Raw genomic sequence first — 41,725 nt, 5'->3', positions numbered from 1 at the left:
CGCTCTCCTGCGTCGGCTCGTCGGCTTCCCCTCTCCGCAGATCGGGAAGATCCACAGCAAAGGCGTTCGGAGAAATCGGCCAAGCCCTGCTTTGATTCGCACACTCGATCACACTGCGGTCTCATGCATGTCAGCCTGGTAACCGGCAGTGCGATCAGACCAGTTCGGCAAGAACGGCGCGTCATGCTCACTCCCCTCGAACCACGTTCACAGGGAGACCGTCATGCTCACCGGAATACGCATCGCAACGGCCGGCCTTGGCACGGCCGGGCTGCTGCTGACCTCGACCATCGCTGCAACAACAGCCCAAGCAGCAACCTGCGCGCGCCACACCACCGGTGTGTGCAAGGCCAACAGTCGCCATCCCCGGGGAGCCACCGCCCAGTGCAAGGACAAGACGTACTCGTACAGCGCACGCTTCAGCGGAACCTGCTCCCACCACCGGGGAGTTCTCTACTGGTACAAGTAGCATCGAGGTGGTTTGGGCGGTAGCCGCGGCCCAGGATCCGGAACACTGCCTCCGACAGCGGAAACCCTCGATTCTGCTTCCGGAAATTCGGGGTTTCCGCTGTCGGTGCGTGGCCGACGTCATGGGCCACGGGCCGGCCCGCACCGGGGGTCACCCGGTGCGGGCCGGCGGCGGGGTCAGGACAGGCCGAGCTCGTTGTCGAGGAGGTCGAAGACCTCTTCGTCGGAGGCGGAATCGAAGTCGAAGTCCTCCTCGTCCGAGGAGTTCTCGCCGTCGGCTCCGGTGCCGGTGGTGTCCCGCAGGGCACCCCACTTCGCCCTGAGCACTTCGAGACGGCCCGCGATCTGCTCGTGGAGTTCCTCGGTGATCTCGAGTCCGCCGAACGCCTTCTCCAGCTTCTCCAGTTCGCCCAGGAGCAGGTCCGGTCCGGACGGCGCCTCGGGGGCGATCAGCCCGTGGAGGTGGCCGACGAGCTCGCCGGGGGTCGGGTAGTCGAAGAGCAGGGTCGCCGGCAGCCGCACGCCCGTGAGGGTGCTGAGCCGGTTGCGGAGTTCGACCGAAGTCAGCGAGTCGAAGCCGAGGTCCTGGAACGCCCGGTCCGGGGTGATCCCGTCGGCTCCGTCATGCCCGAGCACGAGCGCGACCTGGCCGCGTACGACGTCGAGCACGGCCTCGCGCCCCTCGTCCGCGGACAGGCCGGCCAGGCGCTGCGCCAGCCCCTCCGCCGCCCCGCTGTCCGTACCGGCCACAGCCGTGCGCCGCACCTGCGTACGGATCAGGCTGCGCAGCAGGGGCAGGGGCTCGCCCTGGGCCCGCAGCGCTGCGAGGTCGAGACGGACAGGGAGGACAGCCGGTTCGTCGGTGCCGAGCGCGGCGTCGAAGAGGGCCGTGCCCTCCTCCGCGGAGAGCGGGGGCATACCGGAACGTGCCATCCGCTGGACGTCGGTATCCGTGAGGGTGCCCGTCATGCCGCTGTCCTGGGCCCACGGGCCCCAGGCGAGCGATGCCGCCGGGAGACCCTGAGCGTGCCGGTGGGCGGCCAGGGCATCCAGGAAGGCGTTGCCTGCTGCGTAGTTGGCCTGGCCCGCACTGCCGAAGGTGCCCGCCACGGACGAGAACACCACGAACGCGTCGAGATCCAGATCCTTGGTGGCCTCGTGCAGGTTCCAGGCCGCGTCCACCTTCGGACGCAGCACCGCAGCAAGCCGCTCCGGTGTCAGCGAACCGACCACGCCGTCGTCGAGGACGCCTGCCGTGTGGACGACGGCGGTGATGGCATGCCGCGCGACCAGCCCGGCCACGGCCGCGCTGTTGGTCACGTCGCACGCTTCGACGGTCGCCTCGGCACCGTGTTCCGCCAGCTCGGCCACCAACTCCTCGGCACCCTCGGCCTCCAGGCCACGGCGGCTGACCAGCAGCACGCTCCGCACCCCGTGCTCCGCCACCAAGTGCCGGGCCATCACACGACCCAGACCACCCGTACCACCGGTGATCAGAACCGTGCCCGACTCACTCCAGGCAACAGCATCCTGCTCCTGCGCCCGCACCAGCCGCGCCGCCAGCACCTCGTCACCACGAACCAGCAGTTGCGGCTCGTCGCAAGCGAGCGCGCGGGGCAGCACTTCCTCCGCCTCGGCCTCGTCGTCGAGGTCCACCAGGACGAACCGGCCCGGGCTCTCCAACTGCGCGGAACGGACCAGACCCCACACCGCCGCGGCGGCGAGATCGTCACCGGAGACGGCACCCCGCGTCACGAACACCAGGCGCGCATCCGCGAACCGCTCGTCCGCCAGCCACGACTGCACCAGGCCCAACGCCCAGGCAGCAGCAGCGTGCACGGACTCCACCGTGCCGGTGTCCTCGGTCGAGTACTCGACCAGTACGGCCTCGGGGACATCTGCACCGGTCAGTGACTCCAACTCCGCGTAGGTGCCAAGAGCGACCGTCTCATCGGTGAGCGGGACGGGCGCCCAGTCCAGCGTGAAGAGGGAGTCCCGGTCCCTGGTCCGCAACTGTTCGGCAGACAGCGTGCGTACCGTCAGCGACTCCACCGTAGCCACCGGCGCGCCGGCGGTGTCGGCGATGGCGAGCGCTATGCCGCCGTCGACGGGGCGGATACGGACGCGGATGTGCGAGGCCCCGGAGGCGTGCAGGGACACGCCGTTCCACGAGAACGGAACACCGGTCTCGTCGGACCCGCCCAACATCGACGCGTGCAATGCGGCGTCGAAGAGCGCAGGGTGCAGACCGTAGGCGGAACCGTCCGTGCCTTCCGGCAGCCGGACCTCGGCGTAGATGTCCTCGCCGGACTTCCATGCCGCTTGCAGGCCTTGGAACGTCGGACCGTACGCGAACCCGGCGGCTGCGAACTGCTCGTAGCAGCCTGCCGTATCGATGGATTCGGCATCCTGCGGGGGCCACACCGATGTGTCGAATGCCGACGGTTCCGCACCCGTGGTCACCGCGCCGCTCGCGTGCAGGGTCCACGGCTCTTCGCCTTCGCGCGAGTGCACCGCCACGGACCGACGACCGGAGTCGTCGATCTCGCCGACCCACACCTGAACCTGCACACCGGCTCCCGAGGCAGGAAGCACAAGCGGTGCAGCCAACGTCAGCTCTTCGAGTACATCGCAGCCGACCTCGTCAGCCGCCCGCAGTACGAGCTCGACCAGCGCCGTGCCCGGCACCAGGACCGTATCCAGCACCGCATGGTCCGTCAGCCACGCGTGCGACGCGTTCGACAGCCGGCCCGTGAACAACAGCCCACCAGAGCCTGCCAGTTCCACCGCAGCACCCAGCATCGGGTGCTCCGCCGAGCCCAGACCCGCGAACCGCACATCACCCGCACGACCCACGGACCCCGACGGCCAGAACCGCTCATGCTGGAACGCATACGTCGGCAGATCCACCCGCCGGACGTCGGAACCGGCGAAGAACGGTGCCCAGTCGACGCTCGTACCCCGGACGTACAGCTGCGCCAGGGCACTCACGACCGCCGATTCCTCGTCCCTGTTCCTGCGCAGGACGGGGACAAGAGCGGCTCCCTCGGGCAGCGATTCCTGGGCCATGGCCGACAGCACGCCGTCCGGGCCGAGTTCCAGGAACAGGGACACGCCTTCGGCTCGCAGGGTACGCACCCCGTCCGCGAAGCGGACCGCCTCGCGGACATGACGCACCCAGTAGTCGGCGGAGCCCAGCTGCTCCCCACTGGCCAGTGCACCGGTCAGGTTGGAGACCACCGGAACCGTCGCCTTGCCGAACGACAGCCGGGCCACCACGGCGCGGAAGTCGTCGAGCATCGGTTCCATCAGCGGCGAGTGGAAGGCGTGCGAGACCCGCAGGCGACTCGTCTTCCTCCCCTCACCCTCGAAGTGCGCCCGCACCGCCTCGACCGCAGCCTCCGTGCCGGAAACCACCACCGACTGCGGACCGTTGACCGCCGCAATCGCCACGCCCTCGGCCAGCAGCGGCAGCACCTCTTCCTCGGTGGCCTGCACAGCCACCATCGCGCCACCCGCAGGCAGCGCCTGCATCAGCCGGCCACGCGCCGCCACCAACGCACACGCATCACCCAGCGAGAACACCCCGGCCACATGCGCAGCCGCAACCTCGCCGATGGAATGCCCCGCCACGAAGTCCGAACGCACACCCCACGACGCCACCAGCCGGAACAGAGCGACCTCGATCGCGAACAACGCCGCCTGGGCATACACGGTCTGGTTCAACAGCTCCGCATCCTCACCCCAGACCACACCCCGCAGCGAACCATCCAAGTGCTCGTCCAGACCCGCGCACACCGCATCGAAGGCCTCAGCAAACACCGGGTAACGGCCGTACAACTCACGGCCCATACCCAGCCGCTGCGAACCCTGACCGGAGAACAGGAACGCCGACTTCCCCGGTCGGGCCACGCCTTCGGCCACGCCCGTGCCGGCCTCGCCCGTCGCGAGCGCCTTGAGGCCCCGCTCCAGGGCATCCCGGTCAGCGCCCCACACCACCGCGCGGTGAGCGAAGCGCGACCGGCCCACGGTGGACGAGTACGCCACGTCCGTGGCCCTCGCGTCGGGCATGCGGTCGATGTGGGACAGCAGCCTGGCCGCCTGGGCGCGCAGCGCGTTCGCGGACTTGCCGGACACCACCAGCGGTACGAGCTCCCCGGAGGTCTCCGCAGGTTCCGACGCGTCGGCGGGCCGCTGCGGTTCGGGCTCGGGACGCTCCAGGATGACGTGCGCGTTCGTTCCGCTGATACCGAAGGACGAGACACCCGCGCGCCGCGGGCCGTCGCCCTCGGGCCAGGCGGTCCGCTCCGTGAGCAGTTCGACGGCACCGGCCGACCAGTCCACGCGCGACGACGGTGCGTCGACGTGGAGGGTGCGCGGGAGCTCGCCGTGGTGCATGGCCATGACCATCTTGATCACACCCGCGACACCCGCCGCGGCCTGCGTGTGACCGATGTTGGACTTCACCGAACCCAGCAGCAGCGGCCGGTCCCCCGGCCGGTCCTGACCATAAGTGGCCAAGAGCGCCTGAGCCTCGATGGGGTCGCCCAACGTCGTACCCGTGCCGTGCGCCTCCACCGCGTCCACATCCGCCGTCGAGAGCCCGGCACTGGCCAACGCCTGCCGGATCACCCGCTGCTGCGACGGACCATTCGGCGCCGTCAGACCATTCGACGCACCATCCTGGTTGACGGCCGAACCACGAACCGTCGCCAGCACCCGGTGACCGTTCCGACGCGCATCCGACAGACGCTCCAGCACCAGCATGCCGACACCCTCGCCCCAGCCGACACCGTCGGCCGCGTCCGAGAACGCCCTGCAGCGTCCGTCCGGGGAGAGTCCGCGCTGCCGCGAGAACTCCACGAACGTCCTGGGCGTCGACATCACCGTCACACCGCCCGCGAGCGCCAGCGAGCACTCACCGGACCGCAGCGACTGCGCCGCCAGGTGCAGAGCCACCAGCGACGACGAGCACGCCGTGTCCACCGTCACGGCCGGACCCTCGAAGCCGAAGGTGTACGACACCCGGCCCGACGCCACACTGCCCGCGCTGCCGTTGCCCTGGTGTCCCTCGAAGTCGGGCCCGGTCAGAAGGTTGATGTAGTCGTTGTACATGACGCCGGCGAAGACGCCGGTACGGCTGCCGTGCAGCGTGACCGGGTCGATGCCGGCCCGCTCGATCGCCTCCCACGTGGTCTCCAGCAGCAGGCGCTGCTGCGAGTCCGTCGCGAGCGCCTCCCGGGGGCTCATCCCGAAGAAGCCGGGGTCGAACTGTGCCGCTTCCTGGAGGAACGCGCCTGCACGGGTGTAGCTGGTCCCCGTGTGCTCGGGGTCGGGGTGGTAGAGCGACTCCACGTCCCAGCCACGGTCGGCCGGGAAGTCCGTGACCGCGTCCACACCGTCCGACACCAGCCGCCACAGGTCCTCCGGCGAGGTCACGCCACCGGGGTAGCGGCAGCTCATCCCGACGATCACCACCGGATCGTCCGCCGCAGACATCGCAACCGGCACCGGCAGGGCCTCACCGGTCTCCTTCTCCGTCTCCGCGCCGAACAATTCGTCCAGCAGGAAGCCGACCAGCACGTCTGCCGTCGGGTAGTCGAAGACCACCGTCGCCGGCAGTCGCAGACCGGTCACCGTGCCCAGCCGGTTGCGGAGTTCGACCCCGGTCAGGGAGTCGAAACCGAGGTCGCGGAAGGCCCGCGAGGAGTCGACCTCCTCGGTCCCGGTGTGCCCGAGGACCATGGCGATCTCTCCGCGCACGACGCCGAGCAGCTGCTCGCGCCTTGCCTCACGGGACAGGCCGGTCAGTCGCTGCACCAGTCCGGACACCGCGGCTGCGCCGGTCCGGCGCGTACGGGTGCGGACCAGGCCGCGCAGCAGCGGCAGGGGCTCGCCCTGCGCGCGGAGCGCCGCGAGGTCCAGGCGCACGGGGAGGACCGCCGGAGTCTCCGCCCCGCGCAGGGCGGCGTCGAAGAGGGCCAGTCCCTGCTCCGCCGAGAGAGGCGGCATACCGGAGCGGGCCATCCGTTCGACGTCGGCGTCGGTCAAGGTGCCGGTCATGCCGCTGTCCTGCGCCCACGGGCCCCAGGCGAGCGATGCCGCCGGGAGACCTTGGGCGTGCCGGCGGTGGGCCAGGGCGTCCAGGAAGGCGTTGCCGGCCGCATAGTTGGCCTGGCCCGCACTGCCCAACGTGCCCGCCACGGAGGAGAACACCACGAACGCGTCGAGGTCCGAGTCCTTGGTGGCCTCGTGCAGATGCCAGGCCGCGTCCACCTTCGGACGCAGCACCGCAGCAAGCCGCTCCGGCGTCAGCGAACCCACGACACCGTCGTCAAGGACACCAGCCGTGTGCACCACAGCACCGACCTGGTGCCGGGCGACCAGCCCGGCCACCGCCGCACTGTCCGTCACATCACACGCCTCGACGACCGCCTCGGCGCCCTGCTCGGCCAGCTCGGCCACCAACTCCTCGGCACCCTCGGCTGCCGGGCCGCGACGGCTGACCAGCAGCACACTCCGCACCCCGTGCTCCGCCACCAGGTGCCGAGCCACCGCGCGTCCCAGACCACCCGTACCACCGGTGATCAGAACCGTGCCCGACGTGCCCCAGGCGACCTCCGCCGCCGTCGAGGACTCCCTGCGGACAAGGCGGGGAACGAGGACCTGGCCTTCGCGGAGCAGGAGTTGCGGCTCGTCGGAGGCCAGGGCCTGCGACAGCACCGCCGTGTCCGTGTCACCGTCGAGGTCGACCAGAGCGAATCGGCCCGGGTTCTCCGACTGCGCCGAGCGCACCAGGCCCCACACCGCCGCGGCGGCGAGGTCGTCGCCGGAAACAGCGCCGCGCGTCACGAACACCAGGCGCGCATCCGCGAACCGCTCGTCCGCCAGCCACGACTGCACCAGGCCCAACGCCCAGGCAGCCGTGCCGTGTACGGACTCCACCGTGTCGCCGGTGCCGGCGCCGGGTGCGACGAGGACGGCCTCGGGGACGTCCTCCCCGGTCAGGGTCTCCAGTTCCGCATACGTCCGGAAGGGCTCGCCGTCCGCGCCCGCGGCAAGGACGACACTTTCGTCCTGGAGCGGGACGCGCACCCAGTCGAGTATGAAGAGCGAGTCACGCTCGCCGGTCTGCAACTGCTCGGCGGAGATCGGCCGTACGGTCAGCGACTCCACCGAGGCCACGGGCGCGCCGGCGGCGTCGGCCATGGCGATCGACGTGCCGTCGCCGGCAGGCCGGAGCCGGACCCGCAGCTGCGAGGCCCCGGAGGCGTGCAGGGACACGCCGTTCCACGAGAACGGAACACCGGTCCCGTCGGATCCGCTCAGCATCGGCGCGTGCAGTGCGGCGTCGAAGAGCGCCGGATGCAGACCATAAGCCGCACCGTCCGTGCCCTCCGGCAGCCGGACCTCGGCGTAAACGTCTTCGCCGAGCTTCCAGGCCGCCTCCAGGCCCTGGAACGCCGGACCGTACGCGAACCCGGCATCGGCGAACTGCTCGTAGCAGCCTGCCGTGTCGATGGATTCGGCACCCGCCGGAGGCCATACCGAGGTGTCGAACACGGGCAGTTCCGCACCCGTGGCCAGCGCACCACTGGCGTGCAGGGTCCACGGTTCCTCGCCCTCACGCGAGTGCACCGCCACCGACCGGCGGCCCGACTCATCGGGTTCACCGACCCACACCTGAACCTGCACACCCGCACCCGAAGCAGGAAGCACAAGCGGTGCAGCCAACGTCAGCTCTTCGAGCAGATCGCAGCCGACCTCGTCAGCCGCCCGCAGCACCAGCTCGACCAGCGCCGTGCCCGGCACCAGGACCGTATCCAGCACCACATGGTCCGCCAGCCATCCGGCCGACGCGGTCGACAGGCGGCCCGTGAACAGCAGCCCGCCGGAACCGGCCAGTTCCACCGCAGCACCCAGCAACGGATGCTCCGCCGAACCCAGACCCGCAGACCGCACGTCACCGGACCGCGCCGCCGTGGCCGGGGGCCAGAACCGCTCGCGCTGGAACGCGTACGTCGGCACATCCGCCCACCGCGCCCCGGAGCCCGCGAAATATGCCGCCCAGTCGACGGGGACACCGTGGACGTGCAGCTGTGCCAGGGCCGTGAGCAGTGTCGGTTCCTCGGCACGTCCCTTCCGCAGGACCGGTGCGAAGGCGGCCTCGTCCGGCGCGGACTCCGCGGCGAGTGCGGAGAGCGCTCCGTCGGGGCCGAGTTCCAGGAACACGGACACGCCCTGCTCGCGGAGCGTGCTCACGCCGTCGGCGAACCGTACGGCCTCACGGACATGGCGCACCCAGTAGTCGGCGGAGCCGAGTTGTTCCGCGGTGGCCGGTTCGCCGGTGAGGTTCGAGACGATCGGGATGCGCGGCGTGCCGTATGCCACGTTCGCGGCGACGGCGCGGAATTCGTCGAGCATCGGTTCCATCAGCGGCGAGTGGAAGGCATGCGAGACCCTCAGCCGGCTCGTCTTCCTTCCCTCACCCTCGAAGTGCGCCCGCACCGACTCGACAGCGGCCTCCGTGCCGGAAACCACCACCGACTGCGGACCGTTGACCGCCGCAATCGCAACGCCCTCGGCCAGCAGCGGCAGCACCTCTTCCTCGCTCGCGCGGATCGCCGCCATGGCGCCGCCCGTGGGCAGGGCCTGCATCAGCCGGCCGCGCGCGGCCACCAGCGCACACGCGTCCGCCAGCGAGAAGACGCCCGCAACGTGCGCGGCCGCGATCTCGCCGACCGAGTGGCCCAGCAGCTGGTCCGGGCGGGCGCCCCACGATTCCACCAGGCGGAACAGGGCGACCTCGATCGCGAACAGCGAGGTCTGCGCGTACAGGGTCTGGTTCAGCAGCTCGGCGTCCTCGCCCCAGACCACGTCCCGCAGCGGACGGTCCAGGTGCTCGTCCAGACCCGCGCACACCGCATCGAAGGCCTCCGCGAACACCGGGTAACGGGCGTGCAGTTCGCGGCCCATGCCCAGCCGCTGCGAACCCTGACCGGAGAACAGGAACGCGCGCCGGCCCGAACCGGCTTCGCCCACCGCGACGATGTCCGTGTCGCTCCCGCCCTCGGCGAGCGCGGCGAGGGAGCGCAGCAGGACGTCGCGGCCGGAGGCCAGGAGAACCGCGCGGTGCTGGAAACCGGCGCGGCCCGTCGCCAGCGAGCAGGCGACGTCCACGAGCCGCTGTCCGGGCTCGCGTTCGAGGTGCGCCAGCAGCTGTGCCGCCTGGGCCCGCAGGGCCTTTTCGTTCCGGCCGGAGAGCAGCACCGGCACGAGGCCGTCGAAAGCAGCCGCTTCGGGCTCCGCGGCCACCGGCTCCGGCCGCTCCAGGATCACGTGTGCGTTCGTCCCGCTGATACCGAAGGCGGAGACGCCCGCGCGCCGCGGCCGGCCCGTCTCGGGCCAGGTCTCGGCCTGCGTCAGCAGTTCCACTGCGCCGACGCTCCAGTCGACATGTGTCGAGGGCGCATCGACGTGGAGGGTGCGCGGGAGCTCGCCGTGGTGCATGGCCATGACCATCTTGATCACACCCGCGACACCCGCCGCGGCCTGTGCGTGGCCGATGTTGGACTTCACCGAACCCAGCAGCAGCGGACGGTCCTCCGGCCGGTCCTGACCGTAGGTGGCCAACAAGGCCTGGGCCTCGATCGGGTCACCCAACGTCGTACCTGTGCCGTGCGCCTCCACCGCGTCCACGTCCGCCGTCGAAAGCCCGGCGCTGGCCAGCGCCTGCCGGATCACCCGCTGCTGCGACGGACCGTTCGGCGCCGTCAGGCCGTTGGAAGCACCGTCCTGGTTGACGGCCGAACCACGAACCGTCGCCAGCACCCGGTGACCGTTCCGACGCGCATCCGACAGACGCTCCAGCACAAGGATGCCGGCGCCTTCGGACCAGCCGACGCCGTCGGCGGCTTCGGCGAACGCCTTGCAGCGGCCGTCCTCGGAGAGCCCGCCCTGGCGGGAGAACTCCACGAAGGTCAGCGGGGTGGCCATCACCGTCACACCGCCCGCGAGCGCGAGCGAGCACTCACCGGACCGCAGCGACTGCGCCGCCAGGTGCAGAGCCACCAGCGACGAGGAGCACGCGGTGTCCACCGTCACCGCGGGTCCCTCGAAGCCGAAGGTGTACGACACCCGGCCCGAAGCCACACTGCCCGCGCTGCCACTCCCCTGGTATCCCTCGAACTCGCGCCCGGTGAGGAGTTGCGAGTAGTCGTGGTACATGACGCCCGTGAAGACGCCGGTACGACTGCCGCGCAGAACGGCCGGGTCGATGCCCGTGCGCTCCAGGGCCTCCCAGGACGTCTCCAGCAGCAGTCGCTGCTGGGCGTCGGTGGTCAGTGCCTCCCGGGGGCTCATCCCGAAGAAGCCGGGGTCGAACTCCGCCGCATCGTGCAGGAATCCGCCGGAGCGGGTGGCGATGGCGCCCTCGCGCTCGGGGTCGTAGGTGTCGTCGATCTCCCAGCCGCGGTCGGTCGGGAAGCCGGAGACGGCGTCGCCGCCCTCGGACACCAGCCGCCACAGGTCCTCCGGCGAGCTGACGCCGCCGGGGAAGCGGCAGCTCATGCCGACGATGACGACCGGGTCGTCCGCCAAGGACGGAAGCGCGGACACGGGGAGCAGTTCCTCGGTGTCCGTGCCGAACAGCTCGTCGTGGAGGTGCTCCGTCAGCGCGTCGGCCGTCGGGTAGTCGAACACGGCCGTGGCCGGCAGCCGCACACCGGTGGACTTGCCCAGCTTGTTGCGGAGTTCGATCGCGGTCAGGGAGTCGAAGCCGAGGTCCTGGAAGGCCTTCGACGGATCGATCGTGTCCGGGAGGGCGTGGCCCAGGACCACCGCGATCCCTTCGCGCACCAGGTCCAGCAGTGCTGCACGCCGCTCTTCCACGGGCAGCCCGGCCAGGCGCTGCACCAGCCCGGATGCGGTGGCCGAGCCGGCAGCCGCCGAGCGCCGGGCACGTGTCCGGATGAGGCCGCGCAGCAGCGGCAGGGAGTCGCCCTGCGCGCGCAGGGCCGCCAGGTCCAGGCGGACGGGAAGAGCCATGGGCTCTCCGGTGGCGAGGGCCGAGTCGAAGAGGGCCACGCCCTCCTCGACGGACAGCGGGGGCATCCCGGAACGGGCGATGCGCTGGAGGTCGGCATCCGTGAGGGTGCCGGTCATGCCGCCGTCCTGCGACCACGGACCCCATGCCAGCGACACGGCCGGAAGGCCCTGTGCCCGGCGATGGTGCGCCAGGGCGTCCAGGAAGACGTTGCCCGCTGCGTAGTTGGCCTGGCCTGCACCGCCGAAGGTGCCGGCCACGGACGAGAAGACCACGAACGCGTCGAGGTCCAGGTCCTTGGTGGCCTCGTGCAGGTTCCAGGCCGCGTCCACCTTCGGACGCAGCACCGCAGCAAGCCGCTCCGGCGTCAGCGAACCGATGATGCCGTCGTCGAGGACGCCGGCCGTGTGGACGACAGCGGTGATGGCATGCCGCGCCACGAGGTCCGCCACCGCGGTGCCGTCGGTCACATCGCACGCCTCGACGGTCGCCTCGGCACCGTGCTCGGCCAGCTCTGCCACCAACTCCTCGGCGCCTTCGGCTGCCGGGCCGCGGCGGCTGACCAGCAGCACACTCCGCACCCCGTGCTCCGCCACCAAGTGCCGGGCTATGACACGGCCCAGGCCACCCGTACCGCCGGTGATCAGAACCGTGCCTGACTCACTCCAGGCAACAGCCTTCTGCTCCTGCGCCTCGGCACGTGTCAGCCGCGCCGCCAGCACCTCGTCGCCACGAACCAGCAGTTGCGGCTCGTCCGTGGCCAACGCGCGCGGCAGCACGCTCACATCGGCGTCACCGTCCAGGTCCACGAGGACGAACCGGCCCGGGCTCTCCGACTGCGCGGAACGGACCAGACCCCACACCGCGGCACCGGCAAGGTCGTCACCGGAGACAGCGCCGCGCGTCACGAACACCAGGCGCGCATCCGTGAACCGCTCGTCCGCCAGCCACGACTGCACCAGGCCCAACGCCCAGGCAGCAGCAGCGTGCACGGACTCGACCACGCCATCGGAACCGGCCGGCGGCGAGACCAGTACGACCTCGCGGACGTCGGCTCCGGTCAGGGACTCCAGGTCCGCGCCGATCCGGAACGGCTCACCATCGGCGCCTGCGGCGAGGTCGATGCTCCCGTTCGTGAGCGGGACAGGAGTCCAGTCCAGCGTGAACAACGAGTCACGGTTGCCGGTCTGCAACTGGTCGGCGGAGATGGGGCGTACGGCGAGCGATTCCACCGAGGCCACGAGCGCGCCGGCCGGGTCGGCGATGGCGAGCGCGATGCCGCTGTCGACGGGGCGGATACGGACGCGGATGTGCGAGGCACCCGTGGCGTGCAGGGACACACCGCTCCACGAGAACGGAACACCCGCCTCGTCGAGCCCTCGCAGTATCGCCGCGTGCAGTGCGGCATCGAAGAGCGCCGGGTGCAGACCGTAGGCCGCACCGTCCGTGCCCTCCGGCAGCCGGACCTCGGCGTAGATGTCCTCGCCGAGCTTCCAGGCCGCCTCCAGGCCCTGGAACGTCGGACCGTACGCGAACCCGACGGCCGCGAACTGCTCGTAGCAGCCCGCCGCATCAGCCGGCTCGGCGCCCTGCGGGGGCCACACCGACGTGTCGAACACGGGCAGCTCCGCACCCGCGGTCACGGCACCGCTCGCGTGCAGCGTCCACGGCTCTTCGCCTTCGCGCGAGTGCACCGCCACTGCACGGTGACCGGAGTCGTCGACCTCGCCGACCCACACCTGAACCTGCACACCCGCACCCGAAGCAGGAAGCACAAGCGGTGCAGCAAGTGTCAGCTCTTCGAGTACGTCGCAGCCGACCTCGTCAGCCGCCCGCAGCACCAGCTCGACCAACGCCGTGCCCGGCACCAGAACCGTATCCAGCACCACATGGTCCGCCAGCCACGCATGCGACGCAGTCGACAACCGGCCCGTGAACAACAGCCCACCAGAGCCTGCCAGTTCCACCGCAGCACCCAGCAACGGATGCTCCGCCGAGCCCAGACCCGCGAACCGCACATCACCCGCACGACCCACGGACCCCGACGGCCAGAACCGCTCATGCTGGAACGCATACGTCGGCAGATCCACCCGCCGAGCACCGGAACCCGCGAAGACCGCCGCCCAGTCCACCGTCACGCCATGGACGTGCAGTTGCGCCAGGGCGCTCAGTACGGTCGTCTCCTCCGGCCGGTCCTTGCGCAGCACGGGAGCGAACACGGCCTCTTCCGGCGCCGACTCGCGGGCCATGGCCGACAGGACGCCGTCCGGGCCGAGTTCCAGGAACCGTGTCACGCCCTCCGCTCGCAGAGCACGTATCCCGTCAGCGAAGCGGACCGCCTCGCGGACATGACGCACCCAGTAATCGGCCGAGCAGAGCAGTTCCCCGGCAGCCGGCTCGCCCGTCAGGTTCGACACGACCGGCACCACCGGGGCACCGAACGACAGGCCTTCCACGACAGCTCGGAAGTCGTCGAGCATCGGTTCCATCAGCGGCGAGTGGAAGGCATGCGAGACCCGCAGGCGGCTCGTCTTCCTTCCCTCACCCTCGAAGTGCGCCCGCACCGACTCGACAGCAGCCTCCGTGCCGGAAACCACCACCGACTGCGGACCGTTGACCGCCGCAATCGCCACGCCCTCGGCCAGCAGCGGCAGCACTTCCTCCTCCGCCGCCTGGACCGCGACCATCGCGCCGCCCGCAGGCAGCGCCTGCATCAGCCGGCCACGCGCCGCCACCAACGCACACGCATCACCCAGCGAGAACACCCCGGCCACATGCGCAGCCGCAACCTCGCCAATGGAATGCCCCGCCACGAAGTCCGAACGCACACCCCACGACGCCACCAAGCGGAACAGGGCGACCTCGATCGCAAACAGCGCCGCCTGGGCATACACGGTCTGGTTCAGCAGCTCCGCATCCTCACCCCAGACCACACCCCGCAGCGAACCGTCCAGGTGCTCGTCCAGACCCGCGCACACCGCATCGAAGGCCTCCGCGAACACCGGGTAACGGGCGTAGAGTTCCCGACCCATACCCAGCTGCTGCGAACCCTGACCGGAGAACAGGAACGCCCGCCGGCCCGAACCGGCCTGGCCCTCGGCCGCGATCCCCGCATCGCTCCGGCCCTCGGCCAGCGCCGACAGGGACCCGAGCAGACCGTCCCGCTCGGCGGCCAGGACGACCGCACGGTGCTGGAACCCCGAACGGCCCGTCGCCAGCGAGTACCCGACGTCCGCGAGCCGCTGTCCGGGCTCGTCCTGGACGTGCGAGAGCAGGCGGGCGGCCTGGGCCCGCAGGGCCTTCTCGTTCCGGCCGGAGAGCAGCACCGGCACCAGACCGTCGACAGCAGCCGCTTCCGGCTCCGCAGACACCTGCTCCTGGTCCGGTTGCTCAAGGATCACGTGCGCGTTCGTCCCGCTCACGCCGAAGGACGAGACACCCGCACGGCGGCGCCCGGACACCGGCCACTCGGCCGGCTCGGCGAGGAGCTCGACGGCGCCGGCGCTCCAGTCGACGTGCGTCGAGGGCGTGTCGACGTGCAGGGTCTTCGGCAGGACACCGTGCTGCATCGCCAGGACCATCTTGATCACACCGGCGACGCCCGAGGCGGCCTGTGCGTGGCCGATGTTGGACTTCACCGTGCCCAGCAGCAGCGGACGGTCCTCCGGCCGGTCCTGACCGTAAGTCGCCAACAGCGCCTGGGCCTCGATGGGGTCACCCAACGTCGTGCCCGTGCCGTGCGCCTCCACGACATCCACCTCGGCAGCCGAGAGCCCGGCACTGGCCAACGCCTGCCGGATCACCCGCTGCTGCGACGGACCGTTCGGCGCCGTCAGACCGTTCGACGCGCCATCCTGGTTGACCGCACTGCCGCGTACGACGGCCAGCACCCGGTGCCCGTTCCGGCGCGCGTCCGACAGGCGCTCCAGCACCAGCATGCCGACGCCCTCGCCCCAGCCGACACCGTCGGCCGCATCCGAGAACGCCTTGCAGCGACCGTCCGCCGACAGCCCGCGCTGCCGCGAGAACTCCACGAACGTGGTCGGCGTCGACATCACCGTCACACCACCGGCCAGCGCCAGCGAGCACTCGCCCGAGCGCAGCGCCTGTGCCGCCCAGTGCAGGGCGACCAGCGACGAGGAGCACGCCGTGTCCACCGTCACGGCCGGGCCCTCGAAGCCGAAGGTGTACGACACCCGGCCCGAAGCGATGCTGGCCGCGCTGCCGTTGCTCCGGTAGCCCTCGAACTGGTCGCCGACCAGGATCTCGCTGTAGTCGTTGTACATGACGCCGGCGAAGACACCGGTACGGCTGCCGCGCAGCGCGGCCGGGTCGATACCGGCCCGCTCGATCGCCTCCCACGTGGACTCCAGGAGCAGGCGCTGCTGCGAGTCCGTCGCCAGGGCCTCGCGGGGGCTCATCCCGAAGAACTCGGGGTCGAAGTCGCCCGCGTCGTGGAGGAATCCGCCGCTGCGGGTGTACGAGGTGCCGAGCACGTCGGGGTCGGAGTTGTAGAGCGACTCCACGTCCCAGCCGCGGTCGGCCGGGAAGTCCGAGACCGCGTCCACACCGTCCGACACCAGCCGCCACAGGTCCTCCGGCGATGCCACACCGCCCGGGTAGCGGCAGCTCATCCCGACGATCACCACCGGGTCGTCCGCCGCGGACACCGAAACCGGTACCGGCAGGGTCTCGCCGGTCTCGATCTCCGCGCCGAACAGTTCGTCCAGCAGGAAGTCGACCAGCGCGCCCGCCGTCGGGTAGTCGAACACGGCGGTCGCCGAAAGGCGCAGCCCTGTCGCCTTGTTGACCCGGTTCCGCAGTTCGACCGCGGTCAGGGAGTCGAAGCCGAGTTCCTGGAACGCGCGGGTCGGGTCGACGCCGTCGGGGCTCGCGTGGCCCAGGACCACCGCGATCTGGGCCCGGACCAGGTCGAGCAGCACTTCGCGCCGTTCGACCGCCCCGAGCCCGGTCAGGCGTCCCACCAGGCCCGCCGCCACGGCCGAACCGGCGACCGCGGAGCGTCGGGCGCGGGTGCGGATCAGTCCGCGCAGCAGCGCGGGGACGTCTCCCTGCTCGCGCAGCGCGGCCAGGTCGAAGCGCACGGGGAGAACGCGCGCGTCGTCGGCGGCCAGCGCCGCGTCGAAGAGTGCGACACCTTCTGCGGGGGTGAGTTCGGGCATGCCCATGCGGGCGATGCGCTGGAGGTCGGCGTCGGTGAGCGTGCCGGTCATACCGCCGTCCTGGGACCAGGGGCCCCACGCCAGCGACACCGCCGGGAGGCCCTGTGCCCGGCGCTGCTGCGCCAGGGCGTCCAGGAAGGCGTTGCCGGCCGCGTAGTTGGCCTGGCCCGCGCTGCCCACCGTGCCCGCCACGGAGGAGAACACCACGAACGCGTCGAGGTCCGTCTCCTTGGTGGCCTCGTGCAGGTTCCAGGCCGCGTCCACCTTCGGACGCAGCACCGCAGCAAGCCGCTCCGGCGTCAGCGAACCCACGACACCGTCGTCGAGCACACCCGCCGTGTGCACCACGGCAGTGATCGCGTGCCGGGCGACCAGCCCGGCCACCGCCGTACCGTCCGTCACATCACACGCCTCGACGACCGCCTCGGCACCGTGCTCGGCCAGCTCGGCCACCAACTCCTCGACGCCCTCGGCCTCCGGGCCGCGGCGGCTGACCAGCAGCAGGCTCCGCACCCCGTGCTCGGCCACCAGGTGCCGGGCCACGATACGGCCCAGGCCACCCGTACCGCCGGTGATCAGCACCGTGCCCGACTCGTTCCAGGCAACGGCCTTCTGCCCCCGGGTACGAGCCAGCCGTGCCGCCAGCACCTCACCGCCGCGAACCAGCAGTTGGGGCTCGTCCGTGGCCAGCGCTCGCGGCAGCACGCTCACATCGGCGTCGCCGTCCAGATCGACCAGGCCGAAGCGGCCCGGGTTCTCCGTCTGCGCCGAGCGCACCAGGCCCCACACGGCGGCACCGGCAAGGTCCGTACCGTCGGCCGCACCCCGCGTCACGAACACCAGGCGCGCATCCGCGAACCGCTCGTCCGCCAGCCACGACTGCACCAGGCCCAACGCCCAGGCAGCCGTGCCGTGTACGGACTCCACCGTGTCCTCGCCGCGGTCGGCATCCACGGGCACCAGCACCGCGCCCGGCAGCGGCCGGGCCCCGGCCAGGGAGTCCAGATCCGGGTGAGTGTCGAACGGCGCGCCGGTGAGGGTGCCCAGCGTCGCGACGGTCTCGGCTGCACCGGCCGACGGCAGGCGTACCGGCGTCCACTCCAGGCGGAACAGGGAGTCACGCCCGGCCGGGCCCGTGCCGCCCGCCAACTGCTCGGCGGAGACCGACCGCAGGACCAGGGTCCCCACGGTGGCGACCGGCTCGCCGGTGGTGTCGGCGACGTCGACGGTCATGGTGTCCCCGCTGTGCCGGACGACCCGGACCCGGATGGCCGAGGCGCCGGAGGCGTGCAGCGAGACGCCTTCCCAGGAGAAGGGGACGGCGCCGCGGTCCGCTCCGTTGAAGCCGCAGACGTGCAGGGCCGCGTCCAGCAGCGCCGGGTGCAGGCCGTACGCGGCCGCGTCGTCCTCGGCGGCTTCGGGCAGGGCGACCTCGGCGAACGCCTCGTCGCCCCGGCGCCAGGCGGCCCGCAGGCCCTGGAAGTGCGGTCCGTAGGCGAGGCCGCTCTCGGCCAGATCCGGGTAGACGCCCGTCAGGTCGACGGGTTCGGCGTCGGCGGGCGGCCAGGCCTCGGCGTGGAAGTCGTGGCCGGGAGCGGCCGGCCGGTCGCCCGTCGCGAGGATGCCGGTGGCGTGCCGGACCCACGGTCGGTCGCCCTCGCCCTCCGGGCGGGAGCGGGCGGTGAGGGTGCGGTTGCCGGACTCGTCGGCGGGGCCGACGCGCAGCTGGAGCTGTACGCCGCCGTGTTCGGGCAGGACGAGCGGGGCGGCCAGGGTCAGTTCGTCGATCCGGTCGCAGCCCACCTCGTCGGCGGCGCGGACGGCGAGTTCGACGAATGCCGTGCCCGGCAGCAGGACCGAGCCCATCACGACGTGGTCGGCCAGCCACGGGTGCGACTGGAGGGACAGCCGCGAGGTGAACAACAGGCCTTCGTTGTCGGCGAGTTCCACGGCTGCGGTCAGCAGCGGGTGTCCGGCCGCGTCGAGGCCGGCGGCGCCGATGTCCCCGGCGCCGGCGGGGTCGGGGGTCGGCCAGAACCGCTCGTGCTGGAAGGCGTACGTCGGCAGGTCCACGAGGTGCGTGCCCGTACCGGCGACGAACCCTTCCCAGTCGAACGCGGTGCCGTGCACGTGCAGCTGTCCCAGGGCGGCGAGCAGTGTCGTCTCTTCGGGGCGGTCCTTGCGCAGCGCGGGCACGAGGACGGTGTCCGCGTCCTCCGGCAGTGCGGCGCGGGCCATGGCCGAGAGCGTGCCGTCGGGACCCAGCTCCAGGAAGCGCGTGACGCCTTCCGCGTGCAGGGCCTGTATGCCGTCGGCGAAGCGTACGGCTTCGCGGACGTGGGTCACCCAGTAGTCGGGGGTGCACAGCAGGTCCCGGGCGGCCGGGCTGCCGGTCACGTTCGAGACGACGGTGAGTTCCGGCTCGGCGAAGGACAGGCCTTCCACCACGGCGCGGAAGTCGTCGAGCATCGGTTCCATCAGCGGCGAGTGGAAGGCGTGCGAGACCCGCAGGCGGTTCGTCTTCCTTCTCTCGCTCTCGAAGTGTGCACGCACGGCCTCGACGGCAGCCTCCGTGCCGGAAACCACCACCGACTGCGGGCCGTTGACCGCCGCGATCGCGACGCCTTCGGTCAGGTGCGGGAGCACCTCTTCCTCGGTGGCCTGCAGGGCCGCCATGGCGCCGCCCGTGGGCAGGGCCTGCATCAGCCGGCCGCGCGCCGCCACCAGCGCACACGCGTCCGCCAGCGAGAAGACGCCCGCAACGTGTGCGGCTGCGATCTCGCCGACCGAGTGGCCGGCGACGTACTGCGGGCGCATGCCCCAGGACTCGGCCAGGCGGAACAGGGCGACCTCGATCGCGAACAGCGAAGTCTGCGCGTACAGGGTCTGGTTCAACAGCTCGGCGTCCTCGCCCCAGACCACGTCCCGCAGCGGACGCTCCAGGTGCTCGTCCAGACCCGCGCACACCGCGTCGAAGGCCTCCGCGAACACCGGGTAACGGGCGTGCAGTTCGCGGCCCATGCCCAGCCGCTGCGAACCCTGGCCCGTGAAGAGGACGGCGTCCTTGCCCTCGTGGGCGGTGCCCGTGGCCGCGAAGGTGTCGCTCTCGCCCTCGGCCAGGGCGGTCAGGGCGCGGACCGCGGCGGCGTGGCTGTCGGCCGGGACGACCGCGCGGTGTCCGAAGGCCGTGCGCCTCGCCAGCGTGTACGCCAGGTCGGCGAGCCGTGGTGCGGGCTCGTCCTGGAGGCGGGTCAGCAGCCGGGCCGCCTGGTCCTTCAGGGCGTTCGCGCTCCTGCCGGACAGCAGGAGGGGCAGCGTGCCGTCCACGGGTGCGGCCGGGGCCTCGGGTGCCGTGGGCTCGGGCTGTTCGAGGATGACGTGCGCGTTGGTGCCGCTGATGCCGAAGGCGGACACGGCGGAGCGGCGCGGCCGGCCCGCCTCGGGCCAGCCGGTCCGCTCGGTGAGCAGTTCGACCGCGCCCGCGGTCCAGTCGACGTGCGGGGTGGGCTCGTCGACGTGCAGGCTCTCGGGCAGCACGCCGTGCTGCATGGCCAGGACCATCTTCATCACGCCGGCCACGCCGGCGGCGGCCTGGGTGTGCCCGAGGTTGGACTTCACCGAGCCCAGCAGCAGCGGGCGCGCGGGGTCGCGGTCCTGGCCGTAGGTGGCCAGCAGGGCCTGGGCCTCGATGGGGTCGCCCAGTGCCGTGCCCGTGCCGTGGGCCTCGACGGCGTCGACGTCGGACGCCGACAGGCCTGCGTTGGCCAGGGCCTGGCGGATGACGCGCTGCTGCGAGGGGCCGTTGGGGGCGGACAGGCCGTTGGAGGCGCCGTCCTGGTTGACGGCCGTTCCGCGCACGATCGCGAGGACCTGGTGGCCGTTGCGGCGGGCGTCCGACAGCCGCTCCACGAGCAGCAGGCCGACGCCTTCGCTCCAGCCGGTGCCGTCCGCGCCCGCCGCGAAGGGCTTGCAGCGGCCGTCGGGGGCCAGGCCGCGCTGGCGGGAGAACTCCACGAAGGAGGACGGGGTCGCCATCACCGTCACGCCGCCGGCCAGCGCCAGCGAGCACTCGCCCGAGCGCAGCGACTGCACGGCCATGTGCAGGGCCACCAGCGACGACGAGCATGCGGTGTCCACCGTCACCGCGGGTCCCTCGAAGCCGAAGGTGTAGGACACCCGGCCGGAGACCACGCTCAGTGCGTTGCCGATGAGCGCGTGGCCGGCGACCTCGTCCTGTGCGGCGTCCAGGACGGTGCGGTAGTCCTGGGAGTTGGTGCCCGCGAAGACGCCCGTGCTGCTGCCGCGCAGGGAGCCGGGGGCGATGCCGGCCCGTTCGAGGACCTCCCAGGAGGTCTCCAGCAGCAGCCGCTGCTGGGGGTCCATGGCCAGGGCCTCGCGCGGCGAGATGCCGAAGAAGTCCGCGTCGAAGCCCGGTGCGTCGGCGAGGAAGCCGCCCGTGCGGGCGTAGCTGGTGCCGTGGTGGTCGGGGTCGGGGTGGTAGAGGCGGTCGAGGTTCCAGCCGCGGTCGCCGGGGAAGTCGGCGATGCCGTCGGCTCCGTCGGCCAGCAGCTGCCAGAGGGTCTCCGGCGAGCTCACCCCGCCGGGGAAGCGGCAGGCCATGCCCACGATGGCCACCGGTTCGTCGAGGACGGCGGCGGCCCGCTGCACATCGGCCGCGGTGGCGGCCGTGCCCAGGATCTCGGCGTACAGGTACTCGGCGATCGCGGTGGGCGTGGGGTGGTCGAACAGGAGGGTGGCGGGCAGCAGCAGGTCCGTCGCGGCGGACAGCCGGTTGCGCAGGTCGATCGCCATCATCGAGTCGAAGCCCAGGGCGTGGAAGGGGCGTTGGGCGTCGACGGTGTCCGGTGAGCTGTGGCCGAGGGCCTTGGCGGCCTCCTCTCGGACCAGGTCCAGCAGGGCCCGTTCCTGCTCGGCGGCCGGGAGGGCGCCGAGCCGCTCGCGCAGCGGGGAGCGTGCCGTGCGCGGGCCGTCGCCGGTGTCGAGGGCGCGGCGTGCCTCGGGCAGGTCGCCGATGAGGGGGCTGGGGCGGACGGCGGTCAGGGCGGGGGCGTATGCCGCCCAGTCCACGTCGGCCACCGTCACGTTCGGCGCGCCCTGGGCCAGGGCCTGGCGGAGGGCGGCGAGTGCCGGGGCGGCGTCCATGGGGATCAGTCCGTCGCGGCTGAGCCGGTCGGCCAGGTCGCCGGTGGCCATGCCGTGGTCGGCCCAGGGGCCCCAGGCCACGGAGGTGGCGGGCAGCCCCTGGTGGTGGCGCTGTTCGGCGAGGGCGTCCAGGAAGGCGTTGGCGGCGGCGTAGTTGGCCTGTCCGGCGTTGCCCAGGACGCCGGTGACCGAGGAGAACAGCACGAACATCTCCAGGCCGAGGCCGGCGGTGAGTTCGTGCAGGTGCAGTGCGGCGGTGGCCTTGGGGTGCAGAACGGTCCCGAACCGTTCGGGGGTGAGGGTGTCCAGGACGCCGTCGTCCAGGACGCCGGCGGCGTGCACGACGCCGGTCAGCGGCAGGTCGGCGGGGATGCCGGCGAGGACGGCGGCCAGGGCATCGCGGTCGGCGGCGTCGCAGGCGGCGACGGTGACGCGGGTGCCGCGTTCGGTGAGTTCGGCCGCGAGTTCCCGGGCGCCGGGGGCGTCGGGGCCACGGCGGCCGGTGAGCACCAGGTGTTCGGCCCCGGCGTCCGCGAGCCAGCGCGCGACGTGGGCGCCCAGCGCGCCGGTGCCGCCGGTGACCAGGACGGTGCCGCGGGCGGTCCATTCGGCTCCGGTGTCGCCGCCGGGGGCGATGCGGGCCAGGCGGCGGGCGAAGCGGCCGGCCGGGCGGACGGCGACCTGGTCCTCCCGTGCGGCGAGGGTGCCCAGGAGTCCGGCGGCGATCCGCGCGTCGATGTCCTCGGGGAGGTCGACGAGCCCGCCCCAGCTGTGCGGGGACTCCAGCGCGGCCACCCGTCCGAGGCCCCACACCTGGGCCTGGGCGGGGCTGGTGACCGTCTCCCGCCCATCGACGGCGACGGCGCCGCGGGTGGCGCACCACAGCGGGGCCTGGATGCCGGAGGCCTCCAGGGCGCGCAGCAGGGCCGCGGTGGCGGCCACGCCCCGCGGTACGGAGGGGTGGTGGGGGTGCGGTTGCTCGTCGAGGGCCAGCAGGGAGAGGACGCCGTCGACGGGTGCGCCGGGCTGCGGGAGGGTGACGGCGGTCTCGTCGCCGTCGGGCAGCACGAACTCCTCGGTGCGCAGGCCCTGTTCGTGCAGGGTGTCGAGGAGCCGGGTGACCCACGGGTCGCCGGCGGCGCTCCCGGGGAGCACGACGAGCCAGTTCCCGCTGGTCACCAGGGTGTTGGGGGCGGCGAGGGGGGTCCAGTGCGTGCGGTAGCTCCAGCTGTCCGCGGTGGCCTGGGTCCTGCGCTTCCTGCGCCATGCCGAGAGGGTGGGCAGGAGGCTGCCGAGCGAGTCGGCGTCGCTGCCGTCGATGGCGAGGACGGCCGAGAGTCCTTCGAGGTCCTCGCGTTCGACGGCCTCCCAGAAGCCGGATTCGCCGGCCACGGCGGCCGGTCCGTCGGCACCCGGTCCGGCGGGCCCTGCGGGCTCCAGCCAGTACCACTGGCGCTGGAAGGCGTAGGTCGGCAGCTCGACGGGCGCGGCGCCGGGCGTGCCCAGCCAGGCGGCCCGGTCGACGGCGGCACCGTGCACGAAGGCGGTCGCGATGCCCTCGGCGAGGGTGTGCGTCTCGGGGCGGCCGGTGCGCAACAGGCTCACGATGACGGGCTGTCCGGGGCCGGCCAGGGAGTCGTGGACCATGGGGGTGAGCACGCTGCCGGGGCCGATCTCCACGAACGTGGTGACGCCCTCGGCCTCAAGGGTGCGCACGCCTGCGCAGAAGCGGACGGTGTCCCGGACCTGCCGCACCCAGTACTCGGGCGAGCACAGTTCCTCGCCGGTGGCCGTCTCGCCGGTGACGGTGGACACCACGGGGATGCGGGGGGCGTGGAACTCCAGGCCCTCGGCGACGCGCCGGAAGTCCTCCAGCATGCCGTCCATGTGCGGGGAGTGGAAGGCGTGGCTCACCCGCAGCCGCTTGGTGCGGCGTCCCTGCTCCTCCCAGTGGGCGGCGATGCGGGAGACGGCGTCCTCGTCACCCGAGACGACCGTGGAGCGGGGGCCGTTGACCGCGGCGACGGCGACGCCGCCGTGCTCGGCCAGGCCGGCGCGGACCTCTTCCTCCGTGGCCTCGACGGCGAGCATGGCGCCGCCTTCGGGCAGCGCCTGCATGAGGGTGCCGCGTGCCGCGACGAGCCGTGCGGCGTCCTGGAGGGAGAGGACCCCGGCCACGTGGGCCGCGGCGAGCTCGCCGATGGAGTGGCCGGCGACGAACTGCGGTGTCACGCCCCACGATTCGACGAGCCGGTACAGGGCCGTCTCGAAGGCGAAGAGCGCGGCCTGGGTGTAGACGGTCCGGTCGAGCAAGTCGGCCTCGGGGGTGCCCTCCTCGGCGAAGACGACGTCGCGGACGGGGAGTTCGAGGTGGGGGTCGAGCTCGGCGCAGGCCGCGTCGAAGGCCTTGGCGAACTCGGGGTGGGTCTCGTGGAGTTCGCGTCCCATGCCGAGGCGCTGGGAGCCCTGTCCGGTGAAGAGGAAGGCGGTGGACGCCTTGGCGGCGGCGCCGGTCACGAGGCCGGCTGCGGTGCGGCCTTCGGCGAGGGCGTCCAGGCCCGCGAGGAACGCGTCCCGGTCGTCGGCGACGACGGCGGCGCGGTGCTCCATGAGGGACCTGGTGGCCGCGAGGGAGCGGGCGACGTCGGCCGGTTCGAGGCCGGCGCGGGCGCGGACGTGGCCGGCGAGCCGCGCGGCCTGGGCCTGCAGGGCCTCAGTGGTGCGCGCGGACAGGATCCAGGGCAGGGCGCCGGGCCGGGCGGCCGGCGCGGGGGCCGGCTCTGCCTCGTGCGGGGGTGCCTGTTCCAGGACGACGTGGGCGTTGGTGCCGCTGATGCCGAAGGAGGAGACGGCCGCGCGGCGCACCCGGTCGGCGGCGGGCCAGGGTTCGAGCTCTGCGAGGAGCCGGGCGTTGCCCTCGCTCCAGTCGGCGTGCGGGGTGGGCGCGTCCAGGTGCAGGATGCCGGGCAGCTCTCCGTGCTGCATCGCCTTGACCATCTTGATGACGCTGGCGATGCCGGACGCCATCTGGGTGTGGCCGATGTTGGACTTCATGGAGCCGATCAGCAACGGCCGGTCGGCGGGGCGGTTCTGCCCGTAGGTGGCGAGCAGGGCCTGGGCCTCGATGGGGTCGCCGAGGGTGGTGCCGGTGCCGTGGGCCTCGACGGCGTCGACGTCGGCGGAGGCGAGCCCGGCGTCGGCCAGCGCCTGGCGGATGACGCGCTGCTGGGACGGTCCGTTGGGGGCGGTCAGACCGTTGGAGGCGCCGTCCTGGTTGACGGACGAGCCCTTCATCACGGCGAGCACGGGATGGCCGTTGCGCAGTGCGTCGGAGAGCCGCTCGACGAGCACGACTCCGACGCCCTCGCCCCAGGCGGTGCCGTCGGCGGCGGCCGCGAACGGCTTGCAGCGGCCGTCAGGGGCCAGGCCGCGCTGGCGGGAGAACTCCAGGAACAGCTGCGGGGTGGACATCACGGTCGCGCCGCCCACGAGGGCGAGGGAGCACTCGTCGCGCCGCAGCGACTGCGCTGCCAGGTGCAGGGCGACGAGCGAGGAGGAGCACGCCGTGTCCACGGTGAGGGCCGGGCCTTCGAGGCCGAGGAGGTAGGAGATGCGGCCGGAGGCGACGCTGATGTAGTTGCCGGTGAGCAGGTGGCCGCCGACCTCGTCGATCCGCTGTCCGGCGGCCGTGTCGTAGCCGGCGTGGCCGGTGCCGACGAAGACGCCGGTGCGGCTGCCCGCGAGGGACTCCGGGTCGATGCCGGCCCGTTCGAGGGACTCCCACGCGGTCTCCAGCAGCAGGCGCTGCTGCGGGTCCATGGCGAGGGCCTCGCGCGGGGAGATCCCGAAGAAGCCGGGGTCGAACTCGCCCGCGTCGTGCAGGAATGCGCCCTCGCGGGCGTAACTGGTGCCCTGGTGCGCGGGGTCGGGGTCGTAGAGCCCGTCGAGGTCCCAACCGCGGTTGCCGGGCAGGGCGGAGACGGCGTCGACGCCGCCCCGGAGCAGTTCCCACAGCTCTTCCGGTGAGCGGACGCCGCCGGGGAAGCGGCAGGCCATGGAGACGATCGCGATGGGCTCGCGCTGCTTCTGCTCGGTCTCGCCCAACTGCTGGCGAGTCTCCTGGAGATCCGCGATCGCGCGCTTGAGGTACTCGCGCAGCTTCGCCTCGTTCGACATCAGGATGCCAACCCCTCGTGGAATGCCGGTTCTGGGGGCACAGAGCGTCGACACTCACGTCTGACCCAATTTGCCAGGCCATCCTCATCCAAGGGGCACTGCTGGTTTCCCTAGAGCTCGGATCGGGCTCGGGTCCCCGAGGGGACGTGCACGTATGGGAAGCGACCCGGATGTGACTCCACCGGCGACCAGAGTTGCGGGCTTCCTGTGTCGGTGGTCAAGCACCGTCGCAGGGGGCCGGCCCGGTCCTGTGCGCAGCGTTCGGTGTGCCCACTGTGTCGGCATGACCGGCGCTGTCGGCCCCGCACGCCGCCGCCCACCCCAACGACATGCGGGTCCGCCCCATCGTCGCCCAGTGCAACTCCATTGAGCCACGCTGGATCGTCGTAGGCCAAGACGAAGGTGGCGCTCGGCGATGCCGGCGAAGGGAACCCCGCGCCGCACGACATACTCCCGGCGGATTACTCCGGTACCTCGCGGGGGCTACGAACGACACCAGAATGCTTACATCCATGAGCTGATTCGATGCGGAGCTGCGGAACCTAGCGTCGATCCCATGAAACGCAATCGCCGTATCAGCGCCGTCGCGGCGCTGGCGCTCGCCGCCCTCGTCACCGGAACCGGCGCCGGGTTCGCCGCCACGACCACACCGTCGGCCACACCGGTGGCCACGCACGCGTTCGACACCGCACCGGCCACGGCCACCGCACCCACGCGGTCCTTCCAAGGCACGCTCCCCGCGCCGACCGGCCGCTACGCCGCCGGCGAGGACGTCATCCACCTCACCGACGCGAGCCGTCCCGACCCGTGGGTGCCGTCATCCGGCCCCCGCCGACTGACCGTCACGATGGTCTACCCGGCTGTCCCCGGGACCGGGACTCCGGCCCCTTATATGACCCTCGCCGAGGCAGCCGGACACATCCAGAAGGGGAAGATACCAGCGAGCTCCGGCATCACCCCAGAGAACCTTTCCAGCGTCACCACTCAGGCCTTCGACGGCGCTCGGCCGCAGCGCGGCAAGCATCCGCTGGTGGTCCTCTCACCCGGGTTCGGGGACCCGCGCATGGTGCTCACCTCGCTCGCGACCGACCTGGCCAGTCACGGCTACGTCGTCGCGCTCGTCGGCCCCACCCACGAGGACAGCGGCGAAACGCTGGAGAACGGCGAGACGCCGCCGTGCGCGATCTGCGATGACCCGAAGCTCGACATGAACAAGGTCACCGCGAGCCGCGCGCTGGACGCGTCCTTCGTGATCGACCAGTTGACGCATGGCAATACCGCGTGGCGCCTGGCGCACCTCATCGACAAGCACGAGATCGGGATGGCCGGGCACTCCATCGGCGGAGCGTCGGCCGTCGCCACGATGATCGCCGACCCGCGAGTACGGGCCGGAGTGAACATGGACGGCAAGTTCTACCCGGTCCCGATGCCCGGCCAGATCAACCGGCCGTTCCTCATGCTGGGCGAGACCGACAGCCACTCGCCCAGCGGCACCGACACCACGTGGGAGAAGGCCTGGGCCAACCTCGGCGGCTACAAGAAGTGGCTGGCGGTCACCGGCGCCAACCACCCCAGCTTCACCGACGTGGACCTGCTCGAGGAGCAGGCCGGGTTCCCGACGCCGCCCCTCGGCCCCGAACGTGGAATCGTGCTCACGCGTGAGTACGTGACAGCGTTCTTCGACCAGACGCTGAAGGGGATCCACCGTCCGCTGCTGGACGGCCCCTCACCGAACAATCCGGAAGTACTCTTCCAACCCTAGTGCAGCGCCGCGTTGATCCTTCGGGGGTCCATGCGGCTTTGAGTGGGCTGCCGTCGTAGGTCCAGCGGTAGGGCTTGGCGTCGTGTTCGTCGTAGGCCAAGACGAAGGTGTCGATGGCCGCGGCCAGTTCGTCGCGGGAGGCGAACTGGCCGCGGCGTAGCAGACGTCGGGTCAGGGCGGAGAAGAACAGCTCGACTTGGTTGAGCCGGCTGGCGTGTTCGGGGGTGTGGTGGATGTTGAAGCGGGGACGGGTGGCCGGCCATGCCTTCGTCTTCTTCGCGACGTGGGATGAGCCGTTGTCCATGACCAGGTGGATGCCGGTGTCGGCGGGGATGGACTCGTTGAGTTGGCGTAGGAAGCCGATGAAGGTGTCGGCGTTATTGCGGTCGATGCGCTCGGTGAGGACTTGGCCGGTGTGGACGTTCAGGGCGGCGATGATGGAGACGGTGCCGTGGCGGATGTACTCGAACTCCCGGCGGGTGCGCTGCCCGGGGCGGCCGGGCTGGTCGGGTGTTTGCGGGAGCGTGCGGTGATCCCGGTCTTCTCATCCACGCTGATCACCACCGCGTTCGCAGGGCAGGTGCGGTAGAGCGCGCGCACGTCAGCGGCACGGGCGAAGAACTCCGGGTCGGCTGGTCGGGTCAGCCGACCGCGCACCAGATGCGGCTTGAGATCGACGCAGGCCAGGATCCGTCCGACCTGGGAGGCGGAGACCGCCAGGCCGGAACTGCGCAGGTGATCGGATAGCAGTCGGTGGGTCCACACGGTGTCGGCGGTTGGGCGGTCGCGGCGGTCGCGGCGGCGACGACCTGCAGCTTGTCCTCGGCGGACAACCGGGGCCGCCCCAGCGGCCGGGGCCGGTCGACGAGCGCAGCCGGCCGCTGGGCGGTGAACCGCTTGTGCCAGGAGCGGACGGTGTCCACATGCCGCCCGGCCGCGCGGGCCGTGGCGGCGTTCGACATTCCCTCGGCCAGTGCCAGGATCACCGAAGCCCGCTGCACCTGCCCGAACGGCGCGGTGCGCGAGCCTGCCAGGCGTTCAAGCACCTCACGCTCGGCCTGGGTCAGTTCGATCGTGAACGGACTGGTCAGCCGCATCGCCCCACCCCGAGATCAGCTTATTGAAGATCCACCATCTTGAAGTGGCTGGTCAGCGTGCTGGTGCGGCAGGGTTCGTGGGTACTCGTGCTGGTCGTGGGCGGGTGTCTGTGGGGTAGATCGTTCGCCGGGGTGGTTCCGCCACCGGAGGCCCGGGTGGGCGGCCGGTCGGTGCCGCTGATCCCGGCCCGTGTCGGCGGTGCCGGCCCCGACGCGCTCCGGCCGGGCTACGAGCGCATCGGCCGGTCACCGCCTTCTGCCCGAGGTGACCTCCGGCAGAGGCCCGGGTGCAGGTGGGTGAGCCGGCGCATCTGGCGAACGCGGCGAACTCGTGGTCGGCGATCGTTCTTCTCGTCCTGCCCTACCGTCTACGCGGCACGAGTCCGGTGTCGAAGGCGATGATCGCCAGGTGGACGCGGTCTCGGGCCTCGAGCTTGGCGAACAGACGCGCGACATGGGTCTTCGCCGTCGCCGCGCTGATCACCAGCCGCTCGGCTATCTCGGCGTTCGACAGTCCCTGTCCGACCAGTGCCAGCACCTCGCGCTCCCGGTCGGTGATCCCCGCGATGGGACTCGAGTCCGCGGCGGGCTCGGCGTCCGGTTCGGGGGCCGCGGGGCCGGACGTTCTGGCGAAGTCCGCGATCAGCCGCCGGGTCACGCTCGGCGCGATCAGCGCGTCGCCGGCCGCCACCACGCGGATCGCGTCCAGGATCGCGTCCAGGGCCATGCTCTTGAGCAGGAATCCGCTGGCGCCGGCGCGGAGTGCGCCGTAGACGTACTCGTCGTCGTCGAAGGTTGTCAGCACCAGCACCTTGGGCGGGTCCGGTTCGGCGGTCGCCTGCCGGGTCGCCTCGATCCCGTCCATGCCCGGCATCCGGATGTCCATCACCACGACGTCCGGCCGCAGCTCACGTACCAGGCGCACCGCCTCGCGGCCGTCGCCGGCCTCGCCGACCACCTCCAGGTCGTCGGTGTTGCCGATCAGCATGGCGAGCCCGACCAGCATCAGGGGTTGGTCGTCGGCCAGCAGCACTCGCACGCTCATGCCGGGAGGCTCGCCGTCACCCGGAATCCGCCCTCCGGACGCCGACCCGCGCTGAACTGGCCGGACAGCAACGTCACTCGCTCGCACATGCCGAGCAGGCCGAAGCCGCTCCCGCCGGCCGCGGAGTGCCTCGGACGGCCCGGCCTGCCGGAACCGTCGTCCCCGTCGTCCTCCACCTCGATCCTCACTCCTTCCGGTTCGTAACCGACCGCGACCCGGCATGTTCGCGCCCCGGAATGCCGCACCACGTTGGTCACCGACTCCTGGATGATCCGGAATGCCGACAGTTCGATCTCCGGCGGCAGTGGACGCCGCTCGCCCTGCCAGGTCACGTGGACCCGCACCCCGGCGTCGGCCGTGCGTTCGGCGAGCCGCGGGACGTCGGCCAGGCTGCCGCCCGGCGCCAGCGGAGCGGCCTGCGGCACGGCGTCGTCCGGCTCGGCGCGGCGTAGCGCCCCGAGCATGCGCTGCAGCCCGAGCAGCGTCTCCCGGCTGGTGGTCTCGATGCCGGTCAGAGCCCGCCGCGTCTGCTCGGGCTTGGTCTCCACGACCCGCGCCGCCGCCCCCGACAGCACCGTGATGATCCCGATGCTGTGCGCGACGCTGTCGTGCAGTTCACGGGCGATCCGCAGCCGCTCGGCCATAACGGCGCGGGCCGCCCTCTGCTCCTGCAGGGCTTCGAGGTACTCACGGCGTTTGCGATACACCCCTCCGAAGACCCACGCGACCGCGAACCACAACGCGAGCCCCCCGGTCCACTGGGCCGCGTCGCCGACGGTCTCCCCGGGGTAGCCGTGGATGTCGTTGACGAACGCGGCCGCGACGCCCGCGACGGAGCCGACGGCGGCAGCCTTCGGCCGTCGGGCGGCGAGATACCCGCACAAGGCGACGAGCAGGACGAACACGATCAAGGGCCGCGCGCCGAAGGCCTCGCCGAGGACCGATTCGCCCAGGATCACCGCGAAGACGGTGGTCGGCAGACGGCGCACCAGCAGAACCGGAAGGGCGAGCACGACGTACAGACCCAGCATCTGGACAGGCTCGAGGTCGGGGAACCGGAACAGGCCGCCCTCAGGGGTCGGCATCGTCCAGGGGAGCAGCATCGCGTAGCAGCAGGCGGTGGCCGGCACCACGGCCTGTGACATCAGCCAGGTCACGCGCTTCGATGTCGAGAGACGCTGCAGAAGCTCTTCCATACGAAGATCGTATTCAGTGGCGTCGGCTCTGCGCGTCGCCCCGGGGATGTATGCGGGATACGCCGCCGGGCCGATGGCCTGGGGAGAGGTGACATCCGCCGGCCGACGCAATGGGTCATGCTCCGTTCCTAGGTTCATGGTCATGACGAATCCGCCGATGATCGCTCTCCAAGACGCGATGAAGAAGTACGACGACGGCCCGCCCGCGCTGGCCGGTGTGACCTTGTCCGTGGCGTCCGGTGAGTGCGTGGCGATCCTCGGCCATTCCGGCAGCGGGAAGTCCACGCTGCTGAATCTGATCGCCGGCCTGGACAAGCCTTCCAGTGGCACCGTGACCGTCGACGGCACCCGCGTCGACCAGCTCGGTGAGGCCGGTTCGGCGAAGTACCGCCGGGCCTCGATCGGCATGATCTTCCAGTTCTTCAATCTGCTCGACGACCTGACCGTGTTGGACAACGTCATGGTTCCGGCGCAGCTGGCCGGGATGGGCAAGGGCGAGGCGAAGCGGCGGGCCGTCGAGCTGCTCGGCTCGCTGGGCATCGACCGGCATGCCAAGGCCTACCCGCAGCGGCTGTCCGGCGGGCAACGGCAGCGGGTGGCGGTGGCCAGGGCCCTGATGAACAAGCCGGCGCTGCTGCTGGCCGACGAGCCCACCGGCGCGCTGGACTCGAGCTCGGCCGAGGACGTGCGCCGGCTGCTGCTGGACCTGAACAGCGAGGGCCAGACCATCTTGTTGGTGACCCACGATGTGCAGTTGGCCGCGAGCACCGCGCGCCGCACGATCGAGTTGGTGGACGGCGCGGTCGAGCGGGACGTCGTCAACGACGGCAGCGGTGCCGGCCTGGCCGCCCGCACGCCGCTGACCCGTCCGGCGGGAGCGGTCGGATGACACTGCGCAAGCCGCCGATGCCCCGGCGTCTCTTCGAGGTCGGATTCCGGGCCGTGGCCCGCACGTTGCCGGCGGTGAGCCGGTGAGCGCCCTGGGCAAGGTCGTACGCTCCGGCGTGGGCCGGCGTCGGGTCCAGTCCCTCGTCATGGCCCTGACGACGTTCGCCGCGGTGACGTCCTCAGTACTCTCCCTCGGCCTGCTGGCCGTCGTGCAGGCCCCGTTCGAGCACGCCTTCAGTGCTCGGAACGGGGCGCACCTGGCGGTCCAGTTCGACGGCTCGAAGGCCACGGCCGCGCAGGCCGCCGCCACCGCGCACGCCGCCGGCGTCACCGGGGCGGCCGGACCGTACCCGATCGCCGCCGCCCTGGACACGACCGTCGGCACGGACTGCCCCACGAAGGATTTCGCCGGTCACGACAACGGTCCGATCACCGTCACCACCCGGCCCGACCTGGGCAGCACCTCCGGGATGGACCAGCTCGTGCTGACCCAGGGGCGCTGGCCGACCGGCCCGGGCGAGATCGCCCTGCCGTGGCAGCACTATGCCACCGTCTGCTTCGGCGATTCGGTGGTGTTCTCCTCCCTGCCGGGCAAGCCGTCGTTCAAGGTCGTCGGCTTCGGCGGCTCGGTGACCAACAGCGCGACCGCCTTCGCCACCGCCGACGGTTTCGCGCGGCTCACCGCCGCCGGTGCCAAGGCCGATGTGCAGATGCTCTACCGGTTCGCCAAGGCCGGGACCGACGCCGACATCGCCACCGGCAAGCAGGCGGTGGCCGCCGCTGCGCCGGTCGGCTCGGTCGAGGGCGGACAGTCGTATCTGACCGCGGAGCAGCAGGCGACCGGCAACGCCAGGGCCTTCGTGCCGTTCCTGACCGGCTTCGGGATCCTCGGGCTGTTCATGTCGGTGCTGATCATCGCGATCGTGGTCAGCGGGGCTGTGGCCTCGGGAATCCGGCGCATCGGGATTCTGAAGTCATTGGGCTTCACCCCTTCGCAGGTGGCCCGCGCCTACACCGCACAGGCCATGATCCCGGCGACACTCGGCGTGGTGCTCGGCACGGTTTTCGGCAATCTCCTGGCTGTGCCGATCCTGGACGGGGCCACCAAGCAGCTCGGCGCGACCGGTGCCACGATTCCGTTGTGGGTCAGCGCCGTGGTGCCGCTGGGCACCCTGCTGATCGTCGGCACCACGGCTTTGATCCCGGCACTGCGAGCCGGCCGGATGCCGACGGTGCAGGCTCTGGTGGCCGGCCGCGCCCCCAAGGCCGGGATCGGTCGGACGGCGCAGCGTCTTGCCTCGCGGCTGCCGCTGCCCCGGGCCATGTCGCTGGGTCTGGCCCAGCCATTCGCCCGGCCGGCCCGGGCCGTACTCGTCGGTGCGGCGGTGCTGTTCGGCGTGGTGAGTGTCACGTTCGCGGTGGGGCTGGGGTCCGCGTTCGACAAGTACCTGGACACCAGTACCTCAGGCTTCAACGTCGCGGCGGAGTTCGTGATACCCACAGCCGACGTAGGCGTGCCCTGGGGGCGCTACGGGCCCAACGACCCGCGCAGGCCGCACCTGGACGCCGCCAAGGCGGCCGCCGCGCTCGCCGAGACCCCGGGCACGAAGGCCGCGTTCGGCTGGGGCGAGAGCGGCGCGACCATCGTCGGCGCCCCGCCCGGCGGCGAACCGCCGAAGGTGTTCACGATCACCGGCGACTTCTCCTGGACGAACATGGAGCTGCTGTCCGGCCGCTGGTTCTCAGCGCCCGGCGAGGCCGTGGTCGGCGACAAGCTGGCCACGACGGTGGGGATCCACGTCGGTGACAACGTCACCGTGGTGCAGCAGAACAAGCAACTGCCGCTGAAGGTCGTCGGCATCAACTTCGACACCAACGTGGGCGACTACACGGTCATGACGGATGCGGCCACCTTCACCGCCGCCGGTCTGGCCCCGCACATCGAGCAGTTCAACGTCGAGCTGGCCGACAACGTCAGCGGATCGGACTGGTCCACCTCGGCCGCCGCCGCGCTGACCCCGCTGAACGCCTCGGTCCATCCGAACTCGGGCGGGGGCAAGAACATCGTGATGATCATCATGGGCACCCTGGTGGCCACGCTCACGCTGATGCTGGTGGCGGTTGCCGCGCTCGGGGTGCTGAGCATGGTGGTGCAGGACACCCGGGAGCGGGTTCATGATCTGGGGATCTTCAAGGCCCTCGGGATGACGCCCAAACAGACCATTGCGATGGTGCTGACCTCGGTGTCCCTCACCGGCCTGATCGCCGGGCTGATCGGGGTCCCGCTCGGGGTCGCGGTGGAGAAGGCGACGCTGACCCCGATGGGGAACGCGATCGGCCGGCACCTGCCGCCGAGCGTGTCCCACGTCTACACCGCCGGGCTGCTCATCCCCCTTCTGGCCGGCGGGATCGTGATCGCCCTGCTCGGCGCACTGCTGCCGGCCGGCTGGGCGGCACGGACCCGGACCGCCACCGCGCTGCGGACCGAGTAGGACCGAGCAGAGCCGCCGGTCGCCGCAGCAAAAGCGTGCTGGGCACTGCACGGCGCGACAAGAACGCCAATGCCGACCTCCCCCGGTTGACAGCCTCGGGAGGTCGGCATTCCGGCGTTCTTTCCTCAACACAAAGGCGTGAGAGGTACCCAAGCATGGCGGTCGGCGTTTGCGACCTGTTCTCGATCGGCATCGGCCCGTAGAGTTCGCATACCGTCGGCCCGATACGCGCGGCCCGGGTTGCTGGGGCTGGAGGGACAGGTGCCGGCCACCGTGGACGTGCGGGGGCGTGGAGCCGGACCTGGCGCGCATCCGCGAAAGCGGCCGACTGCGACTGTTGGGCACCGAGAAGGGCGCCGAGGCCGAGATCGCCTTCACCGAGGACCACGACCCAGTGCTGCACCGGCGCAAGTCGCTGCCGTACCACTCCAATGGCATGCGGCTTTTCGCCTAAGAGACTTCATTTGAAGGGCCGACCACACTCGACGCCGTCATCAACGGCGACGACGAAGACGACTTGCAACTGTGCAGGCTCAAGGACACCGGCCACCCCGAGACGTGGGGCTTCGCTCTGTTCACCTACAGCAACGAACGCTACGAGGACAACATCCTGCCCACGGGCCTGTCCTTCGGAAGCCCCGAAGACGCCCTCGACTGCGCCGTCGGCCCCTACCTCGCGACCCCGCCAGCTGACCGGCAATCCCCGAAGGATGGAGTGTCCAATAGACGGCGGATCCGATGATCAAGGAGTCGTCTGATGAGCGAGACCATCACCGAGCACGGGGTGGCAGAGGAGCCGGACCGCGCCGATAAGTGCGGCAACCCCCTGATCCATGAGGCAGTGTGAGCCACAAGGCGCCCCTCAGCCCAGGGACCGAGCCTGATGAGATCAGGTCACCAACGTCAGCTTGGCCCGAACACTCAGGTGGAGTCGCCCAAGCGCCGGAGACTGACACCACAGTGGGCTCCGGCGCTTCGCGCCTCCAGGCCAAGGGCCCGGTTCCCCCACCGGCCAAAGCCGGTGGTCCCCCCGAACGAGCTGAGGGAAAACGCCACGGCGGGCGGCCCGAAGGCCGCCCGCCGCAGCGTGTGTCGACTACCTCGCCGTCACGCTCCCGTGACGGAGCCGAGCCAGTCCTCCACGCTCTCCGCGGCCAGGGCGGCGTCCGCCTTGACCATCGAGAGGTGGTCCGCGTCGATCCTGCGGACGTCGGCCGACGGGATCAGGGTGGTCAGCTCCTCACCGCCGGCGCCCTCGGCCCCGGCAGGGGCGGAGGCGACGCCGGAGTGCTGCCTCAGTGCCTGGAGGCTCAGCACGGGGGCAGTCGTGTGCTGCACGTCGATCCGGTTCAGCAGGCCCATCCACCGGCCCATGGCGGACAGCCTGGAGTTCGTCATCCGCACCGGGGAGACCTCGTCGACCAGGAAGTTCTGCCGCATCAGGCCGACGTAGTCGATGTCCTTGTTGCCGTCGTGCCGGATGCTGAGGGTGTCCAGCAGCACCACGGCCGTGGGCTTGATCCCCCACGTGTTCTCCAGCAGGCCCGCGGCCGCATAGGCCAGCGCTCCGCCGGAGGAGTGGCCGACCAGGACGAAGGGCTCGCCGTCGCTCGCACGCAGCGCGCTCTCCGCGATGACCCGGACCGCGGTCTCGGAGCCGGCCGGCAGCCGCTCCCCCGCCGCGAAGCCGACCAGCGGCACGGCGCAGACGTGCCGCTTGCCCCGGAAGGATGCGGCGAACCGGGCGTACTCGTGGACACCGCCGTTGGCGGTGGGTGTGCTGATGCAGATGAGCCGCGGCGTGCCGGAGCCCTCGGCGAGCGTGGTCGGCAGCGGCAGGTCCTCCAGCTCGGCCGCGTTCTCGAAGCTCGGGCGGACGGCGCCCAGGGCCCGGAGCATGTACTGGGCCTCCGGGATCCGGTCGCCCTCCAGGGCGTCGAGGAACATCCGCTCCAGCGAGTCGATCTCCTGCCCGGCGGCCGGGCCCCGCAGGCCCGCACCCGCCCCGGACCCCTCCGGGCCCGGCTGCGCGGCGAGTTCGCTGAGCAGCCAGGTGGCGAGGCTCTCGGGGTTCTTGTTGTCGAAGACCACGGTCGCGGGCAGGTGCAGCCCGGTGGCCGCGGCGATCCGGTTGCGGAGCTCGACCGAGGTCAGCGAGTCGAAGCCCAGCTCGAAGAAGTCCCGGTGGGCCTCGACGGACCCGGCCGAGGCATGGCCGAGGACACCGGCCACCTCCGTGCGCACCAGGTCGACGACGTGGCCGGCCCGGTCCGCCTCCGGCAGGTCCCGCAGCCGCTGGACGAAGGTGTCCGGCACGGCGAGCGTGCTCACGGCGTTCACGGCGGAGCGCCGGGTCCAGCGCATCAGCCCGCGGTAGGGCGGCGGCACGTCGCCCTGCGCCATCGAGGCCCTGCTGCTGAACTCGCCCAGTGCCACCACGTTCGGCTCGGCGCAGCCGCGGGCGGCGTCGAACATCACCAGGCCCTGTTCGAGGGTCACCGGGGACAGGCCGCCGGCGCGCATGCGCTGCACGGAGCCCTCGGTCACCTTGCCGGCCATGCCGTCCTCCAGCTCCCAGTGGCCCCAGGCCTGCGCCTGGCCGGGCAGGCCCAGGGACGTGCGGTGCAGCGCCAGGCCGTCCAGGAAGGCGTTCGCGGCCGCGTAGTTGGCCACGCCGGGGGCACCGAGCACTCCGGAGATGGACGAGAACATGATGAACGCGGCCAGGTCCAGGCCCTTGGTGGCCTCGTGCAGGTGCCAGGCGGCCTCCGCCTTCGGGCTCAGCACGATCGGCAGCCGCTCGGGATCGAGTGCGGTCACCAGGCCGTCGTCCAGGACACCGGCCAGGTGGACGACCGCGGTCAGCGGGTGCTCGGCCGGGATCGCCGCGAGCAGGGCGTCGAGCGCGTCACGGTCCACCGTGTCGCAGGCGGCGATCGTGGGAAGCGCGCCCAGCTCCCGGAGTTCACCGGCGAGCCGGTCCGCGCCGGGTGCCTCCGGACCGCGGCGGCTGACCAGCAGCAGGTGCCGCGCGCCGGTGCCGGCCAGCCACCGGGCGAGGTGTCCGCCCAGCGCGCCGGTGCCGCCGGTGATGAGGATGGTCCCCTCGGGGTCCCAGGCCGGCTGCCGGGGGCCCGGGTCGGCGGGCAGCCAGCCCAGCCGCCCGACGCGCACCACGCCCTCGTGCACGGTGAACTGGGCGTCGTCGGAGGCCGTCAGGGCCGGCAGCTTCGCGAGGAACTCCGTCAGGTCGGCGTCGGCGTCGAGGTCGGCCAGGACGAAACGGCCGGGGTGTTCCGCGTGCGCCGCGCGCACCAGGCCCCAGACCACGGCGGCGGGGAGGTCGTCGCCGGAGAGCGCGCCGCGCGTCACGAACACCAGCCGCGATGCGCCGAACCGTGCGTCGGCGAGCCATTCCTGCAGCAGGCCCAGCGCCTGTGCCGTGGTGGCGTGCACGACCGCCGGGACGTCGTCGCCCGTGCCGTGCACGGGCACCACGACCAGGTCCGGGACGTCGGTGACGTCGGCCAGCGATGCCGTCCCGAGGGGGGCGAGCACCTGGCTGCGCACGTCCGCGGAGGCCTCCGCCTCCGGGGCGGGCACCCAGTCCAGCCGCAGCAGCCGCTCGCGCCGGCGCCCGGTGACCGCGGCCGGGGTGCCCAGGGTGAGGGTCTCCGCCGACAGTACGGGGTCACCGGCGGCGTCGACGGCCGTGAGGCGGACGGTGTCGTCGCCGGTCCGCGCGATCCGGGCCCGCACCGACGAGGCGCCGGCGGCGTGCAGGGACACGTCGTGCCAGGAGACGGCGTGCGGGGCGCCCTCCTCGACTCCCGCGCCCAGCAGGGCGGTTGCGTGGACGAGCGCTTCGAGCAGTGCGGGGTGCAGGCCGAAGTGCCCGGAGCCGGAGGCGGTGTCGTCCGGGAGTGCCGCCTCGACGAACACCTCCTCGCCGCGGACCCAGGCCGACCGCAGCCCGTGGAAGGCGGGGCCGAACCCGGTCCCGTCGTAGAAGCCGTCCAGTTCGATCCCGGAAGCGCCGAAGGGCGGCCAGACGGACGCGTCGAATTCCGCGGGGCGTGCGCCCGTGGCCAGTGTTCCGGCCGCGTGCTCCGTCCACGCACCGTCCGGGGTGCCGTCCGGCTGCGAGAAGAACTTGATCTGCCGGGTGCCCTCCTCGTCCGCAGCGCCGAGCCACACCTGCGTCACGACGGCCGTGCCGTCGGTGAGCTCCAGCGGTGTACCGAGGGTCAGTTCGGCGACCCGGCCGCAGCCCGCCTCGTCACCGGCGCGGACGGCCAGTTCGAGGAACCCGGCGGCGGGGAAGACGGCCGTCCCGTCCACGGTGTGGTCCTTCAGCCACGGGTGGGCGTCCGTCGACAGCCGGCCCGTGAACAGCATGCCGCCGGAGTCGGCCAGCGACACGGCCGCGCCCAGCAGCGGGTGCCCGGCCGGCATGAGACCGGCGGCGGACACGTCGCCCGTCGGGGCCGCCTGCCCGGGCCAGTACCGCTCGTGCTGGAACGCGTACGTGGGCAGGTCGACGCGGCGGGCGCCGGTGCCGTCGAAGAGCCGGGCCCAGGCCACGTCGACACCCGTGACGTGGAGCCGCGCGAGGGCCGTGAGGAGAGCGGTCTCCTCGGGGCGGTCCTTGCGGAGGGCCGCCACGGCCACGGAGGAGTCGTCCAGGACGTGCTGGGCCATGGCCGTCAGCACGCCGTCCGGGCCCAACTCCAGGAAGACGGAGGCGCCTTCGGCGGCGAGGGTGCGCACACCGTCGGCGAAGCGGACCGTCTCCCGGACGTGCCGGACCCAGTACTCGGCGGAACACACCAGCTCGTCGGCGACGAGTTCGCCCGTCACGTTCGACACGACCGGGATCCGGGGGGCGCTGTAGGTCAGTTCGTCGGCGACCCGGCGGAAGTCGTCCAGCATCGGGTCCATCAGCGGCGAGTGGAAGGCGTGACTCACCGACAGCCGCCGCGTCTTGCGGCCCTCGGCGGCAAAGCCCTCGGCGATGCGCAGCACGGCCGCCTCGTCGCCCGCGAGGACGACCGCCTCGGGGCCGTTGACCGCGGCGATCGACACGCCCGTCACCAACCGGGCCGTCAGCTCGGCCTCGGTGGCCTGGACGGCGACCATCGCACCGCCTGCGGGCAGCGCCTGCATCAGGCGGGCCCGTGCGACCACGAGCCGGCAGGCGTCCTCCAGGGAGAACACCCCGGCCACGTGCGCCGCGGCGATCTCGCCGATGGAATGACCGGCCACGAAGCCGGGACGGACGCCCCACGACTCCACGAGCCGGAACAGCGCCACCTCGACGGCGAACAGCGCGGGCTGGGTGAACCCGGTCTCGTCCAGCCGCGTCTCGTCGGTGTCGGTGAACAGCACCTCGCGCAGCGCGTCGTCGAAATGCGCCAGCACCGCGTCGAGAGCCTCGGCGAACACGGGGAAACGGGCGTGGAGTTCCCTGCCCATGCCGACCCGCTGTGCGCCCTGGCCGGAGAACAGCACCGCGAGGTCCCCCGCCGTGTCCTCGGTGAACCCGCGCGCGGCCTCCACGGTCCCCTCGTCCCCGGCCAGCAGCACCGCACGGTGCTCGAAGCCGGCCCGGGAGGTCGCCAGCGAGAATCCGACGTCCAGGGGGGACTGGTCACCGAGCCCGGAGAGCTGCTCCAGCTGTGCCGTCAACGCGGCCTCGGACCGCGCCGAGACCGGCCACGGCACCACCGACGGCGCAACCTCCGGCTCGTCCCGGCCCGCAGGCTGCCGGTCCTCCGGAGCCTGCTCCAGGATGGTGTGCGCGTTCGTGCCGCTGATACCGAAGGACGACACGGCCGCACGGCGCGGGTGGTCCGTCTCCGGCCACTCGGTCTGCTCGGTGAGGAGCTCGATGTCCCCGGCCGTCCAGTCGACGTGGGAGGAGGGGGTGTCGATGTGGAGCGAGCGCGGCAGCACCCGGTGGCGCATGGCCATGACCATCTTGATGACACCCGAGACACCGGCAGCCGCCATCGTGTGGCCGATGTTCGACTTGAGCGAGCCCAGCATCAACGGCCGTCCCTCGGCCCGGTCCTGGCCGTAGGTGGCGAGCAGCGCCTGGGCCTCGATCGGGTCACCGAGCGAGGTGCCGGTGCCATGGGCCTCGACCGCGTCCACCTCGCCGGTCGACAGTCCGGCGTTCGCCAGCGCCTGGCGGATGACGCGCTGCTGGGACGGGCCGTTGGGGGCGGTCAGACCGTTGGACGCGCCGTCCTGGTTGACGGCCGAGCCACGGACGACGGCCAGGACCTCGTGCCCGTTGCGGCGGGCGTCGGAGAGGCGCTCCAGGACGAGCACGCCCACGCCCTCGGACCAGCTCGTGCCGTCGGCCGCGTCCGAGAACGCCTTGCACCGGCCGTCCGTCGACAGGGCGCCCTGCTTGCTGAATCCGGCGATGCTCATCGGCGTGGACATCAGCGTCACACCGCCGGCCAGCGCCAGCGAGCACTCGCCGTCGCGCAGCGCGCGGGTCGCCAGGTGCAGCGAGACGAGCGAGGACGAGCACGCGGTGTCGACCGTGACGGCCGGGCCCTCCAGGCCGAAGGTGTAGGACAGCCGCCCGGAGAGGACACTGCCCGCGAGGCCGGTGCTGGCGTGGGCCTGGACGTCCTCGCCCGAACTCAGCAGGATGCTGCCGTAGTCGGAGCCGCTGGTGCCGACGAAGACACCGGTCTCGGTACCCCGCAGGGACGTCGGGTCGATGCCCGCCCGCTCGATCGCCTCCCAGGAGGTCTCCAGCATCACCCGCTGCTGCGGGTCCATGGCCAGGGCCTCGCGGGGGGAGATGCCGAAGAAGGCGGCGTCGAAGTCGGCGAGCCCGTCCAGGAAGCCGCCCTTGGACGTGGAGCTGCTGCCGTCCTCACCGCCGCGCAGCATGCCCAGGTCCCAGCCGCGGTCGGTCGGGACGTCGGAGATGCCGTCACCCCCGTCGACGACGAGCCGCCACAGGTCCTCCGGGGAGCGCACGCCGCCGGGCAGCCGGCAGGCCATGCCGACGATGACGACCGGGTCCTCGGCGGTCGCCGAGGACGTCGTGACGGGGGCGCGGACCTCCCCGTGCTCGTCGAGGAGCACGGCGAGGAGGTGGTCGGCGAGTGCGGTGGGGTTGGGGTAGTCGAAGACGAGGGTGGCCGGCAGGCGCAGGCCCGTGGCGGTGGAGAGCCGGTTGCGCA

At 72.0% G+C, this 41,725-nt stretch carries 11 protein-coding genes and 2 pseudogenes; 7 read left to right on the top strand and 6 right to left on the bottom strand.

Features of this window, described 5'->3' with window-relative positions:
- Positions 1-223: 223 nt before the first annotated feature.
- Positions 224-469 (top strand): DUF3761 domain-containing protein, encoded by a 246-nt coding sequence (locus ACWD4B_RS23985; RefSeq protein WP_390779360.1) that lies wholly within the window; start codon positions 224-226, stop codon positions 467-469.
- A 176-nt stretch (positions 470-645) separates the two neighbouring features.
- Here ACWD4B_RS23985 and ACWD4B_RS23980 read toward each other — a convergent pair whose 3' ends face one another.
- A complete protein-coding gene (locus ACWD4B_RS23980) occupies positions 646-26,034 on the bottom strand; it encodes a type I polyketide synthase (protein WP_451422671.1) in 25,389 nt (8,462 codons plus the stop codon).
- A gap of 556 nt (positions 26,035-26,590) precedes the next feature.
- Between ACWD4B_RS23980 and ACWD4B_RS23975 the strand changes: the two genes are divergently transcribed.
- A complete protein-coding gene (locus tag ACWD4B_RS23975; protein WP_451422670.1) occupies positions 26,591-27,796 on the top strand; it encodes an alpha/beta hydrolase family protein in 1,206 nt (401 codons plus the stop codon).
- Here the strand turns inward: ACWD4B_RS23975 and ACWD4B_RS23970 are convergent.
- A pseudogene (locus tag ACWD4B_RS23970) lies at positions 27,687-28,259 on the bottom strand (IS630 family transposase); the annotation flags it as partial. The gene ACWD4B_RS23975 and the pseudogene ACWD4B_RS23970 sit on opposite strands and share 110 nt — an antisense overlap.
- On the opposite strand from ACWD4B_RS23970, the gene ACWD4B_RS23965 reads away from it, so the two are divergent.
- The gene (locus ACWD4B_RS23965) at positions 28,248-28,385 is read left to right on the top strand and encodes a hypothetical protein (protein ID WP_451422669.1); all 138 of its coding nucleotides are present in this window, start codon (positions 28,248-28,250) and stop codon (positions 28,383-28,385) included. The pseudogene ACWD4B_RS23970 and the gene ACWD4B_RS23965 sit on opposite strands and share 12 nt — an antisense overlap.
- Before the next feature lie 52 nt (positions 28,386-28,437).
- Here ACWD4B_RS23965 and ACWD4B_RS23960 read toward each other — a convergent pair whose 3' ends face one another.
- The 3 genes from ACWD4B_RS23960 to ACWD4B_RS23950 all read right to left on the bottom strand — a co-directional run bounded on the left by ACWD4B_RS23960 (position 28,438) and on the right by ACWD4B_RS23950 (position 31,134).
- The gene (locus ACWD4B_RS23960) at positions 28,438-28,893 is read right to left on the bottom strand and encodes a helix-turn-helix domain-containing protein (RefSeq protein ID WP_451422668.1); all 456 of its coding nucleotides are present in this window, start codon (positions 28,891-28,893) and stop codon (positions 28,438-28,440) included.
- A 361-nt stretch (positions 28,894-29,254) separates the two neighbouring features.
- Positions 29,255-29,938: a response regulator gene (locus tag ACWD4B_RS23955; protein WP_390779363.1), complete on the bottom strand. Its 684-nt coding sequence runs from the start codon at positions 29,936-29,938 to the stop codon at positions 29,255-29,257.
- Entirely contained in the window at positions 29,935-31,134 is a 1,200-nt protein-coding gene (locus ACWD4B_RS23950; protein ID WP_451422667.1) for a sensor histidine kinase, read from the bottom strand. The genes ACWD4B_RS23955 and ACWD4B_RS23950 overlap by 4 nt, the downstream gene beginning before the upstream one ends.
- 142 nt (positions 31,135-31,276) lie before the next feature.
- Here ACWD4B_RS23950 and ACWD4B_RS23945 point away from each other — a divergent pair, with 142 nt between their 5' ends.
- The 4 genes and pseudogenes from ACWD4B_RS23945 to ACWD4B_RS23930 all read left to right on the top strand — a co-directional run bounded on the left by ACWD4B_RS23945 (position 31,277) and on the right by ACWD4B_RS23930 (position 35,256).
- On the top strand, positions 31,277-32,023 hold the full coding sequence (locus tag ACWD4B_RS23945) for an ABC transporter ATP-binding protein (protein ID WP_390779365.1): 747 nt from the start codon (positions 31,277-31,279) through the stop codon (positions 32,021-32,023).
- Positions 32,024-32,105: 82 nt separating this feature from the next.
- Positions 32,106-34,514, top strand: a complete 2,409-nt coding sequence (locus ACWD4B_RS23940) for an ABC transporter permease (protein ID WP_451422666.1) — start codon at positions 32,106-32,108, stop codon at positions 34,512-34,514.
- 155 nt (positions 34,515-34,669) lie between these two features.
- Positions 34,670-34,965: pseudogene (locus ACWD4B_RS23935) on the top strand (serine dehydratase beta chain); the annotation flags it as partial.
- Positions 34,966-35,031: 66 nt separating this feature from the next.
- A complete protein-coding gene (locus tag ACWD4B_RS23930) occupies positions 35,032-35,256 on the top strand; it encodes a hypothetical protein (protein ID WP_451422665.1) in 225 nt (74 codons plus the stop codon).
- 365 nt (positions 35,257-35,621) lie between these two features.
- On the opposite strand, the gene ACWD4B_RS23925 is transcribed toward ACWD4B_RS23930, so the two are convergent.
- Positions 35,622-41,725 (bottom strand): SDR family NAD(P)-dependent oxidoreductase (locus tag ACWD4B_RS23925; RefSeq protein ID WP_451422664.1); only part of this gene is annotated, 6,104 nt, incomplete at its 5' end.

The organism is Streptomyces sp. NPDC002536, assembly GCF_053594995.1.
The sequence above is the reverse complement of the archived record's forward strand: the minus strand, read 5'-3'. Positions and strand labels throughout refer to the sequence as shown.

Bases quoted from the DNA above. Each gene is read 5' to 3' on its own strand.
- ACWD4B_RS23960 (WP_451422668.1), bottom strand. From the start codon at position 28,893: ATGCGGCTGACCAGTCCGTTCACGATCGAACTGACCCAGGCCGAGCGT.
- ACWD4B_RS23975 (WP_451422670.1), top strand. From the start codon at position 26,591: ATGAAACGCAATCGCCGTATCAGCGCCGTCGCGGCGCTGGCGCTCGCC.
- ACWD4B_RS23945 (WP_390779365.1), top strand. From the start codon at position 31,277: ATGACGAATCCGCCGATGATCGCTCTCCAAGACGCGATGAAGAAGTAC.
- ACWD4B_RS23955 (WP_390779363.1), bottom strand. From the start codon at position 29,938: ATGAGCGTGCGAGTGCTGCTGGCCGACGACCAACCCCTGATGCTGGTC.
- ACWD4B_RS23980 (WP_451422671.1), bottom strand. From the start codon at position 26,034: ATGTCGAACGAGGCGAAGCTGCGCGAGTACCTCAAGCGCGCGATCGCG.
- ACWD4B_RS23950 (WP_451422667.1), bottom strand. From the start codon at position 31,134: ATGGAAGAGCTTCTGCAGCGTCTCTCGACATCGAAGCGCGTGACCTGG.
- ACWD4B_RS23985 (WP_390779360.1), top strand. From the start codon at position 224: ATGCTCACCGGAATACGCATCGCAACGGCCGGCCTTGGCACGGCCGGG.